We start from the raw sequence: 52,636 nt of genomic DNA on the forward strand, positions 1-52,636 counted from the left end.
GATAAGCTTTTATTTCTTATATTAAGGAGCTTTCGCAAAATATATTACTAATTTTATATAAAATATTGAGGATGCGCTTTAATAATATAAGTACTCCTCCAGTATTTATTTCGATTGGTTTATCTTACTAAAGACTCTGTTAATTAATAAGTTTTTTCTAGAATCAAAATATTCTAGAAAGTTTTTCAAAAACTTTTCTAGGATACTTTGTAAGAATATGATAGATTTAGAATAGGTTTATCCTAAATGAATGAAAGAGGTGTTTACTTATGATAGATATTTTAATTGTTGAGGATGAGATGCATATTTCGAAGATGATAGAAGCAACCCTTTCCATAGGCGGTTATAGAGGACATATATGTGGCAATGGAAAAGAGGCTGTTCAGAGGGTTTTAGAAGAAAAATTTGATTTAATACTACTAGATGTAATGCTTCCAGATATGGATGGATTTCAGGTTATAGAAGAAATTAGATGTAGAGAAGTTCCAGTAATTTTTCTAACTGCAATGCAAGAGGTGTCAGATAAAGTAAAAGGGCTAAAGCTAGGCGCTGAAGATTATATTGTTAAACCATTTGAAGCAGTAGAACTTTTAGCAAGGATAGAAGTTGTATTACGAAGAACGCATAGGAATAATAATATATTAAATTATAAATATATTACGATAGATATTGATAAACATATAGTTAAAAAGAGTGGGGAAATTATAAATTTAACTCCAAAGGAATTTGAAATTTTAGTTTTTTTTATACAGCATGTAGATATTGCTATAACAAGGGAGCGATTACTTGCTGCGGTGTGGGGATATGAATTTATCGGAGAATCTAGAACTATAGATATACATGTACAACATGTCAGAAAAAAAATGGATTTAAATGATAAATTAATTACTATACCAAAGCTTGGATATAGATTGGAGAGCTGATATGAGATTATGGCAAAAGATTTTCTTGTATACTCTTGCTCTTGTAATTTTGGCAATAAGTATTACCTCATCTTTATTGCTATCAAATAACCACAAACTTATCATTGAAAGAGAAGAAAAAAGCGCTTTATCAGAACATGAGTACTTAATATCCGATATTAAAGGAAATGTGATTTATAATCGCCTTAAAAAATCCATAGCTTTTTTAGGGGAAGAAGATGTACTAAAAATAATTAGCAATATATTTAATAATACAGATACTAAGAGTAGTGCTATGCTATCCATATACAAGGATGAAGTTAGAATATTTGAAAACAATTCACTACCCATCGAAATTGAAGAAGATGTTTTTGAAGCTATGAATAAATCAAAAAATCATTATTTAGAGATTGTAGATTACAAGGAAGCTTCTTATATGCTCATTGCCTCACAGGATAACATAGAAGGAAAAGTATATGAAATTATAACAACATATGACGTTACGCCTGTATATGCTCTTTATGAAGAACAAATAAACTTTATAAAATTAGTTAGTAATCTATGTGGAGTAATTATAGCGGGAGTATTAATTATAATTGTAAGGTTCTTACTTTCACCTTTAGAAAAGGTCAATGAGGGAACTAGGTTCATAGCAGAAGGTAATTACAATAAAAGGATAGAAATCAAAGGAAATGATGAAATTACAGAGCTTTCAAGGAATATGAATATAATGGCAGAGGCTATTGAAAAAAATGTAGAGGAGTTAGAACAAGTAGCTGAAGATAGAAGAATATTTATTGCAAATTTAGCTCATGAAATGAAAACTCCGTTAACTTCAATTTTAGGCTTTGCAGATATACTTAGGATTAAACGTGTTGTCAATGATGAAGAGAGGCAAGAATACACTGGAATAATTGTAGAGGAAGCTAAACGTTTGAAAGTTTTGTCGGGAAAGCTCATGGAGTTGATTACTGTAGGTAATACCAATTTAGATATGGAAGAAGTAAATATAAAGAGTTTATCGAATGATATAGAGTTATCCTTAACGCCTATTCTAGAAAATAGAGGGTTGAATCTTAAGTTAGAAATAGAAGATATATGGCTAACTATAGATAAAGAGCTTTTTAAATCTTTAGTATATAATCTAATAGATAATGCTATTAAGGCATCAACAATGGGACAAACCATAGCATTAATAGCTAAAAGCAAAGAAGGTCATGTATTAATTAAAGTGGTAGATGAAGGCATTGGCATACCTGAAGATGAAATAGACCATATCATAAAGCCTTTTTATATGGTAGATAAAATACGAACTAGAAAAAATGGAGGTGCTGGACTAGGGTTAGCTCTTTGTGTTGAAATAGCAAGGCTGCATAATGGGACTATTAATATTGAAAGTGAAGTTGGAAAGGGTACTTGTGTATGCATTGATATAAAGGGAGGTAGAATAGATGAGGAGTAGATTATCAAAGGGCGTAGGTAAGACTATAATCTTATTAATGATTATAGTTGTATTAGGGTATTTTGTTACACTTAAAATAAGTAGTTTTTTACCCTCTTATAAATATCAAGTCAAAGAAGTTGAAAATGTAAACTCTGTAAAACGTCTATTCTATCTTGAAGAAGAGCCAATTATATACCCTTGGAGTTATTTAGATAAAGGAGATATTTCTATAATTCCAGATGAAGACAAAGCTATGTTTTATAATAATATTTATACCCAAGACTTTCAAGGTAAAAATATAGTTGATTTTATTGACCAGATGATGAATTTATCTGCAATATTTGTAACTGAGGATGAGATTATAAACTCATTTCAATATCTAAAAAATATAGAAGGGAATAAAGATGGATATAGTAATATACTTATATTAAATAATAACTTTAGAAATTTAAATAGAACAACATATAATGTCAAATTTTCTTTTGGGAAAAATGGACAAGTTTCCTATAGGTGTAAGAGGGTAGATGATTCAAAAGATGTTGATAATAAAACCATAGAGAAATCTTATAAACTTTTAGAAGAATATGCTCGAAATGAAGATAGTAAGTTGCTTAATTACTTAAAAAACATTTATAAGACTTCACAGCAAAACTATGCCTACGAAATAATAGATGTATTAAATAATATAATGGTTATTAGATATGCGGAAGATGGATATGTGAAAGTAAGAAACTATTTACAAGGTATAAATTATGAAATATTTTCTACTGAGTCAGAATTAATGCTTATGTATACATTAGAGGATGGTACTATGCTGATTTTATATTTTGATCCAGTTAATCAAGAATTTTGTGGATTTAATATACAAAAGAACTAAGTTGAAGATATAAAAGTATTTACATATAATTTACATATTTTTGAATATTTTCTTTTGATCTATATATAATAATAGACATATGAGGAATTATCTAGAAAAGGGTGAATTATATTGAGAATTAAAGAATATCAGAATAAAGCTCATGTATTAAAAGGTATATCTATAGTTATAGGAATAATGATACTATTTACTTTATGTCTGTCAACTGCTTACGCATCGGCTGTTTTAAAATCATACGAGGCTAGAAATATTTCATTAGTTAGTAATATTGAATACAATAATAGTGAATATAGTAATGATGAATTGAAAAATGAGAAAATTGCAGAGATGACTAGTAGCAATGGAGTAGAATTAAATGATGAAAACTATAGTGAACGGTATAAGTTTATTTCTGTGCCATATATAAGTCAATCTGGAGGATATCCAACAGGGTGCGAGATTGTAAGTGCATCTATGTTACTTCAATATTATGAATATAATGTATCTGTTGATGAATTTATAGATAATTATTTAGAAAGTTCACTTTTAGAAGAAGTTAACGGCGATTTATATGGTTCTAATCCTAACGAAGTTTTTGTTGGAGATCCAAGGAGTATTTATAGTTATGGATGTTATGCTCCTGTAATTGTTAATTCTTTAAATAAAATTTTAGATAGAAAACATTTAGCAAAAAACACTACGGGAAGTGAGTTTAACGAGCTTATAGAGAATTATATAGATAGGGAAATACCTGTGTTAGTTTGGACGAGTATTAATTTACTTCCTACAAGTGATGGAACTCAGTGGTATATAAGAGAATCAGGAGATAAGTTTCAGTGGATAAATAATGAACATTGTATGGTATTAGTGGGTTATGATGAGGACAAATATTATTTTAATGATCCTTATGAAGATAATGGTGTAGTGAGTTATGATAAGGAATTAGTAGAAGAAAGATTTAAAGAGCTAGGAAAGCAATCAGTAGCTATTATAAACAATAAATTTACGAACGAATTATATAAAATAGATCTTAAATGAATTTTGAGGGGCTTTCGCAATATATTTTGCGAAAGCCTCTTAAAGGTTTATAAAGGTTAGGCGTGGCTAGAATTTCAAAGACATGCTCCCTTTCTTGTACAAGTTTAGCATTTTATAAAGTTTAGTGAATTACATTGGAACAGGTAACTTTTATTATGTGAACATATTGTAAGAATTTCTTAAGATTTATATAAACAATTGCTTAATATTTCATGGGTAATATAGAAATATAGGGTGAGAGAAGTCATGGTATAATGAATATGAGATGGAGGGGATTAAATTGAATTACAACATATTAGTAGTTGATGATGATAAGGAAATAGTAGATGCCATTGAAATATATCTCTCAAACGAAGGATTAAAAATATATAGGGCTTCTGATGGAATTGAAGCATTAGAAACTTTAGTTGATAAGGAAATACATCTTATTTTGATGGATATTATGATGCCAAGGATGGATGGGATTAGAGCAACTCTTAAGATTAGAGAAGAAGAAAATATACCTATAATACTGATCTCTGCAAAGTCGGAGGATACAGATAAAATCTTAGGCCTAAATATGGGAGCTGATGATTATATTACAAAACCTTTTAATCCTCTAGAATTAATAGCTAGGGTAAAATCACAGCTAAGAAGATATGTTACACTAGGTAATTTTAATAAAGAAGAGGAAAAGGAAGTTTTAAAAAGTGGAGGGCTAGAACTTAATCTTAGAAGTAAGGAGGCCTTTGTGGATGGTGAGAGTGTAAAGCTAACACCTATAGAATTTAAAATTCTAGAGTTATTACTCAAGAATAAAGGTAGAGTATTTTCTATGGAGGAAATATACGAAAGAGTTTGGAATGAACCTAGCTACAATGTGGATAATACTGTAGCTGTGCATATAAGAAGGATTAGAGAAAAAATTGAAATTAATCCTAAGGAGCCCAAATATTTAAAGGTGGTGTGGGGTATTGGATACAAAATCGACAAGTGCTGATGAAAAGGATAGAGCTTATGAGGAAATGGTAAAAGACTTTAAAAGAATAAAAGTTGCAAGGACTATAGCAGTTATAATAACCATAATAATGATTTCCATATCCATTATCTCTTTTAATGATATTAGAGTTAATAAGAGTGTTTTTGATAGAAAAAGTCTATATGGAGGTAGATTTCTAGGAAGTGAAATCAACACTTTTACAGAAAAAGTTCTTGAAGTAGCTGAGCTTTACAAGACTGAAGACTACATTAAAGAGGTAAATAATTTATCTCAAGAAGAAATTCAGTGGAAAAAAGAAAATATAAGCAGACAAATAACAGAAGAGTATGATACAGAAAAAAATAAGCTACGTGAGAAGTACAATGATGACTTGGATGAAGAGAAATTTAAGCAGGAACAAGAAGTTGCCTATAAAAAAATAGAAGAGAAATTTACTTACAGTGATGAGGAATTAAAAAAATTAATAGTGGAAGAAAAGTTAGTAAATTTTAATATGTATACTAAGCTTTTGAATAGTTATGATAATCTAAAGTATATTGCCTATGATAAAGCAAACAACATATGGCTTACTAACTACGAAACAGGTAAAGATGCAATTACAGAACTAAAGAAAAATAGTGGGTATTTTTCAGAGCACCACATTTCTAATGGTGTAGAAAGTAAAAATATACTTATTAATGGTGAGCAGATTAAAGATAAAGAATTAATAGGTGATTATGAATACTATAACAAAGGGAATGGAGCTCCTACCATAGAGCTAACTAAGGAGCATAAGGGTAATAGAAATAGTTATACTTATGAAAATAGATATAAAGTAAAGGGGGATTTGGATATATATATATCAGTTCCAAGCAAACTTGTAGCTGGAGATAGTGTATATAATATTTATGAAAAATTTTTAAAAGCTAACTCTATTTTAGATACGGAGATATGTATATTAATAGGTTCTTTAGTGGGAATAATAGTTATGTTATTTATACTTAAAAAGTTTAAATATAAATCACGTTATTCTAAAAAAGTAGAAGAAAAGTTAAAGGATATACCTTTAGAATTTAAGCTATTAGGATTATTTATGGGATATATAACCTATAAGGTATCTTTTGTATATAGCTGGAACAATGAGTATAGATATACAATCAATATTCATAATATGGTTCTGGTAACACTAGTTTTAGTAGCCTACTATGTGATTATTAGATCACTACTACAAAGTTATAAGGAAGGTACACTTCTAAAAGATAGTTATGGAATAAAGTTATATAGACATTTATGTATTGCAATGGAAAAAGGAACTTTAGGAAGAAAGCTAATATTAGTTATTGGATTATATGTAACTACCTGTATCATTGTATCTTTAATGTTAATGCTTGGTTTACAAGGACTGGGAATAATTATAGCTCTTGGCTTTGACATAGTTGCTACTGCAATTATTATATATAAGCTGGTAAAAGAATTTTCTTATCTTAATAGGATAATTAACGGGGCAAAACTTATATCAGAAGGAAAGATGAATGATGACATACCGGAAGAAGGTAATGGTGCTTTAAGAAACCTTGCTTATAGTATAAATAATATGAAGCAAGGTCTTATAAAATCTATAGAAAATGAGAATAAAAGTGAAAGAATGAAAACAGAGCTTATTTCTAATGTGTCTCATGATTTAAAAACACCTCTAACATCAATTATAAATTATGTAGATCTGCTTAAGAGAATGAGTATTGAACCAGAAGAAGCAATGGTCTATGTAGAAGTTTTAGATAAAAAATCTCAAAGATTAAAGATACTAATAGAAGATTTATTTGAAGCTTCAAAGGCTGCCAGTGGAGCTATGCAGTTAAACTTTGAGAAAATAGAACTGAATGCTTTAATAAGGCAGACACTAGGAGAAGCAGAAAGTAGAATTCAAGCCGCAAATTTAGATTTTAAGACTAATATACCTACAGAAAAAATATATATTAATGCTGATGGTAGGAAGATTTGGAGAGTGTTTGAAAACTTAATTTCTAATGCTATAAAATATTCACTTAAGGGCACTAGAGTTTATATAGATGTAAAGCCTGAACGTGATAAGGTATATATAACTATGAAGAATATATCAGCATATGAATTAAATTTTGATGCTCGTGAAATTGCAGAGAGATTTAAACGTGGAGAGGAATCAAGACATACAGATGGTTCAGGATTAGGTTTAGCTATTGCAAAGAGCATAGTAGAACTTCATGGTGGAGTTTTAGAAGTAGGTATAGATGGAGATTTATTTAAGGTCACTGTTGAATTAAATATATTTGAACCAGTGGAACAAATTTATGAATAGATTAGAAGAAAAAGAGAAAGATAGAATGATATGATTAGGAAAATTATGCTATAATTTAGATATATTGATAGTTTAAGGGGGAGTAAGTATGTATTTTGAAAGACCAGGAAAGCAAAATACTAAGGATACATTAGAAAGTGCTATAAATGTAGCTCGTGATAGGGGAATTAATACTATTATAGTACCTACAAGTGCAGGAAATACCATAGATGAATTACTTAGGCTAGATATAAATAATTTGAATATAGTATGTGTTACCCATGTTAATGGTTTTAGAGAATCTGGAGTTCAAGAAATTTCAGAAGAAAAACTGGAGTTATTTAAAAATAAAGGAGTTCAAGTTGTAACTACAACTCATGTTCTTAGTGGAGCAGAGCGCGGCCTTTCACGTAAGTTTGGAGGTATAAGTCCTGTAGAAATAATTGCACATTCTTTACGTATGTTAGGTCAAGGTACCAAGGTTGCAGTTGAGATTGCAGTAATGGCTTTAGATGGTGGAGCTATAGAATATATGAAACCAATCATAGCTTTAGGGGGAACTGGTGTGGGAGTAGATACTGCTCTTATTATGCGTACTGCTCATGCTTCTAATATTTTAGATTGTAAGATAGATGAATTTATTTGTAAACCAATTTTATAGAGTTATTATGATGAATTTATTTTAAACCAAATATTACATTGATTTTAAAGAGATTGTCTCAAAATAGTTTACTAATTTAAAGTTTACTTTGTTCTGAGAAGATCTCTTTTTACTAGGTATAAATTTTGTAACCTGCTTATATTTAAAGAATAATTTATTTTTATGCTTAAAATTAGCTTAAAGTGTAAAAGCTAAGGTAAAAGAAATTATGTCTTATAGTAAGGAGGATATTATGAAATTTAAAAGGATAGTTTCTATATTATTAATAGCGATAAGTGTGATAAGTTTTACTGCCTGTAATTCTAAATCTCCTAAAAATGATGAAGGACAAATATCTACTACTGTGGGAGGAAATATAGTTGTTCCAATAACTAAGGAACCAGAGATAATAAACCCTGCATTCACAAACATAGGAGAGGTGCAACTGGTATCTAATATAATTTATTCTCCTCTTTTTTCCTATGGAGGTGGAGATGTCAAAACATATTTAGCAGAGTCTGTTGATTTTAAAGATAATAAGGAAATAACTATTAAATTAAAGGATAATCTAAAATGGCATGATGGAAAATCTGTAACTGCTGATGATTTGGAATATACGATAAATCTTATCTTAGATGAGAAACAGGAATCTCCTTTAAGAGAGTTTTTAATGGTAAATGAAAAACCTATAAATGTAGAAAAAGTTGATGAGTTAACAATCAAAGTAACACTTCCTGCTGAGAGGAGAGTATTTTTATATAACTTTTCTAAGATTATTCCAATTCCAAAGCATATATATGAAGGTGAAGATATAGTTGCTAAATCAGAAAAAAACAAAGCACCTATAGGTTCTGGTCCATTTAAGTTCAAAGAATGGACTAAGGGAGATAGCATAGTTTTAGAAAAATATAATGACTATTACTCAGGAACGCCTAAGGCTGACATGATAACAATAAAGGTCTTTCCATCAGAAGAAGCTGCAGAAGAAGCTTTCAATAAGGGAGAATTAACTTTAGTTAAGGCAAGTCCAGAGTTATATGACAAAGCCTATAAAGGAGAGGAACTACAATCCTATACTTTTAGTGAAGGAAGAGTAAATTATATAGTTTTCAATCAAAGTGTAAATTACATGCAGAATACAGTTTTTAGAAAGGCATTATCCTATGCCTTAGATAGAAAAGAAATGATAGTTGCAGCATATGGTGAATCAGGAGCAAAGAAGGTAGAAGAAGCAAATTCTATCTTAATTAAAGAAGCAGAGCAATATATAGAAGAAAATGTAGAAGTGTATGAACATGATATAGAAAAAGCCAAGGCTTTAATAAAAGAGAGTGGAGTTACTGATGTAAGTAAGCTCAAGCTAGGATATAATATGGAAGCTTTTGAGCATAAATACTATGCAGAAGTTGCACAGAAACAGTTAAAAGATATAGGTATAGAGGTTGAAATAATACCTTATGAAAATAAGGAATTTTTTAATAAGGTATTTAGTAAAGGTAAAGAATGTGATTTATATATTAATGGATATTCTTTAGGATTAAATCCAGAAGAGTATAGAAAGATGTTTGAAACAGGCTCCTATTATAATCAAACAGGATATACTAACTTTAGAGTAGATGATCTTTGGAAACTAGGAGAAGAAGAGCTAGATGCAGATAAGCGAAAAGCAATTTATAGAGATATACAACTACAGGTTGCATCAGATGCACCTATCTATGTTATAGACTATCAACAAAATCTTATGGTAGCAAAAAAGAGCTTAGATGGTGTACCAGAAGCAAGACCTATAGCAAATATACTTTTTGAAGATTGGTCAAAGCTACACTTAAATGAATAATGGGGTGTTTTAAAATTACATGTTGAAATTGATTTAATATAATTACGACATTGATTAATGTAAAGAATACAAGTCAATTTCAACATGAACTTATTTATTTTTATATGGAATTTAAGAAATTTTAAGTTTATGGATAGTACTATATTGGAGTATAGTTCTATTAACGCACATAAGACCTATAACTGGTTCCTTACAATCTAATTTAGTGTAGTTAAGTAGAGCTTCTCCATAATTAATATCTCCTGAAAATTTATAGTCTGAAACTTCTACTGCATGGGCATCCACAAGATTTTGACTAAGTTTACCACAGATGTGGATTGTTACTTTAGGGCAATTGTGGATAATTCCTTTAATAATTCTTCTAAAGCTATTAATATATATATGATTAAATAACTTAGGGCCAAGTATATCTTTTGTACCTAGAGGATCTCCGAAGGATAATATATTAGCACCAGAATTATAAATTAAGGTTCCATAACTAATTATAAATTCTTCAATAGAATTAAGAGCATAAAAGAAGTCTTCTTTTTGCCAATTTATAGCTTTAAAAATAGCAGTAGTATCTAATAAATAATTTAAAATAGTAAAAGGACCTTCTAAATTATAAATAATATTTTCGCTATTTAGAGAATATAAGGCTTCAAGAATTATGTTTAAACGTTCATTATTTATATTAATGTCATTGGGCACTTGGTTTATATTATTAAAACAAGGCTCTTTTATTTTAGCTCCATTCATAGTTAATGAAACTTTAGCACCTAAAAGTTCTCCTTCTATAGTATTACAGAATGGAAGCTTTATCCAAGAATCTCTTAAAAATTCCTTAGTATTAATAGCTACTTTTATTATATTATCTTTATTGTAGTGTAGCTCTTTCTCATTATTTATATTTAATTTTTCAAGGATAGAAGGAATTAAAGTAGTATGATTATAGTTGTTACAAACAAAGGACATATTATCACCTCATACATAAAAAGTATAACTTATTCAAAGAAAAGAGCCTTAGTAAAGGTTTGATAGTATTTTTCTATATTAGAAAGCTCCACATAATCTACATTTCTTGAAATAGATTCTGCAGTTTTTCTTTCATCGATAGAAAGTAAACATATAAAAGCACCAACTCTAGAAGAATTACCAATATATTTTATCCTATCCTTTAAGTTCACAGGAATTATGCCTACTCCAGTAAGACTTTCTGGAGATAGATGCTTTCCAAATTGGCCTGCTATAATAACTTTATCTAAGTTGTCTATTGTTATATTTTTATAGTTCAAAAGAGTGAGAAACCCAGATAATATTGCCCCTTTAGCTAATTGAACTTGTCTTATATCATTTTGAGTAACATAAATTTTATTTTTATTTTCGTATAGAAAAACTTCCCGCTTTCCATCAGTTTCATAGACTAGAGGAGAATTAGTTTTTAGTCTACCATTTATTCCTAAAATATCATTTTTTAAAAGTTCGCTAATAGATTCTAAAATACCGCTACCACAAAGGCCTATAGGCTCAGTATTGCCAATAGTATTAATATATACGTTGTTATCTACAATTTTAAGAGATTCTATGGCACCAGTATCAGCTCTCATACCACAACTAATATTCATTCCTTCAAGGGCTGGGCCAGCAGCGCAAGAACAAGAAACAAGGTTTCCTTTACTACTTAAAACTATTTCTCCATTAGTACCAATATCAATGAATAAAGTATTCTCTGACTCAAGGTATAATCTGCTTGCCAATATACCAGCAACTATATCGCCTCCAATATAGGTTGAAACTGCAGGAATACAATAGATTTTACCCTTAGGATTAATTTTAATTCCAATATCACTAGCATATATGGATATATTCTCTGTTAATACGCTTATATAAGGAGACTTACCTAGGTTGTCTATAGGAATATCAAGCAAACAATGCACCATAGTAGAATTAGCAGCAACTACAATTTCATATATAGAAGATATATTTAGATTATTTTTATTACATAAAGCCTCTATATTATGATTTAATTCTTTAACAATACATAGTTGCAGATTGGATATACCATCCTTATTATCACTAGCATAATGAATTCTAGATAACACATCTAACCCAAATTCCTTTTGAGGATTTATAAAAGAACTACTATCAATTTCTTCAAAGGTTAGTAGATTTACCAGAGAGCATGCTACCGTAGTAGTTCCAATATCTATTGCCATACCATAAACGTTAGATATACTAATATCTATATCTAAAATTTCATCATTATATATAACCGCTTCCCCATGTCCAACATTTAAAATTGAAGGCAGCTTTTTTAATGTATCTAATGATACAGTTGAGGCTATACCTATAGAATGTTGAAAATAGCTATTAATACTATTAAACTTACATAGAGCTTCTTTAGTTAAATCAAAGCTTATTTTTTTTATAGCAGGATTTATATTAGAGTTAGGTATAACGCCCTCAGTAAGAATTTTAATATCACTACCAGCTTGAAAAAGTATGTCAATTTTAGTATTATCAATAATTTTACATTGGCATGCAAGTCTAACACCATCGCTTAATTCAGTACTACTTAAAAGCTTTTTCTCTTCATAAGTAATAGGTGTAACTGCACCATCTATTATTTTTATTTTACACTTTCCACATGTGCCAAGACCTCTACAGGGGCATTCAACTATTATTTCGCCATCCTTCAATAACTCTAGTACTGTTTTATTAGATTTTTTAAGTTCTATCATTAGATTTCTCCTTTGAAACTTCCATAAGAGCTTTTATATTATTAATTTTACTCTTTGTTCCTAAGCCACAGGCTGGAGCTAAAATATTTATTCCGTTATCGATACAAAAACTGCAAGCTGATTTTATACTTTCCTTTGTACCTTTATCTAAGGCTAAAGTACTAACATTGCCCATGAAAATTTTATTGTTTATACTTTCTTTAACTTCTTTTATGCTAACAATAGAATCGAAGCTTAATATATTACTTCTCAGATTATTTAATTCTTTATATATAGGCTTTAATCTGCCACATATATGAACTATGACTCCATCATTACATAGAGGATTTAATTCATCTACAATTCTATTTATATAAGGTAATGCAAACTCATTAAATAGCTTAGGACCTAGAATTTCTCCAGTACCACTTGGATCAGAAATGGCAATTATATCTGCACCAGATTTTATTTGCTCCTTACCAAAACATATAAGATTCTCTGTAATAAAATTCATAAGTTCATGAGCTTCCTTAGGATTTCTTCTTAAATCCTTATAGTAGTTAGAGGTATTTACTAAAGAAGAAGCAAGACTTACTGGACCTGTCAAATTACCTATAATTACAGTATCCATATCTATGTTTTTTAATAGATTAAGAGCATTTAGAGTGACATTTACACGTCCCCTTGAAAAATTAATTTTATTTAGTTTTTGCCAATCTACCACTGATTTTAAAGGATACTCTACTACTCTAGGTTCTGTAATTTTATTGCCTAAATGAACCTTAGCACCCATAGCTTCTGCTTCTACTGTCATGCAAAATGGAACACCTACATTATCTAAAATATTGTTTTTAGCCACTCCAGCAGCTAAGCTAGCCATGAGCTTTGCATTTTCATGAGCTTCAGGCCAATAGACATTCTCCATGTCCATAAGTTCTGTTACAATCATATTCATCATTCCACCAGGACACATACAAGGAATGCGGTCTACTTCATTTTTATTAATTATATTAAAGAATCTTTTCTTCGCAGTTATCATTTTTATATACCACCATATTTTTTAATAAGAAAATCTATTTTTTCAGGATCTATAGGCCATCCAAGTTCTCTAGTAATATCCAGCATAGCATCTATATTTTCCATAGGAGTTTCAACAGGAAGTCCGCATCCAGACATTACTGAATATCCTTTAGGACTATCATAACCATCCGTTATACATCTTAAGGTTGCAACCTTAACTTCATTAGGAGTACCACTATACATTACAGTAGAAGGGTCCACATTTCCCATGATTTTTATTTGGCTTCCTATAGTTTCTTTACACTTTGATAAACTTGCTACATTATCTATACTAAAAGCACTAAAACCAAGGTCTACTATATCTTGCCAAATAGGATCTGTTTTTCCACATATATGAATAGACGGTGTTACACCTTTGCTTTTCATAAAATTTACTAGTTCTTTCATATAAGGCTTACAATATCTTCTAAAGTGAATAGGACTAATAACTGTAGAAGATGCCATAGGTTCGGAAATACTAATTCCAACTCCTTGTTTTAAAGATTCTTTAACAAAGGAGACACAGCTTTCAAGAGAAATTTTACATAGTTTGTGAACAGCCTCGGGATTTCTTATCATAAGCTTAGTCATTTCTTGAACACCTATTAAGAAACAGGCATTAGTAAAAGGGCCAACTATGGCAGCACTACAAGGAACTTCAGTGCCTATAGTATCTTTTACAATCTTCATAGCTTCTATATGAATAGGAAGTCTTCCATCTTTTAATGGATTTACAGGAGTAAGAGAGTTTATCTCATCTACAGAATTAATTGCAGGTTCAAGTAAGTCTACAGTATTATCTTCTGGATACTTCATTTTTGCACCCATAGCTTCTGAAATAATAAATAAATCTGTAAATATTTTAGCTCCATCTCCACCAAATCGTTTATGAGTTGCTATAACTGCATCTGATAAGGCTTTACTACTGTGATTAAATTCGGAAATTTTTAATCTAGCTACCCTGGCAATGCCATTAGAAATGTTAGGGTTACATTGTATTCTATCAACATCATTTCCTTTAGAAATGGCTATTGCCCTTTCCATAGGAGTCATTTTATCTTCAAACATTAGCCACACCTCTTTGAAACAAGCTCTTTAGCTAAACGAGCGGCTTTTGAAGCTTCAACTTCATAACCATCTGCGCCTATCTTATCTGCGAAACTTTGAGATATTGGGCCGCCGCCTATCATCACAACTACATCGTCTCTAAGTCCAGACTCATTTAGCATATCTATAACTACTTTCATATTGTCCATAGTTGTAGTCATTAGAGTTGACATTCCAACTAAAGTAGCTTTCGTTTCCCTTATTTTATTTATAAATTCTGTAGGAGATACATCACGGCCTAGGTCATAAACCTCAAAACCACAGGTTTCAAGCATTATTTTAAATAGATTCTTGCCTATGTCATGGGTATCGCCCTCCACTACACCCACAACAGCTTTATGTTTTTTTTCGTTAGAAGAAAATTTAAGATGAGGTTTAAGTTTATCCATACCTGCATACATAGCATCAGAACACATAAGAAGTTCTGGAATATAGTATTCTTCCTCCTCATATAATACACCAGCTTTATCCATTCCAATAGCTAAGCCAGAAGCTATGGCATCATAGGCATTATAGCCTGAATCTAGATATTCGTCAGCCTTACTCTTTACTAAATTTTCATCCATGTCAAGAACACCATTAGCCAGAGCATCTAAAAGTAAATTTTTCTTCTCGTCCATTCTTTCACACACACCTTTTTATTTTATTATACTTGTATGTAAATCCATTAAATAAATTTATATACAAGTATATGATAGTATTATTTTATAGGATAATTTAGTATTATTTGAAATAACTATTAAAATAGTTTATTTATTGGATATCATAATTTAAAATAAACTTTAGGAATGTGGATCATAAAGTTATCAAAATAAATTATCAAAAAACATTGACAATAATTCTAAAATGGAATAATATATAGAAAATATATATTTATAATTCTTTGAAGGGAAGAGTAAGTATTACTAAGTATGTAAAGCGAGTAGAGGGCGGTGGAAGCTCTATGAGAACAGTAATATTGAAAGACATCCTGGAGATATTTATCTGAAATATTAAGTAGGATAAATCGGATTCCTCCGTTAAAGGGATTAGAGATGATAAAGTAATTAATACTTAATCAAATTAGGATGGTACCGTGAATACAGCTTTCGCTCCTATAGGAGTGAAAGCTTTTTTTATTTAATGAAATAGGAGCTCATTTCATTAAGGTAAATTTTCTTATAGAACCGGTATAATAAGAAAATTAATCTATTCTAATTATGTAGTACATTCTATATAAGAAAATTTTTATAGGAATATATTTAGGTATTTAATTATTATATCAACAAGGGTGGCACCGCATATTTTGCCCCTTGAGCCTTTGGCTTAAGGGCTTTTTTTATTGAAATTTAGGAGGCATAAAAATGAAAAGAGTATTAATAAATAAATTAGTTAATCATATGAATGAAAAAGTAAAAATATCAGGATGGATATATAGAGTAAGAAAGCTAAAATCTATTACATTCATTGTACTAAGGGATAGAACTGGTTTTGTACAATGTGTTGCTGATAACTCTATTATTGAAGAAACAAGTTTAAAGATAGAATCTGTAGTTTCTATTAAAGGTACTGTTAAAGAAGGAAAAAACACATTGAATAATTTTGAGATACAAATTGAAAGTATAGAGGTGATTAATTCCACAATAGGAGAGCTACCTATAGAGGTAAATAATAAAGAACTAAATGCTAACTTAGATACCATGCTAAATAATAGAGTATTAAGCTTACGTCATGAAAAAATAAATGCGATTTTTAAGATTCAAAATATATTAGTCCAAGGATTTAGAGAGTTTTTGACTGAAGAAGAATTTACAGAAATTTTTACACCTAAACTTGTATCAGAAGGAGCAGAAGGAGGAACAGAGTTATTTAAAGTGAAATATTTTGAAAGAGAAGCTTATCTAGCTCAAAGTCCTCAATTTTATAAACAAATGATGGTAGGTGCAGGATTTGAAAGAGTTTTTGAAGTAGCCCATGTATATAGAGCAGAAGAGCATAATACCAATAGGCACTTAAATGAATATATAAGTATGGACTTAGAGATGGGATTTATTGAAGACGAAACAGAAGTCATGGAAATTGAAGAAAGATTATTAAAGTTTATCTTGGATAAAGTTAAAGTAGAAGGAGCTAAGTATTTGGATATTCTAGAGGCTAAAATGCCAGAAATTCAAAGTGAAATACCTAGAATGAAACTTAAGGATGCCTTAGATATATTAGAAAAGGAGTATAATAAGAAGAATTTAGATGGAGACCTTGACCCTGAAGGAGAAAAACTCATTTGTAAATATGCTAAGGAAAAATTAAACTCAGATTTTATATTCTTAACTAATTACCCGAGAAGAAAAAGACCTATGTATACCATGCCTTGTGGAGAACTAGAAACTCATAGCTTTGACTTATTGTTTAGAGGTGTAGAAATAACTACTGGAGGGCAAAGAATTCATAACTATGATGAGTTAATAAAGAATATGGAGTATAAAGGATTGAATCCAGAGAATTATAGTAGCTACACCTGTATATTTAAACAAGGTATGCCAAAACACGGAGGTCTTGCCATAGGACTAGAAAGACTAACAGCTCAGCTCTTAGGACTAGAAAACGTAAGAGAAGCTTCACTTATTCCAAGAGACAGAACACGTCTAACACCATAAGTGAGACCCCAAATCTATGATTTGGCTGGTCAAACTTACTCCTTGGAGCGTATGTGACAAGGAGTTTCCTTCCGAGCAAAGCGAGAAAAAATCTATGATTTGGTTAGTGGAACTTACTCATTCGAACGCATGTGAGAAGGAGTGTCCTTCCGAGCAAAGCGAGAAAAAAATCTACGATTTAGTCATGGGAACTTACTCATTTAAACGAAGTGAAGGAGAGTTTCATTTAAACGAAAGTATGTGACAAGGAGTGTCCTTCCGAGCAAGGTGAGAAATGAAAACTTTATATTTTAGGTAAATACAAAGAGTATGAAGGATAATGTACAGAAAATTAATAGATAAGCTTCTACTATTTTAATTTTCGATAGAAGAAGTTTATCTATTATTAAATCAAATTTAAAAAAACTAAGAAGTTATTTACATGATATATAAAAGGTGTTAAGCTACAGATGGAAAAATGTAAAATTATTAATGTTAAGGAGGGAAAAATATGAAAAAGTCTATAAAAGTAATGTTAACAGCAGTAGCCTTAACACTATCAATGGCAGCATTAACAGCTTGTGGGACTAAAGACGAAGCTAAGAATAATGAAGGATCAAGTACAGAAGTTAAATCTATAACTACTGAAGAGTTAACAAAAAGTATTAAAGATGATAAGTGGATAGTTGTTGATACAAGAGCAAATGATGCATATAATGGTTGGAAATTAGAAGGTGTTGAAAGAGGCGGTCATATTGAGGGGGCTGTAGATTTTTCAGCAGATTGGCTAAATGCGGATACAGAAAAGAAAGAAGAAAGTTTAGCTAAAGATTTAGAAGCAAGAGGAATATCAGCTGATAAAAATGTTATTCTTTATGATGCAAATGGAGAAGATGCAAAAGAAGTAGCTGATTATTTATCAAAAAAGGGATTTAAAAATTTATATACATATGATGTTAAGGAATGGGCTAAGGATGAAAATAATGCTATGGTAGCTTATCCTAATTATGAAATGTTAGTTCCAGCATCATGGGTTAAAGATTTAGTAGATGGAAAAAAACCAGAAACTTATGAAGGAAAAGAATTTAAAGTATTTGAAGTTTCATGGGGAGAAGAAAAAGATTCTCCAGATTATTTAAAAGGGCATATTCAAGGAGCTATACATATTAATACAGATGAATTAGAAGAAGGACCGCTATGGAATCGTCTTTCAGATGATAAACTTATAGAATTTGCTAAAGTAAATGGTGTAACTACAGATACAACTGTTGTACTATATGGTGGAGACACTTGTGCAGCTTCAAGAGTAGCAGTTATATTTAAGTATTTAGGAGTAAAAGATGTTAGATTATTAAATGGTGGAACTAGCAAATGGGTAGATGCTGGCTACGAAGTAGAAGCTAAATCTAATCCTAAAGTTGCTGTAGAATCCTTTGGTGCAGATGCTCCATTAAATAGGGATTATATTGTTGATTACGATAAAGCACTTACAGCAGTAGATAAGCCAGAAGAAAATACATTAGTAGATATTAGAAGCTGGGAAGAGTATATAGGAAAAACTTCAGGATATAGCTATATTAAAGCAACAGGACGTCCAGTATGTTCTCTATGGGGACATGGTGGTAGTGATAGCACTAGCATGGAAGACTTCAGAAATGAAGATAATACCATGGTTAGTGGGGATCAAATTCTTAAGATGTGGAAAGAATATGGTATAACACCAGATAAAAACTTAATGTTCTTCTGCGGAACAGGTTGGAGAGCTGCCGAAGTTCTATGGTATGCTGATGTAATGGGACTTGAAAATATATCTCTTTATGATGGCGGATGGAATGAATGGAGTGGAAACACTGGAAATGAAGCTGGTCCAGTAACAACTGGAGAACCACAAAAATAGATAAAAAGTTAGGTAATTGATATGATTATAAAAAATGTTTTAAAGTGGCTAGGTACTATTGTTCAAATTTTATTAGTTATATTTACTGTAGTAATATATAACTTGTCTGATAAGAAAATGGGATTAGTTAGACACTTTACTTATCAAAATTATAAATGGGATAATATTAATTTAAGATTTTATACAATTTGCATATTAGGCTTACTAGTAATTGCATTTATAATCTCAGCCTATATTAAGTATAAAAAGTTGGCTTATTTTAGAGAAACTGTTTCTTTTAAAATAAATATAATATTTATAGTATTAAGTCTTATAGCCACAGTTTTTACTATAAGCCTCAATACAGATAAATTACTAACATATTATGTTTTCGTGCTAGCATTTATATTTATTTTAATAATAGAATTTTTAAAGATTAACTTTCTTCAAATGAAGAAGTAGATAAATATATTTAACATATGAAAAACTCCTTCTTGTAATAATTTGTTATCTTAATTATTACAAGAAGGAGTATGTTTTATTTAGCTTACAAAGATTTTTTTATAAAAGCTTTAATCAAAATGATGTTGTTATTGACTAATGGCTAATACTAGCGGATGGATATAATGTAGTTCCGCCAATTGAAACGTTTATTTCATTTGTTAATGGAACATTATATTCGTCAATAATTGTTCTCCACCATTCCCATGCAAGACCTGTACACTCTCTTGCATAAATTCTTATATTTTTTGAATTAGCTGGAAGTGAAATTACTGTAGAGTAATGAGCTGTTTTGTCCTCCCAACTTCCATCCCATGTTTTATGGGTTAGTACTTCATTTCCATTCTCATCATAGGAAAATTCATCCCATGATATATCAAACTGGGCAACATACGCACCATAGTGATCAAGATTTATTTTAGCTTTAGAATATTCTGTTGATGTAGTCTCAATATAATCAGTTCTGTTATTAACAGAAGCAATTGAATTATCTTTTAAGAAAACACTTGTATATGAAATTGGATATCCTGGATTTTTAAGACTAAATTCCGCATTATCTTTGATTACATTTCGTATTTCATCAAAATCCTTTGTGACAACCTTGTTATGCTCTTTTGCATCTCCGCCTAATACTACAGCAGTAAATGAACTTTCTTCAAAAATATCTTTGTATTGTCCACTAGCTTGTACACTATTATCCTTAAGTAACGCTTTAAAAGCAGATTGTACATCTTTACTCTTAGAGGTTGTTTCTAATTTTACATAAATTGTTCTACCATAGGCTACATTTGATACCATAACAGGTGGTGCTGCATCACTTACTCCTTTACGAGTTAGCTCTTTAAAAGTAACGCTATCATCAAAAATATCTGATGGATTGTTAGGTAGTTCTGCATTTACAGTATAAAATATTTGTTTGTATGCAGCAACCATAACTTTTTTCTCTCCGTTTGATATAGCATTAAAGTCAATTCCAAGTGAATTATCTATAACTTTAGCGCTAACATTAAGAGAACTTGCTAGTTGAGATTTACTATAAACCATAGATTCTGCATACTGTGTTCTTGCAGGTAAAGTATGTGTTGTTGAATACTTTTCACTCCAAGTAGATACTAACTCATCTACTGCTCCTGACACATTACCATATGTTGGATTTTCAACAGTTTTTGTATTTTCTTTTTTCATACCTGGTAAATCTATACTAATATTTAAAGGTTTTCTTTTGCACATTAATATATTAGGTTGATTTTCCACAAAAGCATCGTTTGCAAGTTGTAATGCTCCTGGATATGTGCGATCGCTCATGGAATCAATAATTGAAATATCAACTGGTGAAGTTGTAAGTGATTTTTTATTACGCTCAACAACTATAAATTTTCCATTTGAATTTAAACCTTCTCTTGGAACGAAACTTTCTACGCTATCACCATTTACTGCTAAGACTTGATTTCTATCATAGTTTAAATTTGCTATGCCATTATCAATATCAATACTGTTGCTTTTTTCACTAGCTGGACTAGTTTTAGGTGTTTCGGCAAAGCCAATAAGTGGATATTGGATAACAAATAAGCTAACCAATAAACATGCTATGAATTTTGTTGCTTTGAGATGTTTTTTAATCTTCAAAGTAATCCCCCCTTTTGTTGTATGTAAATTATACCATAATCCTTATATAGAAATCAAATACATTGAATGAATATTTACCCAAATAAAAATTTATATCTATGTAATTTATATCCGTGTTTTAATTTTAATGTAAATAATAGTGAATTTAGTTTAAATATTTAAATATTTAGCAAAGAAAGAAGGAGAAATATATAGGGAATAATAAATTCTTAAAAGTATAAACTAAAAAGAGTTTAGTTATTATAGAAGTTTATATTTGAAAAGTAATAGGAGCTATGATTTTTATCTCATGTAAAAAAGATATATAAAAAATAAAAGAAGAAAAGGAGATATAATGAAAGAAAGAGAAGCAATAATAGAAACAGGCTTGAATTTGGAAAATAGTTATGCTGATCTTCCAAAAATATTTTTTAATACACAAAGTCCAAGTCATGTACCTTCACCTAAATTGGTTGTGCTGAATTATCCGTTAATAACATCTTTAGGATTAAATGCCCAGGCACTACAAAGTACTGATGGAGTAGATATACTTGCAGGAAACAAGATTCCAGAAGGTGCTGTACCTATTGCTCAAGCATACGCAGGACATCAATTTGGTCATTTTACAGTGTTAGGTGATGGGAGAGCTGTACTTATAGGTGAACACATTACTCCACTAGGTGAGAGATTCGATATCCAGCTTAAGGGTTCAGGTAGAACTCCATATTCACGAGGAGGCGATGGAAAAGCAGCACTAGGTCCAATGCTAAGAGAATACATTATAAGTGAAGCAATGAACGCACTTGGCATTGCTACCACACGTAGTCTGGCTGTGGTTACAACAGGTGAGTCAATAATAAGGGAAACAGAGCTGCCTGGTGCAATACTGACTCGTATAGCTGCTAGCCATATACGTGTTGGTACATTTCAATACGTTTCAAAGTGGGGTACAGTTGAAGAACTTAGGGCTTTAGCTGATTATACTTTGCAAAGACATTTTCAAGAAACAGATAATAAAGAAAATGGCTATCTTTTTTTGCTTCGGGAAGTGATCAAGAAGCAGGCTGAACTTATTGCAAAATGGCAACTGGTTGGTTTTATTCATGGGGTAATGAATACTGATAATATGGCAATTAGTGGAGAAACAATTGATTATGGTCCTTGCGCTTTCATGGATGCCTATGACCCTTCCACTGTATTTAGTTCCATTGATATTCATGGTAGATATGCTTATGGTAATCAACCTAATATTGCTGCATGGAATCTTGCAAGATTTGCTGAGACTCTGTTACCATTGCTGCATATTAATCAGAATGAGGCTCTCAAGCTGGCACAGAATGAGATTTCAAACTTTTCTAATTTGTATAAGTACAATTGGCTTTCTGGAATGAGGACAAAACTTGGTATATTTAATGAAGAGTTAGAGGATGAATATCTAATTGAAGATCTTCTAAATATGATGCAGAAGTATGGTGCAGATTATACAAACACTTTCCGTGCATTAACTAGTGACAAGATAGAGGACATTGTACTATTTGGTAAAGAGGAATTTGATAAGTGGTATAAATTATGGCAGGAGAGACTAACAAGACAAGAGGAATCAGAAGTTTCATCAAAGCAGCTTATGCAAAGGAGTAATCCAGCAGTAATTCCACGTAACCATAGAGTAGAAGAAGCACTAGAAGCTGCAGTAAAGCAAGGAGATTATAATGTAATGGAGCGACTTTTAGATGCTCTTTCAAGACCATATGATTACTCTAAAGAACAGGATTATTATTCTACATTGCCTGAACCATCAGCTTGTCCGTACCGAACTTATTGCGGAACCTAATGCAAAAGGGCCTTCGTAAAATAAACTAATCTAAATAAATTTATCTAATATTGTTTTAAGTTATTTACAATTTATTATAAGAATGCTAATATAAGTTTTAAATATAACTAAGTACACAAGGTACTTTTAAATTAAATATAAAGTAAGCTAAGAAAGGGAAGAGTATTATAGAATACAGTTTTCAGAGAGGGAATGTCATCGGCTGTGAGCATTCCTAAATATGGCTATAAGAAAACTACCCTAGAGCTATGGTTTATTAGCTATAAATTAGTGAAATGCCATCGGTGAATGTCGTTAAAGTTTTAAAGAAGAATTGAATTAATTTAATTCAATTTGGGTGGAATCACGGATATTATACATTCGTCCCAAGCTTGGGATGGGTGTTTTTTTATATCAAAAAATAAAGAAATCTTTAAAGAAGGAGGTAATAATTTATGAAAACAGTAAAGCTTAATGATGGGTCAATAAGAGAAATTCAAGACAATTTTAGTGTTCAGGACCTAGCAAAATCCATTAGTAAAAACTTGGCTAAATCAGTGATAGTGGGGGAAATAAATGGAACCTTAGTTGATTTAAGTTATAAGCTAAAGGATCATGATGAGGTAAATATTTTAACCTATGATGATGAAAGAGCAGCTGAAGTTATTAGACATTCTACTTCACATATTATGGCTCAAGCAGTTAAAAGAATCTATAAAGATACTAAGCTTGCCATAGGACCATCTATAGAAAATGGATTTTATTATGATTTTGATATGGAAAATTCATTGAGTGATGAAGATTTAGAAAACATATCAGTAGAAATGAACAAAATAATAAGTGAAGATTTAAAGTTTGAAAGAATTGATGTCTCAAGAGAAGAAGCAATAAAGCTTATGGAGGAAATAGAAGAGACCTACAAAGTGGAACTAATAAATAATTTACCTGAAGGAGAAAAGATTTCTTTATATAAACAAGGTAATCATATTGATCTTTGTAGGGGACCTCATGTACCTTCTACAAAATATATAAAAGCATTTAAGTTAATAAGGGTAGCTGGAGCATACTGGAGAGGTAATGAGAAAAACAAGATGCTACAAAGAGTATATGGTGTAGCCTTTGCTAATAAAAGCTTATTAGAAGCTTATTTGCATAATTTAGAGGAAGCTAAAAAGAGAGATCATAGAAAGCTAGGTAAGGAATTGAAATTATTTACTTTTGCTGAAGAGGGACCAGGATTTCCATTTTTCTTACCTAAAGGAGTTATTCTTAAAAATATTTTAATTGATTTTTGGAGAGAACTACATCTAGCAGCAGGATATTCTGAAATTGAAACTCCAATAATGCTTAATAAAAGATTATGGGAAACTTCAGGTCACTGGTATCATTACAGAGAAAATATGTACATTTCTAATATTGATGAAGAGGAATTTGCATTGAAGCCAATGAATTGTCCAGGAGGAATGTTAGTATATAAATCAGAAGCTCATTCATATAGAGATTTTCCAATGAGAGTAGGTGAACTTGGAAGAGTGCATAGACATGAACTTTCAGGAGTGCTACATGGGTTGATGAGAGTTAGGGCATTTACTCAGGATGATGCCCATATATTTATGTTGCCAAGTCAAATTAAATCAGAAATAAAGGGAGTAATAGAACTTATAGATAAGGTTTATTCAAGATTTGGATTTAAATATAATCTTGAACTTTCTACAAGGCCAGATGATTCTATGGGAAGTGATGAGGAATGGGCTGTTGCAGAAAACTCCTTAAAGGGTGCATTAGATGAGTTAAATTTAGATTATAAAATAAATGAAGGTAACGGGGCCTTTTATGGGCCTAAAATAGACTTTCACCTTGAAGACAGCATAGGTAGAAGTTGGCAATGTGGAACAATTCAATTAGACCTTCAATTGCCTCAAAGATTTGAATTAGACTATATTGGAAATGATGGGGAGAAACATAGACCAATAGTTATTCATAGAGTAATATTTGGAAGCATAGAAAGATTCATTGGAATACTAATTGAGCATTTCGCTGGTAAATTTCCAACATGGCTTTCTCCAGTACAAGTAAAAATATTGCCTATATCTAATAAGTTTAAGGATTATTCTGAGAAAGTTAAAAGGCGATTAAGTACAAATGGAATAAGAGTTGAACTTGATTATAGAGATGAAAAGATAGGATATAAAATTAGAGAGGCTAGAAATGAAAGAGTTCCATATATTATTGTTATTGGAGAAAAAGAAGAGAAGGATAATAAAATTTCATTGCGTAGTCGAAGAAGCGGAGATGAAGGAATATTAGATTTAGATAGCCTTATAGAGAGAATTAGCGTAGAGGTTAAAAACAAAGAATTATAGAAGTATACATTAATATTTGATGAGTTAATTCTTATATGGATGTTTTAGAGGATAAGTTATTAATTATGTAGAAAAGAATAGTTCATGAAGTGAAAATAAGGTCTTAAGTGTAAAACTTAAGACCTTATTTTTATATATTTAATATCTATTTACATTTGGTTCTAGCAGTTATATAAAGACATTGCTATTTTGAGTCATTTTGGAATATTAAATATTTCTATAGGCAAAGCTTATCTTAGATATAAGTAAAAATTGTATAATAATATTATTATAATTATAATGCAGTAAGAATAAATTATTATGAAGGGGTGGAATGAATGAAAGAGTTATCAGAGCTATTTAAACCCATAACTAATAATGTATTAAATAAATCAGATACCTATAGAGAAATTGAACCCTGTGATGTTTTAAAGCCATATATAAGATGTTTTTGGGGGAGTCCTGTGCCTTATAGAAATAAGGAACTAACTACAGGGGGTGATAGAAGTAATATTGTGATTCCAGACTGTTGTATGGATATAATTTTTGATATAGATTATAGCAGTAATAAAGTAAATAACCTATTTTGTAATTTAAATGATTCTCCTTTTTATACAGAAGAGGCTAAAACCTCAGCATTGACTTCTACTTTTGGTATCCGCTTTAATTTTTGGACTGCACATTTGTTTACAGATAACCAGTTACCTAAAAGGTGTAATGAGTTTGCAAGTGTAGACCAATATTTTATAAGTTTAAGAAAAGACATTGAAGATATAATTATACATTATCCCAAAATTGAGAAAAGAATATATTACATAGAAAAATTATTGATTAGAAAATTATTCAGTAAGAACTTTAACAATAATAATTTATTAAATGGGATATATTATATCCTAAAATCTAAAGGGGTAACTACTATATCTGAGATTAGTGATTATACTTCTATTAGCTCCAGACAATTGGAGCGTATCTTTAGAGAATACATTGGAATAACTCCTAAAAAGTGCTGTAGTTTAGTTAGGTATCAAAATATATGGAAAGACTTAGCTCTTAACAGAAATTTTAACCTTAATAATATTACTTATAGTTATGGTTATTGTGACCAAGCTCATATGATAAATGACTTTAAAAAATATCATGAGAACACTCCTATGAAAGCTATAAAAGATTTAAATAAATAGAATGTCGCATTTTTACAATACTAAAGGTACTTAATGTATTAACATTAAGTTATGAAATAAAATTTGTGAGGTGTACTATGGAAAAGTTAAAGGTAAGTCAATTAAAGAATATAGAGAATCATATATTTAACAATGCTAGAGATATTGAAAAAGTAAAATGGAATTATCTTTTTAATAATGGAAGCAAAGAGTCTATAGTATCGGAGCTAATTAAATATCAAAACGAAGATGGTGGCTTTGGAAAGGGATTAGAGGCGGATATGTTATTACCATCATCAACAAGTATAGCATCTACTGAGGCTATTTTTATTGCATATGATTATGAGCTTAATTGTGAAGAGTCATGGTTTAAAAATTTATTAAATTATTTTGAGAAAACCATTGAAGATACACCATCATTTTGGGAGAAGGTTCCAAAGGCAGTAGAAAATTTTTCGCATGCACCATGGTGGATATATGCTCCAGATACAAAATTTACGCCTAATCCTTGTGCTGTGGTTGCTTCAGCTTTTATTAAGTATGGAAATGATAAACAAAGGGAGTTAGGAAATAAAATTGCAGCTAGATGTATAGAGTTTTTAAATAGTAATGAAGAATGTTCTGACCATGATTGTTATTGTCTACAAAGATTATTCATAGTTTTAAAGGAACTAAATTCAAATTTAATTAATGATGTAACTATTAGGTCCATGGAAAGAAGAATAGTAGAGTGCCTTTGTACCGATGAAAATAAGTGGACAGAGTATGTACCACAACCTTTAGATTTAGCAACTTCACCATATTCACAGTGGTATAAGCTAGTTGAACCTTTTGTAGAAAAAAACTTTTCATTTTGGCTTAATACCTTGAAGGAAGAAGGATATTGGCAACCTAATTTTTCATGGGGAGTGGATAGTGAAGTAGCTAGAAGGGTTACAGAAATTTGGAGCTGCTACATATCTGTGAAAAGAGTAAGAATTTTTAAAGCTTTTGGGCTAATAAATCTATATTAGATTTTAAATTAATAGGTAAATAAATCGCGATTTTAATTGTGGTGTCTCGTCTCCACAATTGAAATCCACGAGAACCATATTGATGAAATAGTCAATGTGGTTTTTGTTTTATAATAAAATGTGTAATAAAGGAGTGTTATGTTATGCGTAATAAATCAAAAATTGTTATAGTATTAGGCTCCAAGCAAAAACTGTAAGACATTACAAATAAATTTTTGTTTGGAGCCGTAATCAAAGCTTATATAAGGCTTAAATGTTCTGATATTATCATCTATGATAGAGAAAAAATATATTACTGGGAAAGAAAAATCATTAAGACTACAACAAGCTGAGTCAATATATGATAATTTACAAGAAGAAGATAAGGATAATGCGATGAATTTTCATAAGATGTTTGAGCTAGTAGAAAATGTTGAAGTGGATATGCTATTAAAACATGAAGATGTATTTGATTGGTGCGGAGGGATAGAGATAAATGTAACCTTTGGCTATGAAGACAAGGATAGGAAAGTATTAACTAATATTAAATTAACTATTAATGCTGGGCAAACTGTTGCATTAGTTGGATCATCAGGAACAGGAAAATCTACATTATGCAGTCTTTTACCAAGATTTTATGATGTGGAAAAAGGAGATATAAAAATAGATAAGTTGAGTTTATTATTTTTTAAAATTTGAGAATGGCATTATTGTTCAATTTACTCAATTACTAGAGTAATAATTAAAGTGAAAATGAAACCTTAATTGAAATTAGCATATAATATTTTAATATTATTATAAAAAATAATTCAAACTATTTGACAAAATATATAAATATATGTATTATATAGATGTAAAATTACATATTGTGTTTTATGGTTGCATATGCAATAAAAGGGAATGAGGTTAGAATCCTCAACAGCCCCCGCTACTGTAATAGCTACGAAACTCTTTAAAAGTCACTATGAAAATAATTCATGGGAAGGCAAGGAGAATTAGGTTTGAAGCTATAAGTCAGGAGACCTACCATAAAATAAAGTTTGCAATTTCGGTGGGAAATTAAAGCGGCAAAGATTATTAATAGATATCAAATGTATATTTTAGTATACGTTTTTTATTCTGTGTGTATGTGTGCTTAAAGTCCTAGAAATAGGACTTTTTTTTATTTTCACTATTTATATATTATTTATACATTTTTACCAATTCTGCATTGATAATGAATTTCAAGTGTGATACTATGTTTTGCATGATTGATATTCATTATCATTGGCAGGATAATAAATTAAAATAGAAGTAAAGAAGGAGGTGACTAAATATTCTTGTATGAAAATCAAATTATATTATTGAAAATAAGAGGAGTGATTTTTTATGAAGAAACTAGTTAGTATAATATTATCTTTGTTAATGATAATAGGGTTAACAGGATGCTCACAGGAAAAGGAAAAAAACTCAGAAGAAAGTACTCTTATAGAGGTGGAAGACATAAATGGTGATAAAGTTACTTTAAATAAGCCAGCAGAAAAAATATTTTTAGGATTTTATATAGAAAATTATCTTGCTGTGTCTGGGGATTTCAAATTAGATAGAATTGTTGCTATGTCAAAAGGAGAAACAAAGGATTTAATGAATGCAATGTGGACTAAGTATGCAGAAATAATTCCTAATTTAGAAGGTTGTATTGATACAGGATCTATTTACCTAGATAGTTTCAGTATGGAAAAATTAATTGAGACAAAACCAGATTTAGTAATTCTTGCACCTTATCAGGCTAAAAAGCTAGGGGATGGGATTAATACCATAAAAAACCTTGGAATTCCTGTGGCAGTAGTTGACTACAATTCTTTTACTCTAGATAAGCATGCAAAAAGTACAGAGATACTTGGCAAATTATTGGGAAAAGAAGAAAGAGCAAAGGAACTTGTTGAAAATTATAAAAGTCATGTAAAAGATGTTGAAGATAGAGTAAAAGATATATCAGAAGATGAGCTTAAATCTGTTTATTTTGAACTTGCAAGTCAAGGTCCAGATACCTATGGAAATTCTTATGGAAACTCTTTATGGGGAAATATACTTAAAACTGCAAGATGTAAAAATATTGCTGAAGGAAAAGTTGAAGAATATGGTCCACTTAACCCTGAATACGTTATATCTAGTAATCCTGATATTATAATGTTTTCAGGACAAACTAATTCTCAAGATAAGGGAAAACAAAGATTTGAGATGGGATTCAATGTTAATGAGGATAGAGCTGTAGAAACAATGAATATGTATTTAAAAAGACCAGGTTGGAATAATCTAAATGCGGTAAAAAATAAAGAAGTATATGGTTTCGATCATAGTGGACTTAGAACTCTTTATGATTATGTATATCTCCAATATGCTGCAAAGTCTATACATCCAGAAAAGTTTAAAGATGTAGATCCAATGAAAAATCTAAATGAATTTTATGAAAAATATTTACCAGTAAAACTAGCAGGTACTTTTATGATAAAGGGGGAATAGTCAATGACCAATAAAATAAAAGTATTAGAGGGTTTTAACCACGGAGAAGATATATATAAGAATATAAATAAAAAAAGATTTATTTTATTTGCTACTACATTTATAGCATTACTTGGATTTTCTATTTTAGATTTAATTGTTGGACCATCTGGTATGTCTTTATCAGAAGTAATATGGACTTTACTACAAGGATCTAACAATGAAAATATAAATTCAGCTGTTATGTGGTCTATAAGACTTCCAATGACATTAACATGTATATTTGTGGGAGCTTCATTGGGATTAGCAGGATCCCATATGCAAACCATACTTAATAATCCATTAGCTAGTCCATATACTTTAGGTATTTCATCAGCAGCTGGCTTTGGAGCTTCTCTTGCTATTGTCACAGGAATTACTATTGGAAACATAGGATGGATTTCTATACCTTTAATGGCATTTGCTTTTTCATTTGTATCTAGTTTATGTATCTATTTTATAGGTAAAAGTAAGGGTATGAAGTCTATAACAATGGTGTTAACAGGTATTGTTATTCACTTTCTATTTCAGGCACTACAATCTTTAGTTCAGTATATGGCTGCACCAGAAGTATCACAGCAAATTGTATTTTGGATGTTTGGAAGTTTATTAAAATCTACCTGGGTTGGTGTATTTATTACTGCAAGTATTTTTCTTTTATGTTTATTACTAACTTCAACTATAGTATGGAAAATAACAGCCCTATCTGCTGGAGAAGAAAGAGCAAGAAGTCTTGGAATAAATGTAGACAAGTTAAAGTTAAGTGTGTTTTTAATATCAACCTTGTTGACTACAGGTGCAGTTTCCTTTATAGGTCCTATTGGATTTATAGGATTAATTTCTCCACATTTTGCAAGGTTATCTGTTGGAGAAGATCAAAGATATTTATCTCCTGTTTCAGCTATATTTGGAGCATTAATCATGATTGTAGCTTCTATAATATCTAAAGTAATAAAACCAGGTGCATTGATACCTATAGGCATTGTTACATCTATTGTTGGAGTACCTTTTTTACTGTTTTTATTACTATCTAAGGGGGCAGAGTAATGAATTTTATTACAGCAGAGAAAGTTTCGGTTAAGTATAAAAATAAAGAGGTATTAAGAGATATTACTTCTACTTTTAACCAAGGTGAAATAACTTCAATTATTGGTCCTAATGGCACAGGAAAGACAACCTTTATAAAAGCCATATCTAATATGGTTAGTTATGGAGGTCACATATATATGAATGGAAATAATAAGGATAAAATATCCATGGAAAAAGTGGGCTATGTACCGCAGATGAGTAATAGTAGTTCCAGTTTAACTGTATTTGAAATGGTATTGCTTGGACACATGAAGGATTTAAGGTGGAAAATTTCTAAGGATAAACTAGAAGAAACAAATAAAATATTGAAAAAAATAAATTTAAGTCATCTAAGTTATAATAAATTTTCTAGTTTAAGTGGAGGAGAAAAACAATTAGTGATTATGGCTCAAACTTTAGTTTCAAAGCCAAATATACTACTATTAGATGAACCAACTAGCGCATTAGATATAAGACATCAGCTACAAGTTTTAGATTTAGCAAGAGAGTATACTACAGAAAATAATGCTATTACTATAGTTGTAATTCATGATTTAGCTTTGTCAACTAGATACAGTGACAAAATAGTATTATTTAACAAAGGATATGTGATGAAGGAAGGAAAACCAGAGGAAGTATTACAACCATCATTGTTAAAAGAGGTTTATAAGGTAGATGTAGAAGTTTGCTGCACGAAGAAAGGTTATTTTACAGTTACCCCTATTACCTGTAGTTAGATAATAGTAAAAATAAAATTTTGAGGTGAGAGAGCATGAATAAACATAAATTCTTATTAAATTTAAAGTTGTTAAACATAGATATCAAAGAAATTATGAGCTTATGCAAAGAGCATAATGAATGTTTTTCAGTCTTGAAAGATAAACTTGATTACGTATGTGATTTTATACTAGATAGTTCAAACAATTTGAAATGGAAGAAATATTTATTAGAAGAAACTTATGATTCTCTAGTTAGAGAACTTAGAAACTCTACTTCAAATGCCCTAGGGTGGGTTGAAAAATTTCAAGCTCATAGTATATTAAACGATAGTGTGGATTCATTCAAGTATTCTGATGAATTAAATCTTGCTGTGCAAAATGAAATACTGGAGTTTGAAATAGATAACAAATCAAGGATTTTATTTATAGGCTCTGGAGCTATGCCTATAACAGCGTTTACTATAAAAAATGAAGTTGATTGTGAAGTAACTTGTTTAGATATTGATGAAGAAGCCCTTGATTTGTCTCAAAAATTATCAAATAAGTATGGAATCAAAAATATATTCTTTTCATCACAAGATGTAAGTAAATTTGATTTAAATAGCTTTACTCATATTATTATAGCTTCTTTAGTAGAAGAAAAATTAGATATTGCAAAATTTTTATTAGAAAATATTAATGGAGATACAAAGGTTATTTTAAGGTATGGAAATGAGTTAAAAAGTATATTTAATTATCCTTTAGATACAAAGATATTGAAACATTGTCAAAAAACAATAATAAAAGACAATAAATATATTTATGACAGTATAGTTTTGGAGAAATCTATATGATGATTAAAGATATATATAGTAATTTGGGAAACATATTAATAGTAGGTTCAGGGCCTGTAGCAATAAATATAGCAATAAATTTATCTAAAGGATTTTTAGGTGAAATAGGTATGGTTGCTATAGAAAGTGATAAAACTATATCTTTTTTACAACAATTAAAAAATAATGATTTCACAATAATGGGAAATGCATCTAAAAGAGAATTATTTAAAGTAGAAGGAAGCCATAAATTAGAAAAATTATATATAGGACATACTAATATAGATGATATTTGGGAGACTATGGTATTATGTGTTCCATGTGATTGCTATGTGGACATACTAAAAAAAATAGATTTACTAAGACTTACTAGAGTAAAAACGATTATTTTAGTATCTCCAGAGTTTGGATCCAGTATAGTAGTTTCTGATTACTTAAATAGAGAGATAAGGAAATTAGAGATAATTTCTTTGTCTAATTATTTCGGTGCAACTAAGTATTCATCATCAAAATCATTAATAGAAGTAACAACAAAAGCTTTGAAAAAAAAGATATATATAGGTTCATCATTAGAATATAGCTATAAAGTGCAAATTCTAAGAAGTTTTCTAAAAGGTATTGGAGTTATTTCAGAAATATTAAATGATCCATTAGAAGTTGAAAGCAGAAACATAACTATCTTTGTACATCCAGCTTTTTTAATTAATGATGTTAGCTTAAATCAAGTATTTGATTATGATAAAACAAATAAATATGTATACAAGCTATATCCAGAAGGGCCTATAACAATGAATACTATATCTATTATGCGTTCTTTATGGAAAGAAATATGCGAAGTGTACATTAAACTTAGGATTAAACCTATAAATCTACTTAAGTTTTTAAATGATGATAATTATCCAGTTTTAGAAGAATCTATATCAAGAGAAAATATAGATAAATATATGGAGTATGATAGCATAAAACAAGAATATTTACTTTATGTTAGATATTCATCAATATTAATTGATCCATTTTCCATACCAGATAAAAATGGAAGATATTTTGAGTTTTCAAGAATTCCTTATCCTAAAATTTATAAGGATAATAGGGGAAAATGGAATATACCAAGAATGCCTTTCGAAGATTATAAAAAGATCAAACTTTTACATGCTATAGGAAAAAAATTAAATATAAACATGGAAAATGCAGAATATTTAATAGACTTATTTAATACTTACTTAAATAAATTTATTGAAGATAAGGGTGAGAATAATATAAATAGTAGTATATTTGAAGATCATAGCATAAACAATGCAAAAATTATAATTAAGGAGCGATTAAATGAGAGTAGATAAAGGTGTAATGTTGGCAATACTATCTTCTTTTACGTTTAGTATAATGAATGTTTTAGTAAAGTCAGTTAGTAATAGAATACCCTCTAATGAAATAGCTTTTTTTAGAGGAATAATTGGTGTGATTTTAATATTGATATTGATGAAGGGAGCTAATGTAAAGTTTTCTAAAGAAGGAAAGCCACTTTTATTAATGAGAGGGGTTTTAGGAGGACTTTATATGGTAACATACTTCTTTGCAATTTCTACAATGAAGTTAGGAGATGCTTCTATATTAGCACATTTATCAGGTGTTTTTGTAATGATATTTTCCGCAATGTTTCTGAAGGAAAGACTACCAAAGAATGCTTGGATATTTATTATAATTATTTTATTTGGGGCAAGCCTTATAATAAATCCATTTAGATATTCTACTTATTCTTTTTATGCGATATTTGGATTGTTAAGTGCAATCCTATCAGCAAGTGCTTCTATAACTATTAGAAAATTAGCAAAATCTAAAAAACATCATTCCTATGAAATTGTATTTTATTTTTTAGCCGCATCTACAATAGTAGCTGCTATATTAATGAGAAATAATTTTGTAGTACCAACAGTTAGAGAATTTGTTTTATTGTTTATTTTAGGAGTTGTTTCCTTATTAGCACAAATATTTTTAACAGGTGCATTTGGAAATACTAATGCTGTAATTGTAGAGGTAGTAAGGTATATTGGAATATTATTTAATGCAACTTGGGGATTGATATTATTTGGAGAATCTTTGTCCGTATATTCTATATTAGGAGGAATTCTTATAATTGGAGCATCTATTGCTTTATCTAGAAAAAAATCTTTAGATTAGGAAAAATTAAATGTAATAAAAATACTTTTAATAACTTTAAGTGGGATTTAAATACTAAAGATGTAAAATATAAACTTTATAATAAAATTGTAGAAAATAAAGGAAAGTACAATAAAGTAGAGTTAAATTTGAGTAATCAAAGATTAAGATTTTTACTTATATGGAGATTGATAGTATTATAAATCATGGTTACTGGTAAAATTAATATATGTTTGCAAGCATTAAACAGGTTTAAGGAGTTGTACTTTGTGGAAATAAACAGTGTTATCCTAAGTCCAGAAGTATATATATCTGATGCAGAAAAGATAGCTGATTGGCTTAGTGATGAAGAAATTGTAAGTTATTTAAATGAAGATAATAACGCTAGAGAGAACTTAATTAATGTTATAAATAGAGTGAATATGCCAATTTTAACTCACTTATTTAATAACAACTGTAGATTCTTTACTATAAAAAATTTGTATGGAACCATAGGATTCTTAAGATTAGTTCCTAAAGGCGAAACAGTTGAAATTGTTCTTGCAGTGGGTGAAAAAGATTTGTGGGGAATAGGAATAGGACATAATGCAGTTATAGAAGCATTAAAAACTGCATTTTTTGAAATGAGAACAGAAAAAGTAGTGGCAAAGATTAAACAGAATAATGAAAGGTCTCAAAATCTCTTTAAGGGAATAGGGTTTAAAGAAGTTAAAAAACTTGAAAGAGAAATAGAATATCATATTACAAAGGAAGTATTCTGGAAAAGAGCAGCATAGGGTTATTGTTACTTTATAAGTGCTATAGATTTTTAGAGGTTATATTTTCATTACACTATATATTTAAAGAAGGAGTATTATTGTGGAAGCATGATAATACTCTTTTAGCATATTAATAAAACTTTCTATATAATTATTATTTTTGATAAGTAATTTTCTTTACTTCTAGATGTTAGTTCGATAGCTACTATAGTATGTGCTTTCTATCTCTTAACTACAATATTAAATTCGAAACGGAAATTGACAAATATTTCAGATTATTATAAAATATTATTAGTTCGAGTTGCGAATTAATCTTAAAATGATAAGAATAAAAGATTCATTATAGGAAGTTTTAAAAGTGAAGAAGAAATTATAAAGGAATTAAGTTTAGAGCTAATCATTTATGATTAGCTCTAAATTAAGGAGAGAAGAGATTTATATTATTAAATTGATTTAGGAGGTAGATAAATGACGAAATTTTCGCAACTTTTTGCTCCCAGAGACATGACTGAGGGTACCCCTTGGAAACGAATTATTGAATTTTCATTACCGATGCTTATTGGTAATATTGCTCAGCAGTTTTATAACACCGCGGATTCTATTATTGTAGGTAAATATGTAGGGGATAATGCACTAGCTGCTGTTGGTAGCGCATCACCAATATTAAATCTTCTGCTTGTACTTTTTGTTGGAATATCAACAGGAGCAGGTATCATGGTTGCTCAATATTTTGGAGCTAAGGACAGAGAAAAGCTTTCACGTACTATTGGAGTGTGCATAACTCTTACTGCTATATCATCAGTGATAATTATGATTATAGGTCCTCTAGTTACTCGTCCATTGCTATCTTTTCTTAATACACCAGAATCTATAATAGATTGGTGTGCAGATTATCTTGTTATTTATTATATAGGTATTTCAGGTTTTGCGTACTATAATATCTTAGCAGGAGTACTTCGTGGCCTTGGTGACTCTATATCTTCACTTGTATTTTTACTTATTGCTACAATTTTAAATGTAATACTTGATCTTTGGTTTGTTGCAGGTCTTGGTATGGGTGTTCCAGGTGTTGCTCTAGCAACTATCATCGCACAAGGAATATCAGCGGTGCTTTGTATTATTAAATTAGCAAAAATGAAGAATACATTTGATTTTAACCTTAAAATGCTTAAGCCAGAAAAAGTATATTCTATGAAGCTTATAAAGCTTGGATTACCATCTGGATTTACCCAGGCGATATTTTCCCTTGCAATGATAGTTGTACAATCTTTAACTAATAGCTTTGGAGAGATGGTTATTGCATGTAATGTAATTGTTATGCGTGTAGATGGATTTGCAATGATGCCTAATTTTACCTTTGGAAATGCCATGACAACTTATTCAGGTCAAAATATAGGAGCTAAAAAAATGGACAGAGTTGATAAGGGGACTAGGGATGGTGTTAAGATTGCTGTTGGAGTTTCTACTGTTATAACAATTTTAATTTTAGTTTTTGGTAGATACCTTATGGGAATTTTCACTGATACAGCTGAACTAGTTGATTTAAGTATGCATATGATGCGTATTCTTGCAGTAGGCTATATTGCCATGGCGGTAACACAAAGTTTATCAGGAGTAATGAGAGGTGCTGGAGATACTATGACACCAATGTGGATTTCTCTAATTACTACAGTAGTTCTACGTGTTCCAGTTGCTTATGGTATTGCTTATTTAACACGTAGTGCAGCTTATCCTACAGGTAGGCCAGAATCTACTTTTATATCATTACTTGTTTCTTGGACTCTTGGAGCAATTATAACTACAATTTTCTTTAAGAGAGGTAAGTGGAGAAATAAGGGATTTGCAGGTAATGATTAGTATTCTACAGGAATAAAAATCAAGATTAATTTGAAAAGTTAACAAAAATGAAACCCATAANNTTATGGGTTTCATTTTTGTTAAAGATGGAGTCCGAAGAAGAAATATCAGAATCCATTAATAGATTAAAATTATTCAAACTTGGTATAGCCATTATGCCAATTAAGGCTAGTATATGCAATGTGCATTATATAGGCTACATTATATAATGAAGCAAACTTTCAGTTATTCTTCTCTTTCAGTTACTAATTTATTATCAAAATCGCTATTCATTTTTTCAGAAATAAAGGTATCATTAAAAAAGTTACTTTTTTGTCCTAATTGATCTTCTAATTTGTCTAGTCCATCTCTTTCAATCAATGTTTGTTCATCTGAAAATAAATTTGTTCCTAGCCCTAATTTATCTCCTTCAATCTCTATACCCATACTTGATAAAATTGTTGGATACATATCAAAAGGTGCAAATTGTCTATTATTTACTTTTTTCGGTGTAACAGCTGAGTTAAGTATTAAATTAAACACTGTTCTATGATATTCTTTATCAAAATCTTTGAAGAAATTTTTGTCCATACTTAGATGATCTCCAGTAACTACAATAGTGGTATTATCATAGAATGGCTGTTGTTGAATCCATCTAATAAATTCAACTGCTTGTTTAGTTGAGTAAGCAATAACATTTGCATATTGTGAATCATATTTTACACTTGCATTTGGGGATAGGTATCCATCCGGGAAATGAGTATCTGCTGTTTCCATAGTAAAGTTAAATGGTTTTCCTGTCTCAGATAAGCGTGTTATTTCTGTTTTAGCAAATTCATATAATTTATCATCCTCAAATCCCCACCATACATTATAATCCTCTGGAATTATTTTTTTCTCTTTGGCTGCTTTGTGATCAAAAATATTGAAATTGCCATGTGTAGTGAAATAAGTAGTTAATCCACCAAAGTCAGCATCTGCACCAAACATTATTGTTTGCTCATAACCTTGTGCTTCTAAAATATCTCCTATCGCAATAGCTCCTGGTAAGAAACTACCAGATTTTCCATAAGAGTTACCTTCTATAGGTATTTTAAGTGGTATTCCCATACCCATATTGATCATAGATGCTACAGACCAACTAGATCCATAAGTTTGGTATGGACCTCCAAATTTATCTGAGTCTGAGAAATGAACACCTTCTTTACTTAACTCAGTTAATTCTGGCATCAAATTCTCATTCATATAACCACCTAAATCTTTAGAGAGAAATGAATTTTCTACAGATTCTAAGTATATATGAATTAAGTTTCTCTTTTTATGTGGGAAAGACATGCTTACTGAACGTGGATCTGCATAATTATCTTGAATATAGCTTGAATCAGAAACATATGCTTTATATACTTCTTTTAAATGTAACTTTTCAATACCATGAGCTGATCCTCCAACAAGAGAAACACAAGAAATAATAAAAGCTGCTATTGTTAGATATTTCTTACTTAATATTTTTTTATTAGTATTCTTTATTTTTATGAATATATCATAATTGAAACTTACAAATATAAAGAATATAACTATACATACTAAGCTGGAGAATATTGGTGTCTTAATGATTTCTTTGACCATATCAGAACTTGTCCCTTTAAGCGGTGATTTCAGATTAAATAGGAACTGCTCTGGTGTGATTTCACCATAGAAACTAATAAACCAATCTGAAAAGAATTTAATAAAAACTCCTATTGTAAAAAATAGCATTATTAGGATTGTACTTAATGCACTTTTCCAATCAGTTTTACGGTCTAATTTTACAAAACTAATTTTCGAATTCAAAACACCCTTTACAAATAAATATATTGCTCCAAATAATAGTGTAAACACTAAGTATTTGATAGAAAATATGGTTGTATATGTAGAAGAGCTAAATACATATGGTTTTTTCATTATAAATTTTAGTATACTTAATGATATTATATTAAATACTATCACAGATTTTGTTACTTTCTTTATTAAAGATAAAACTCCATTATTTTTTTCAAAATAAAAATAGTCTACAAAACCTATTAAACTTCCTGCAATTAAATAAATTAATATTTGCATAATTCCTCCTAAAAAATAAATTAATATTGTAGATTAATTCCACATATATTTATATATTATCATATTTTACATTTTAGGGGTACATTTTTGTTATATATACAGAAATTGGTATATAAACAAGCTCTTACAGTAATCTGGCCTGACTAGGGTAAGTTGTACTACCCTAAAAGTATTATTAATAACTAAAAAAATACCTATTTAATCTCTCTCCTAAGTTTAGTAAACTAAAGAATCTAGTAATATTTAAAACTATGGCATCTATAGCAACATTGGAGATGATTAGTGAAAGAGGCGGATTTAAGGTTGAAGAGCTTATAAGTAAAATTACATAAGAAATTAATAGTAGAAATTAAAAAATAAGAATATCAAAGGAGTTCCAGTATAATAGAATTCATATTATGCTGAAACTTCTTTTAAATATAAATAATAAAAACTGAAGCTCTTAGAACTTCAGTTTTTATTAAGAAACTAATTAAAATCAAATCCTAGTCTTTTAAATAAAATGTTGTTTTCAAGGTGTATGTGTTGGAATAAATCACTTTCTAACTCTTCCAATAGTTTGAAAGTTAAAAGGTAAGTGTTGCAACCATCCTCAGGAACTTCAAAATTGTCAGTAATTTTTCTAAGTTCTTTTAGAACATCTCCGGCAGAATCATGTTCATCTTCAGTTTCCTTAATTACTTCATCAATTTTTTTCAGTAGTTCCTTACTCGGATTTTTATCATATTTCTTAATTAATGGGAAAAGCATTTCCTCTTCCTTTAAAAGATGTTGTTCTAAATCAGCTTTTAAAGATGAAAAAAGTTTATGAACTTTAAAAAGCACTTCATGATTCATACCGTGAACTCTCAATATTTTAGTTGTTAATTCTCCTAACTCAGGTAGAACTTTTTTAGTGTAAGCGTGATGAGTATTTTCAATATGGTCAATTAACTCACTAGAAGTAAGTTTTCTAAAGTCTATGAATACTTCTTTTTCACTTGAAATTTCATTTAGCTTAACATGTATTTCCTTTAATAATTCATCTTCATTTAGATTCAATTCAGAGAGCACCTCTGAAAGTGGTCTATTACCACCACAGCAAAAGTCAATTTTATATTTTTTGAATATTTCGCTAGCCTGAGGCATTGCTGAAACTATTTCTCCTACAGGCTGAGAACTATTAAATCTATTCATATAAACTCCTCCAATACATTATTATTTATAAGTTTCTTACTTTTAACTTTATAATATATTAGATGTTTAAAATATTCTGTGACTGGAATCATAATTTAAAAATATAAGTATAGATATTTAAGTTGTTAGTGTTTTAAAGCATTAATATCTAGTATTAATATTTGTTTATTTCCTATCATATCGATAATACCTTTATCTTGTAGTAGACTCAGTTTTCTACTGACAGTTTCTCTTGCAGTACCTATGTAATTAGCTATTCCCTCACGACTTAAAGGTAATTCTACCATTATACCCTTAGAGTGATTTCTTCCATATCTTTCTGCAAACTCAATAAGTAAAGAATTTATACGCCATTCAATATTCTTAGTACTCATGTTTTGTACTGCATTTTCTATTTTATCCATTCGATTGCATAACTCTTCTATAATTTTGATTCCAATAGTAGGGTAAGTAATTAAGAGTTTTTGAAAGTCATTTTTATTTATCATGCAAATATGGGTTGTTTCTAATGCTTCTACATTATAAGTAGAACTTTGCTTATTTAGAAGATTTTTTTCTCCGAAGAAATCACCTTGATCTAATATATATAGAATTTGTTCTTTGCCTTCAATAGTATAGCAAAATACCTTTACTTTACCCTTATCTATAATAATTAAGTTTTCAAGATGGCTTTCTTCTATTACAATTAGCTCACCTTTTTCATATTTCTTTTTCATTATTAGGCTAGCTAATTTATTTAGTTCTTCAGAGGTAAGTCCAGAAAATATAGGAACTTTTTCAACGCATAGGTTATGATGACATTTTTCACAATTATGATTATCATATTTATTCAAATAAATCACATCCTTATTTGTATTGATATAAAATAAAATTGTATTTTATGTAGTAAATTTTTATTATCATAATGAAAATAAATTTATGTATAATTAATTTTAAATATATTATATATCATGTAAGTCGATTTACATAGCATTAAGATTTATATTAAATGATTAGATGATAGGAGTATTTCCCATTAAATATATTAAACAATATAATGTATAATGAATTTATGGGAATTATGTTCTATATATTAATTAATATAATCAAAGGAGGGGACCTATGAAAATATCGATAAATAAGTCATACATAAATATAATTAATCTATTGTTTACTGGTATAGGACTAATTATTTTAGGAGTAGTTATTTTATATGGTAAAACTAATTTTCTAAGTATAGTTGTTTGGGCAATTTCATTAATATTTATTCTTAATGGTATATTTCAATTTATAAGTTTAATGATTAACAAAAATAAAGATATGGCTAAGAAAATTACTTTGGGAAGTTCAATTTTTAATGTGGCTTTAGGTATTGGAGTGATTTACTTTAAAAATATATCTTTTTCCATAGTAGTAATTTTGTTTTCTATATATACTATTTTAAATAGTATAATTAAAGGAATCATCTATTATACATATTTGAAAAATAAGGTTAAAGGTAGAATAACTATTTTGCTAGAATGCATAATTTATTTTGTATTTGGTGTAACTACTTTATTCTCACCCTTAATGCACTTAAATGCTATTCTTACAATTATAGGTGTATATTGCTTTCTTTTTGGATTAAGTTTTATAAAGGATTTTACTAGTGAAGTTGTACCTGAAGACACTAAAAATAAATTAAAGCGTAAAGTAAGAATAACCTTGCCAGTATTTTTATTAGCATTAATACCACATAAAGTTTTAACCAAGATAAATGAGTATTTACAAGGTGAGGATAAAGTAGAATATGATATTGTTATAGATGAAAAAAATAGTAGTAGTGAGGAGGTTGGCATAGAGGTATTTATACATGTCACATTAGATGGGATAGGAGCTGTTGGTCATGTTGATTTATGTTATGAAGGACAAGTTATATCCTATGGGAATTATGATAATGAATCTTTCAAGTTATTTGGTATAGCAGGTAAAGGCATATTATTTATAGCAGATAGAGAAAAGTATCTTAATTTTTGTACAAGCTATAGTAAAAAAACTATATTTGGCTATGGATTAAAATTAAATGAATATCAAAAGCAAAATATAAAAGAAAAGTTAAATGAAATAAAAGATACTTTAATAAAATGGGAACCACCTATAGTTAAAGAAATGAAGAAAGATAACTTAAAGTGTGAGTATAAAGATTATGCCAGTATTTTATATAAGGCTACAGAAGCAGAGTTTTTTACTTTTAAATCAGGAAAGTTTAAGACCTATTTTGGTCTTAATACTAATTGTGTACTACTTGCAGATAGTGTTATAGGACGTTTGGGTACTGATATTTTGGGGATTAGTGGGATAATTACTCCAGGAACTTATTACAACTATTTACAAAAAGAATTCACAAAAAGAAATAGTATAGTAGTTAGCAGAAATATATACTTGTTGCCAAAAGAAGAAATGGCATAAATATTTATTATTTTAGGAGGAATAGTATGTTAAAGGAATTTAAGAAATTTGCAATTAAAGGAAATATGATTGATTTAGCAATTGGTATAATTATAGGTACAGCTTTTACTAAGCTTGTTACATCTTTGGTTGAGACAGTAATAATGCCTATTGTTAGCATTTTTATAGGAAAAATTGATTTTTCTAATTTATTCATTGCTTTGGATGGTAAAGAATATGCAACTCTTGCTGCTGCAAGAGAAGCTGGAGCTTCAGTAGTTGCTTATGGTGCTTTTTTAACTGGACTTATAGATTTTTTAATCATGACATTTGTAGTATTTATTGTAGTTAAGCAGCTTGATAGGTTTAAGAGTAAAGAAGAACAGGCACCAGTAACAACTAAAAAGTGTCCTTACTGTATTTCAGAAATCTCAATTGAGGCGTCCAAGTGTCCTCATTGTACATCAGATTTACCAACTGGCTTATAACATAATAAAGAGTAATTTAATATAGTTTGATATTTTCTTTGTATGATCAGATTTTCAAGCGGGAAGATATGGAGTTGCATGTGGTGAAATTTGCAAAAATTTCATTTACAGGTATGGTAAGAAGTGTTAGAATAAATTTATAGAAAATATTGTAAGGAGGTCGATTATAAATGAAAAGCTTAAATAATATAAATAAAGTTAAATTTTATAATACTTATAATGACCTTAACAATAGATTTTAAAATATTTATTTTAATAATTTAAGCCATGGGGTTGTTTAAACTCTATGGCTTTTTATTTTAATAATTGTGGGGGGATTTATATGCAATTTAAAATTAATGAAATCTATTATGGATTTAAATTATTAGAAGAGGAGAGGGTAGACGAAGCACAATCCATAGCTAGAATATTTGAACATGTTAAAAGTGGGGCAAGACTTTTACATTTAGAAAATACTGATGATAATAAATTATTTTCTATAAGTTTTAGGACAACTCCTACAGATAGTACTGGAGTTGCTCATATATTAGAGCATTCTGTACTTTGTGGATCAAGGAAATTTAAGACTAAGGATCCTTTTGGAGATATGGCAAAAAGCTCATTACACACATTTTTAAACGCTATGACCTTTACAGATAAAACAATGTATCCTGTAGGTAGTAGAAATAATAAGGATTTTATGAATCTAATGGATCTATATTTAGATGCAGTTTTGCATCCTAGAATATATGAAAATCATGAAATATTACGCCAAGAGGGATGGAGATACGAGTTAGATGAAAATACTAATAAATTATCATATAAAGGCGTAGTTTATAGTGAAATGCAGGGAGCAATGTCATCGCCAGAGGAAGTTATTTGTAGTGATATATATAGATCATTATTCCCAAATACTACTTATACTTTTGTTTCTGGTGGAGACCCGGAGGCTATACCTAATCTAACTCAAGAGGATTTTGAAGAATTTCATAGAAAGTTCTATCACCCATCTAATAGTTATATCTTCTTATATGGAGATCAAGATCTAGAAGCGTGTCTTAAGTTTATAAATGATGAATATCTTGATGAATTTGATAGAATAGAAATACCTTCTCATATAGATGATGTGAAGAATTTTGAAGGTATGGTAGAAAGAGAGGCTAATTATTCTATTAGTGAGGATGAAGATGAAGAGAATAAGACATTTTTAGCATTAAATTTTGCCTTTGAAGAAACATGTAATGGAGAGGCTTATTTAGCTACACAAATACTTTATAATATGCTAATAGAATCTTCAGCATCTCCAATTAAAGCAGCACTACTTAAGGCTGGTATTGGTGAGTGCATTATTACGATAGATGATATGAATATGGATCCAAGTAAGGAAATATTATTCCCGATAGTAGCGAAAAATGCAGATTATGCGAAGAAGAATGAATTTAAAAATATTATTATGAATACATTTAAAGAAATTGTGGACAAAGGCTTAGATAAGGACAAATTGAAAGCAGCTATAAATACCGTTGAATTTAATTTGCGTGAGGCTGATCCATGGAGAAGTGCTAATAAGGGAATTGAATATAATCAATGGATTTTGAATAGTTGGATATATGACGGAAATCCTCTTGTTCACTTAAAGTATGAAGATACCCTTAATAGAATAAAATCTGCTATAAATAATGGATATTTTGAAAGCTTCATTGAAAAGAATATGATTAATAATCCCCATTGTTCATTAGTAGTTTTGACTCCTAAAAAGGGGTTAGAAGATGAGAGAAATAAGGCGTTAGAAGAAAAGCTAGAAAGTTATAGAAAATCTCTATCAGAAAAAGAATTAAAAGATCTTATAGAAAGAAATGAAAGATTAAAAGCTGCTCAAGTTAGAGTAGACACGCAAGAAGAAAAGGATACACTTCCAAAGCTTCCTATAGAAGAGGTAGATAAAAAAGTAGAAAAAATACCTCAAGAGGTTGTAAAAGAACAAGGAATAACTATCTTAAAACATCATATTCCTACAAATCAAATAGCATATATTAATCTTCTATTTGATGCAAGGGTAATTAAAGAAGAGTATATTCCTTATTTAGGACTTTTAAAGGATGTTCTAGGAGAGCTTAATACTAAAAAAAGAAGCTATTCTGAGTTAATCACAGAAATCTATAAAACTACAGGGGGAATAACCTTTGAAAATCAAGTATATACTGAGAGAAATAATAGTCAGGTATATCATCCTAAATTTATAGTTAAATCAAAGGTGATTTCAGATAACATTGCCATTTTGTTAGAGTTAATAAATGAGATAATTACTACTACTAAGTTTGATGATTTAAATAGATTTAAACAAATTATTCAAGAAATAAAATCAAAGCTTCAAATGAGAGTTATAAATGGAGGACATGAGATTGCAATGAATAGAGTATTTGCACAGACCTCTTGTGGTAGAGAATATTGGGAGAGAATTAGTGGTGCAACCTATTATGAATTCATATGCAATTTAGAAAAGAGTTTTGAGAAGTGTGGTGAAGAAATTAAAAATAACCTTATTAAGGTTTATGAAACTATATTTAATAAAAACAATTTGATAATTTCAGTGGTTGGAGAAGAAGGAGAAATTGAAGCATTAGTATCTAATATTAGTAAGGTTATTTGTAATGTTAAATCTGAATCTACTAAGCTATATAGCCTTGAACATAAGAGTAAAAAGGAGATCGAAGCTATAATAACTGCTAGTAATGTGCAATATGTAGTTAAAGGATTTAATTTTGCAGATCTTGGTTACAAGTATTCAGGAAAAATGAGAGTACTTTTAAATATATTAGATAATGAATATTTATATCCAAAAGTTCGTCTTCAAGGTGGAGCTTATGGATGTTATAGTGATATAAATCAGGATGGTAATTTAGCAATTTTCTCCTATCGTGATCCGAATCTTACAAGAACTATAGATGTGTATAATGAAGCATATAAATTCTTAGAAAAAATGGACTTTACTAAGGAAGATATTGAGAAATTTATAATAGGCTCAGTTGGACAGCTATATAGGCCACTAACTCCTGATAAAAAAGGCGAAAAAGCAGTTGCAGACTATATTTGCAATGTAACCCAAGAAGATATTCAAAGAGAGAAGGATGAACTTTTGAGTACTACTAACCAGGATATAAGAAATTATGCTGAAATAATTAAGGCTGGAATTCATGAAAATTATTGCTGTGTAGTAGGAAATGAAGGAAAAATCAAGGAAAATCAAACTATTTTTAATAAAACAAGTAAATTATTATAGAAATAACTTGCTTTATATAACAAACTGTAGTATGCTTAATAATACTTGAATTAATAGTAAATAATGCAAAGCCAATATATTTCAATTAATACTTAATAAATATAGTATGTTAATATCGAAATTTTGTTAGTGAATTATTACAATGAATTTAAGAAAAATAAAATTTCGGAGGTATACATTTATGAATGGTACAGTAAAATGGTTTAATGGAGAAAAAGGTTTTGGATTTATTACAGGAGAAGATGGAACAGATGTTTTCGCACACTTTTCTCAAATAAATTCTGATGGTTACAAATCACTTGAAGAAGGTCAAAAAGTTTCATTTGATGTAGCTAAAGGACCAAAAGGACCTCAAGCAGAAAATATTACTATTATCTAGTTTTTAATTAGTAAATATTTACCCCTTAAATAGTTATGCTATTTAAGGGGTTTTTTAGACTTTAAAATTGTTAATTAGTTAGAAGTGTGCTTACACAATAATATTTGAATTTTAAATTTAGTTATTGCCTTTGGAATCTTCATTATATATTTATTTTAGTAACACTTTCTCTTTCAACTAAAGTGTTATCAAGGATTATTTTTACACCATATTCATTATTAACAGCTATCTTATCTAACACTAAGGCAGCTGCTTTACTACCTAAAAGCTGCATATGTTGATCTATAGTTGTTAGTTTAGGTTCCACTAAACTACTTAATTGAATATTGTCATAACCTATAATAGATAAATCCTTAGGAATATTTATATTTAACTTTTTACAGCTATTCATCACTCCAACGGCCATAAGGTCATTGCAGGCAAATACTGAAGTTATCTTAAGTTTTGGGAGTAACTTCATCATTAAAGCGGTAGTATTATCTACAGTTTCTATACTATTTCCTTCTCCTACATCTATTATATAGTCAGGATTAAAGTTACCTATTTCCATCATCATATTTTTGTAAACTTCCTCTTTAATATCATAGGAATAGCTCTCTTTGCCCCTAAGAAACAATATGTCTTTGTGATTATTATCTATAAGGTGGCTTAAAGCAAGCTCACATCCTGTAGCTTCATCATTAGATACTGAGGAGATATTAGGTACTGAGGTATAACCGTTAATGAAGACTAACGGAAGCTTTTTAGCTATATCATGAAAAAACTTACTCTTTATGTTAGAGGTACTTGGATCTATAACTATAATCCCTGAAACATTTCTGGAAAGCAAATCATTTATACATTTTTTCTCTTCATTTTTATCATTAGATGTAGTCATGAGTATAATGGATAGGGAGTGTTTCTTTAGCTCTGTTTCTATACCATATACAACGTTAGGAAAAAACATATTAGTCAAGCTAGGTACTACAACTCCAATAATCGTTGACTTCTTTTGAGTTAACTCCCTTGCTTGCATATTTGGGACAAAGCTAAGGTCATCGATAACCTTAAGCACTCTTTCTTTAGTTTCTTTTTTTACTGGATAATTTCCATTTATAACCCTTGAAACAGTAGCTACAGATACATCAGCTCTTTCAGCTACTTCTTTAATAGTTATACTCATAACTTATTCCACCTTATAACATATTTAAAAATTTATCAAAGGCCTCTAGACCTGCTTTATTTCTTTTAAATACCCCTGAATGACAAAGAACTTCTTGAAACTTTAATCCGACTTCTTTTCTTAAAATTTCGTCTACGTCTTTCTCTTCAATAGATGGGTATTTATGAACTATATAATTATACCATTGACTATGTTTCAGTACAATTCGATCTGTAGAAATGTCCTCTACACCTTGAAGTAAATAATTTTTAATTATCTGAAGCTCCATTTTTAATCTTCCAGGCAGGATAGCAAGACCCATTACTTCTATAAGACCTATATTTTCTTTCTTTATATGATGAACATCTTCATGGGGATGAAATATCCCAAGAGAGTAAGCTCTAGTTGTTCTATTATTTCTTAAAACTAAATCTAGCTCATATTTTTCATTTCTAAGCCTAGCTATAGGTGTAATGGTATTATGCACTTCACCATTACTACTATTTAATATGTGAACAGCTTCATCAGAGTAGTCTCTCCAAGACTCTAGAATATAATTAGCAAGATTTAAAATTTCATCTTTATTAGAACTGGAAAGTCTAATGGTTGCCATAGGCCAGTTTAATCGTCCTACAGTTACGTTTTCATACCTTTTTATATAATAGTTTTTTTCAATAATAGCTTTTTCCATAGGAAAGGTATAACAGCCTCCTTGGTAGTGATCATGAGATAAAATAGAACCGCCTACTATTGGTAGATCTGCATTGGACCCTAAAAAGTAATGAGGAAATTTTTCTACAAACTCAAGGAGATTTTCAAAGGTAGATCTTGATATTTTCATAGGCACATGGTCACTATTTAATACAATGCAATGCTCATTATAATAAGTATAAGGAGAGTACTGTAAAAACCACTGATTATTTTTAAGCTTTATTGGAATTATTCTATGGGTATCACGGGCAGGATGATTTAAGTTTCCGGAAAAACCTTCATTCTCTTTACATAATAAGCATTTAGGATAATTAATAGAGTGTTGCTCTTTAGCTTTAGCTATATCCTTTGGATCCTTTTCTGGCTTGGATAGATTTATAGTTAAGTCTAACTTCCCATAAATAGTTGGAGTTTTCCATATAATATTTTTATCTGTACGTTCTTTTCTTATATAGTTTGAAGCTATGCTCAGGTTATAATAATAATCTGTAGCTTTCTTTGAAGAGATTTTGTATAATTCATAGAAGTTTTTTATTACTTCTGAAGGCCTAGGCATGACACAGTTCATAACCTTAGTATCAAATAAATCTCTTTCCGTAACTGTATTTTCAATGATTTTTTTATCTGTAGCATAGTCTAATATATTTTCTAAGATAGACGTAGGATTATTTAACTCTTCATTGATTTCACTTTCTTCAAAGTCTTTTAGATTTAGTAGACTAAGAAGTAGATTAGTAGAATAAATTTTATCTTCTTTAGCGAGGAGACCCTTTTGAAGGGCAAAGTTTATAAGCCTACTTATTTCATAATATATCATTAACTCTACCTCCTAAAATAATTTTCTTGCTCCACCTGAAATATCAATAGTATAGAAACTTGGACTATAGCCTATAATACTCTCATATTTATTAGAAGAGTATTCTATAAAATTAGATATACTATCTTCTCTTACTATACTAACTGTACATCCCCCAAAGCCAGCTCCAGTCATACGAGAACCAAGAACTGTTTCTGTTTGATCCCAAGCAGCTTCTACTAGAGTGTCTAGCTCTATACCTGTAACTTCATAATTATCTCTTAAGGAAATATGAGATTCATTTAGCAAATTACCAAAGATCTTAAGGTTATTTTCTTTTAATGCCTTAACTGCTTTTAAAGTTCTTACATTTTCATAAATAGCATGCTTAGCTCTTTTTCTTATAATTGGACTTTGAATTTTATTTTTAAAAGCTTCAAAGTCGTCCTCTGTAAGTTCACCAAGAGAGGCAATAGCCTTATATCCTTTAAGGATATTTAAAGCTTCTTCACATTGAGTCCTTCTTTCATTATATTTGGAATCTGCAAGGCTACGTTTTTTATTAGTGGAGCCTATTATGATTTTATAACCCTCCATGTCGACATTGCTATAGTTATACTCTAAAGTATTACAATCTAATAATAGAGCACAGTTTTCCTTTCCCATAGCTACAGCAAATTGGTCCATTATACCACAGTTAACTCCGATAAATTTATTTTCTGCTTCTTGACAAAGTTTTGCTATGGATATCATATCTATATTCAGATTAAAGGCATCTTTTAATATTATTGCCATGAGTACTTCTAAAGAAGCAGATGAGGAGAGACCTGAACCATTAGGAATATCACCATATATTAAAATGTTAAAACCATTAGAAATTTTAAAACCATGATTTTGAAAGGTTTTAATAACTCCTTTTAAGTAGTTTCCCCAATTATCTTTTAAGTCATATTTCACTTCCAATAAATCAAATTCAATAATGCCAGCTTCTTTAAAGTTTTTAGAGAAGAGTTTCATTTTAGAGTCATTTCTTCTAGAAACTATACCATAGGTTCCAAGAGAAATTGCACAGGGAAATACATTACCTCCATTATAGTCAGTATGTTCACCAATTAGGTTAACCCTACCAGGAGAAAAGTAGCCGTTACAAGGCTCTTCTTTAAATATATATTTAAAGAAGAGCCTTAATTTTTCCATAAATTCCATAGCCGTAACCTCCGAAAATTTTTTATAATTATATAGTAAGCGATTACTATATAAAAGTAAATAATTTTATTAAACAAAACATTAACTTATAAAGATAATATTTACAAAGCACTATAATTTCATTATCATAAAGATATAAGTAAAAAATAGTTGAAAAATTAATATAAAAATATGTAGAAACTGATTTCTATAGAAAGGTGAAAAATGAAAATTTTAAAGAGCGGTATATTTAAGAAGGATGAGGAGGAAGTTTTTCAATATTCTCTTAAAAATTATAATAATATAGAGGTTAAAATATTAAACTTGGGAGGAATTATTACTGACATTCTCATACCTGATAAACATGGAGCCGTAGAAAATATAGTAGTTAAATGGAAAAATCTAAAGGATTATATTAATGATAATAGCTATAGTGGAGCTATTATTGGGAGAACTGCAGGAAGAATTGCGGGTGGCTATATTGATATTTATGAAAAGAGATATGAGCTTACTAAAAACCAAGGAATAAATACTTTACATGGTGGTATTCATGGATTTAACAGTAAGATTTGGAAAGGTATTATTTTTGAAAATGAAAAAGAAGTTGGAGTAATTCTAGAAGCTAAAAGTAAAGATGGTGAAGATGGCTTTCCAGGAAATATAGATATTAAGGTAAAATACACATTAAATGATAAAGATGAATTCTCAATTGAATACTATGGAAAGAGTGATAAAGATACATTGCTAAATATGACTAATCATAATTACTTTAATTTATCAGGCAACTTAAAAAGAAATATATTAGATGAAGTTTTGACAATAAAAAGTAAAAGTATGGCAACTATAAGAGAAGACTCTGCACCAAGTGGAGAAATAATAAATATTTTAGGAACAGCCTTTGATTTTAGCAGACCTAAGAAAGTTGGTGATGATATTAATAATAATCATGAACAACTTATTCTAGGATGTGGCTATGATCACCCATGGGTTTTAAGTGATAAAGAAGGTCAGATTGCTTTAAAAGATGAAGTCAGCGGAAGAATCTTGGAGATATCTACAGATAGAGAAGCAGTAGTCGTATATTCCACTAACTTTCCTGAAAGCAGCAAGGAATTAGAGTGGGGAGGAAATCTAGAAAAACATGGAGCTATATGCTTTGAAACTCAAAACCTACCTATAGGACCTAAAGGAAGATTTATGGAGAATTCATTAATTAAAAAGGATGAAGAATATAAGGCTAAAACTATTTTTAAGTTTAGGATTCATAAGGATAATGAATTTTAATAAAAATTATAGAGTTAGGCACATGAAAATAAATAATAGACCAAAAATTCGAAGTATATTTGGCACGAGACAAGGAGTTAAAATCCTGTCATAGT

42 protein-coding genes, 1 pseudogene, 1 riboswitch and 2 other annotated features are annotated in these 52,636 nt (G+C 29.6%); of the genes and pseudogenes, 31 read left to right on the forward strand and 12 right to left on the reverse strand.

Annotated elements, in window-relative coordinates; genetic code table 11:
- Positions 1 to 269: 269 nt before the first annotated feature.
- The 8 genes from B3W71_RS18840 to B3W71_RS18875 all read left to right on the forward strand — a co-directional run bounded on the left by B3W71_RS18840 (position 270) and on the right by B3W71_RS18875 (position 9,989).
- Positions 270 to 923, forward strand: coding sequence for a response regulator transcription factor (locus B3W71_RS18840; RefSeq protein ID WP_346890477.1), 654 nt, complete (start codon positions 270 to 272; stop codon positions 921 to 923).
- Position 924: 1 nt separating this feature from the next.
- Positions 925 to 2,364, forward strand: a complete 1,440-nt coding sequence (locus B3W71_RS18845) for a HAMP domain-containing sensor histidine kinase (RefSeq protein WP_346890478.1) — start codon at positions 925 to 927, stop codon at positions 2,362 to 2,364.
- Positions 2,354 to 3,223 (forward strand): hypothetical protein, encoded by an 870-nt coding sequence (locus tag B3W71_RS18850; protein WP_346890479.1) that lies wholly within the window; start codon positions 2,354 to 2,356, stop codon positions 3,221 to 3,223. Before B3W71_RS18845 ends, B3W71_RS18850 begins: the two co-directional genes overlap by 11 nt.
- 111 nt (positions 3,224 to 3,334) lie before the next feature.
- Positions 3,335 to 4,240 carry a C39 family peptidase gene (locus B3W71_RS18855; RefSeq protein ID WP_346890480.1) on the forward strand — a complete coding sequence of 302 codons (906 nt, stop codon included), beginning with the start codon at positions 3,335 to 3,337 and terminating at the stop codon, positions 4,238 to 4,240.
- Between the two features lie 280 nt (positions 4,241 to 4,520).
- Positions 4,521 to 5,219, forward strand: a complete 699-nt coding sequence (locus B3W71_RS18860; RefSeq protein WP_346890481.1) for a response regulator transcription factor — start codon at positions 4,521 to 4,523, stop codon at positions 5,217 to 5,219.
- Positions 5,194 to 7,533: a HAMP domain-containing sensor histidine kinase gene (locus B3W71_RS18865; RefSeq protein WP_346890482.1), complete on the forward strand. Its 2,340-nt coding sequence runs from the start codon at positions 5,194 to 5,196 to the stop codon at positions 7,531 to 7,533. Before B3W71_RS18860 ends, B3W71_RS18865 begins: the two co-directional genes overlap by 26 nt.
- 88 nt (positions 7,534 to 7,621) lie before the next feature.
- Positions 7,622 to 8,173: a pyruvate kinase alpha/beta domain-containing protein gene (locus B3W71_RS18870; RefSeq protein ID WP_346890483.1), complete on the forward strand. Its 552-nt coding sequence runs from the start codon at positions 7,622 to 7,624 to the stop codon at positions 8,171 to 8,173.
- Between the two features lie 232 nt (positions 8,174 to 8,405).
- Positions 8,406 to 9,989 carry an ABC transporter substrate-binding protein gene (locus tag B3W71_RS18875; RefSeq protein WP_346890484.1) on the forward strand — a complete coding sequence of 528 codons (1,584 nt, stop codon included), beginning with the start codon at positions 8,406 to 8,408 and terminating at the stop codon, positions 9,987 to 9,989.
- A gap of 111 nt (positions 9,990 to 10,100) precedes the next feature.
- On the opposite strand, the gene B3W71_RS18880 is transcribed toward B3W71_RS18875, so the two are convergent.
- Genes B3W71_RS18880 through B3W71_RS18900 form a run of 5 tightly spaced genes read right to left on the reverse strand, consistent with a single transcriptional unit; the run spans position 10,101 to position 15,474 of the window.
- Positions 10,101 to 10,943: a uroporphyrinogen decarboxylase family protein gene (locus tag B3W71_RS18880; RefSeq protein ID WP_346890485.1), complete on the reverse strand. Its 843-nt coding sequence runs from the start codon at positions 10,941 to 10,943 to the stop codon at positions 10,101 to 10,103.
- A gap of 29 nt (positions 10,944 to 10,972) precedes the next feature.
- The gene (locus B3W71_RS18885) at positions 10,973 to 12,709 is read right to left on the reverse strand and encodes an ASKHA domain-containing protein (RefSeq protein ID WP_346890486.1); all 1,737 of its coding nucleotides are present in this window, start codon (positions 12,707 to 12,709) and stop codon (positions 10,973 to 10,975) included.
- Entirely contained in the window at positions 12,696 to 13,727 is a 1,032-nt protein-coding gene (locus tag B3W71_RS18890) for a uroporphyrinogen decarboxylase family protein (protein ID WP_346890487.1), read from the reverse strand. Before B3W71_RS18890 ends, B3W71_RS18885 begins: the two co-directional genes overlap by 14 nt.
- Positions 13,728 to 13,729: 2 nt before the next feature.
- Complete coding sequence (locus B3W71_RS18895; protein WP_346890488.1) at positions 13,730 to 14,815, reverse strand: uroporphyrinogen decarboxylase family protein; 1,086 nt, start codon at positions 14,813 to 14,815, stop codon at positions 13,730 to 13,732.
- Positions 14,815 to 15,474 carry a corrinoid protein gene (locus B3W71_RS18900; protein WP_346890489.1) on the reverse strand — a complete coding sequence of 220 codons (660 nt, stop codon included), beginning with the start codon at positions 15,472 to 15,474 and terminating at the stop codon, positions 14,815 to 14,817. Before B3W71_RS18900 ends, B3W71_RS18895 begins: the two co-directional genes overlap by 1 nt.
- Positions 15,475 to 15,728: 254 nt before the next feature.
- Positions 15,729 to 15,953, forward strand: a binding site (T-box leader).
- Between the two features lie 244 nt (positions 15,954 to 16,197).
- On the opposite strand from B3W71_RS18900, the gene aspS reads away from it, so the two are divergent.
- The 4 genes from aspS to B3W71_RS18920 all read left to right on the forward strand — a co-directional run bounded on the left by aspS (position 16,198) and on the right by B3W71_RS18920 (position 19,804).
- Positions 16,198 to 17,487 (forward strand): aspartate--tRNA(Asn) ligase, encoded by a 1,290-nt coding sequence (aspS, locus tag B3W71_RS18905; RefSeq protein ID WP_346890490.1) that lies wholly within the window; start codon positions 16,198 to 16,200, stop codon positions 17,485 to 17,487.
- A gap of 16 nt (positions 17,488 to 17,503) precedes the next feature.
- A complete protein-coding gene (locus B3W71_RS18910; protein WP_346890491.1) occupies positions 17,504 to 17,731 on the forward strand; it encodes a hypothetical protein in 228 nt (75 codons plus the stop codon).
- Positions 17,732 to 17,977: 246 nt separating this feature from the next.
- Complete coding sequence (locus B3W71_RS18915) at positions 17,978 to 19,363, forward strand: rhodanese-like domain-containing protein (protein WP_346890492.1); 1,386 nt, start codon at positions 17,978 to 17,980, stop codon at positions 19,361 to 19,363.
- 21 nt (positions 19,364 to 19,384) lie between these two features.
- The gene (locus tag B3W71_RS18920) at positions 19,385 to 19,804 is read left to right on the forward strand and encodes a hypothetical protein (RefSeq protein WP_346890493.1); all 420 of its coding nucleotides are present in this window, start codon (positions 19,385 to 19,387) and stop codon (positions 19,802 to 19,804) included.
- Between the two features lie 135 nt (positions 19,805 to 19,939).
- Here B3W71_RS18920 and B3W71_RS18925 read toward each other — a convergent pair whose 3' ends face one another.
- Complete coding sequence (locus B3W71_RS18925; RefSeq protein WP_414632050.1) at positions 19,940 to 21,388, reverse strand: thiol-activated cytolysin family protein; 1,449 nt, start codon at positions 21,386 to 21,388, stop codon at positions 19,940 to 19,942.
- A 415-nt stretch (positions 21,389 to 21,803) separates the two neighbouring features.
- Here B3W71_RS18925 and B3W71_RS18930 point away from each other — a divergent pair, with 415 nt between their 5' ends.
- The 13 genes from B3W71_RS18930 (at position 21,804) to B3W71_RS18990 (ending at position 37,640) form a co-directional block, all read left to right on the forward strand.
- Positions 21,804 to 23,279, forward strand: coding sequence for a protein adenylyltransferase SelO (locus B3W71_RS18930; protein ID WP_346890495.1), 1,476 nt, complete (start codon positions 21,804 to 21,806; stop codon positions 23,277 to 23,279).
- A 140-nt stretch (positions 23,280 to 23,419) separates the two neighbouring features.
- Positions 23,420 to 23,650: a binding site (T-box leader), on the forward strand.
- 63 nt (positions 23,651 to 23,713) lie between these two features.
- Complete coding sequence (gene thrS, locus B3W71_RS18935) at positions 23,714 to 25,621, forward strand: threonine--tRNA ligase (RefSeq protein WP_346890496.1); 1,908 nt, start codon at positions 23,714 to 23,716, stop codon at positions 25,619 to 25,621.
- Between the two features lie 317 nt (positions 25,622 to 25,938).
- Entirely contained in the window at positions 25,939 to 26,781 is an 843-nt protein-coding gene (locus tag B3W71_RS18940) for a helix-turn-helix domain-containing protein (RefSeq protein ID WP_346890497.1), read from the forward strand.
- A 77-nt stretch (positions 26,782 to 26,858) separates the two neighbouring features.
- Positions 26,859 to 27,773, forward strand: coding sequence for a hypothetical protein (locus tag B3W71_RS18945; RefSeq protein WP_346890498.1), 915 nt, complete (start codon positions 26,859 to 26,861; stop codon positions 27,771 to 27,773).
- 273 nt (positions 27,774 to 28,046) lie between these two features.
- On the forward strand, positions 28,047 to 28,451 hold the full coding sequence (locus tag B3W71_RS18950; protein WP_346890499.1) for an ATP-binding cassette domain-containing protein: 405 nt from the start codon (positions 28,047 to 28,049) through the stop codon (positions 28,449 to 28,451).
- 160 nt (positions 28,452 to 28,611) lie between these two features.
- Positions 28,612 to 28,797, forward strand: a riboswitch (cobalamin riboswitch).
- A 323-nt stretch (positions 28,798 to 29,120) separates the two neighbouring features.
- Positions 29,121 to 30,254: an ABC transporter substrate-binding protein gene (locus B3W71_RS18955; RefSeq protein WP_346890500.1), complete on the forward strand. Its 1,134-nt coding sequence runs from the start codon at positions 29,121 to 29,123 to the stop codon at positions 30,252 to 30,254.
- 3 nt (positions 30,255 to 30,257) lie between these two features.
- Entirely contained in the window at positions 30,258 to 31,319 is a 1,062-nt protein-coding gene (locus B3W71_RS18960) for an iron ABC transporter permease (protein WP_346890501.1), read from the forward strand.
- Entirely contained in the window at positions 31,319 to 32,077 is a 759-nt protein-coding gene (locus B3W71_RS18965) for an ABC transporter ATP-binding protein (protein ID WP_346890502.1), read from the forward strand. Before B3W71_RS18960 ends, B3W71_RS18965 begins: the two co-directional genes overlap by 1 nt.
- Positions 32,078 to 32,112: 35 nt before the next feature.
- Positions 32,113 to 32,892: a nicotianamine synthase family protein gene (locus B3W71_RS18970; protein ID WP_346890503.1), complete on the forward strand. Its 780-nt coding sequence runs from the start codon at positions 32,113 to 32,115 to the stop codon at positions 32,890 to 32,892.
- Positions 32,889 to 34,208, forward strand: coding sequence for an opine metallophore biosynthesis dehydrogenase (locus tag B3W71_RS18975; protein WP_346890504.1), 1,320 nt, complete (start codon positions 32,889 to 32,891; stop codon positions 34,206 to 34,208). The genes B3W71_RS18970 and B3W71_RS18975 overlap by 4 nt, the downstream gene beginning before the upstream one ends.
- On the forward strand, positions 34,195 to 35,046 hold the full coding sequence (locus B3W71_RS18980; protein ID WP_346890505.1) for a DMT family transporter: 852 nt from the start codon (positions 34,195 to 34,197) through the stop codon (positions 35,044 to 35,046). The genes B3W71_RS18975 and B3W71_RS18980 overlap by 14 nt, the downstream gene beginning before the upstream one ends.
- Before the next feature lie 248 nt (positions 35,047 to 35,294).
- Positions 35,295 to 35,801, forward strand: a complete 507-nt coding sequence (locus tag B3W71_RS18985) for a GNAT family N-acetyltransferase (RefSeq protein ID WP_346890506.1) — start codon at positions 35,295 to 35,297, stop codon at positions 35,799 to 35,801.
- 450 nt (positions 35,802 to 36,251) lie between these two features.
- Positions 36,252 to 37,640 carry an MATE family efflux transporter gene (locus B3W71_RS18990; RefSeq protein WP_346890507.1) on the forward strand — a complete coding sequence of 463 codons (1,389 nt, stop codon included), beginning with the start codon at positions 36,252 to 36,254 and terminating at the stop codon, positions 37,638 to 37,640.
- 225 nt (positions 37,641 to 37,865) lie between these two features.
- Here the strand turns inward: B3W71_RS18990 and B3W71_RS18995 are convergent, their stop codons facing one another.
- The 3 genes from B3W71_RS18995 to B3W71_RS19005 form a co-directional block, all read right to left on the reverse strand.
- Positions 37,866 to 39,716: a sulfatase-like hydrolase/transferase gene (locus B3W71_RS18995; RefSeq protein WP_346890508.1), complete on the reverse strand. Its 1,851-nt coding sequence runs from the start codon at positions 39,714 to 39,716 to the stop codon at positions 37,866 to 37,868.
- A 468-nt stretch (positions 39,717 to 40,184) separates the two neighbouring features.
- Complete coding sequence (ric, locus tag B3W71_RS19000; RefSeq protein ID WP_346890509.1) at positions 40,185 to 40,892, reverse strand: iron-sulfur cluster repair di-iron protein; 708 nt, start codon at positions 40,890 to 40,892, stop codon at positions 40,185 to 40,187.
- A gap of 125 nt (positions 40,893 to 41,017) precedes the next feature.
- Positions 41,018 to 41,725: a Crp/Fnr family transcriptional regulator gene (locus B3W71_RS19005; RefSeq protein ID WP_346890510.1), complete on the reverse strand. Its 708-nt coding sequence runs from the start codon at positions 41,723 to 41,725 to the stop codon at positions 41,018 to 41,020.
- Between the two features lie 268 nt (positions 41,726 to 41,993).
- Between B3W71_RS19005 and B3W71_RS19010 the strand changes: the two genes are divergently transcribed.
- From B3W71_RS19010 to B3W71_RS19025, 5 genes and pseudogenes are all read left to right on the forward strand, one after another.
- On the forward strand, positions 41,994 to 43,319 hold the full coding sequence (locus B3W71_RS19010) for an HdeD family acid-resistance protein (protein WP_346890511.1): 1,326 nt from the start codon (positions 41,994 to 41,996) through the stop codon (positions 43,317 to 43,319).
- Positions 43,320 to 43,345: 26 nt separating this feature from the next.
- Positions 43,346 to 43,786 carry a large conductance mechanosensitive channel protein MscL gene (gene mscL, locus B3W71_RS19015; RefSeq protein ID WP_346890512.1) on the forward strand — a complete coding sequence of 147 codons (441 nt, stop codon included), beginning with the start codon at positions 43,346 to 43,348 and terminating at the stop codon, positions 43,784 to 43,786.
- A 52-nt stretch (positions 43,787 to 43,838) separates the two neighbouring features.
- Positions 43,839 to 43,916, forward strand: a pseudogene (locus tag B3W71_RS19330) (glycine/sarcosine/betaine reductase selenoprotein B family protein); the annotation flags it as partial.
- A gap of 192 nt (positions 43,917 to 44,108) precedes the next feature.
- Positions 44,109 to 47,045, forward strand: a complete 2,937-nt coding sequence (locus B3W71_RS19020; protein ID WP_346890513.1) for an insulinase family protein — start codon at positions 44,109 to 44,111, stop codon at positions 47,043 to 47,045.
- Positions 47,046 to 47,226: 181 nt separating this feature from the next.
- Complete coding sequence (locus tag B3W71_RS19025; RefSeq protein ID WP_035131204.1) at positions 47,227 to 47,424, forward strand: cold-shock protein; 198 nt, start codon at positions 47,227 to 47,229, stop codon at positions 47,422 to 47,424.
- Between the two features lie 142 nt (positions 47,425 to 47,566).
- Here the strand turns inward: B3W71_RS19025 and B3W71_RS19030 are convergent, their stop codons facing one another.
- Genes B3W71_RS19030 through B3W71_RS19040 form a run of 3 tightly spaced genes read right to left on the reverse strand, consistent with a single transcriptional unit; the run spans position 47,567 to position 51,278 of the window.
- Positions 47,567 to 48,586 carry a LacI family DNA-binding transcriptional regulator gene (locus B3W71_RS19030; protein WP_346890514.1) on the reverse strand — a complete coding sequence of 340 codons (1,020 nt, stop codon included), beginning with the start codon at positions 48,584 to 48,586 and terminating at the stop codon, positions 47,567 to 47,569.
- A gap of 13 nt (positions 48,587 to 48,599) precedes the next feature.
- Positions 48,600 to 50,093 (reverse strand): UDP-glucose--hexose-1-phosphate uridylyltransferase, encoded by a 1,494-nt coding sequence (galT, locus tag B3W71_RS19035; protein WP_346890515.1) that lies wholly within the window; start codon positions 50,091 to 50,093, stop codon positions 48,600 to 48,602.
- A 12-nt stretch (positions 50,094 to 50,105) separates the two neighbouring features.
- Positions 50,106 to 51,278, reverse strand: coding sequence for a galactokinase (locus B3W71_RS19040; protein WP_414632049.1), 1,173 nt, complete (start codon positions 51,276 to 51,278; stop codon positions 50,106 to 50,108).
- 204 nt (positions 51,279 to 51,482) lie between these two features.
- Here B3W71_RS19040 and B3W71_RS19045 point away from each other — a divergent pair, with 204 nt between their 5' ends.
- Positions 51,483 to 52,541: an aldose epimerase family protein gene (locus B3W71_RS19045; protein WP_346890516.1), complete on the forward strand. Its 1,059-nt coding sequence runs from the start codon at positions 51,483 to 51,485 to the stop codon at positions 52,539 to 52,541.
- Positions 52,542 to 52,636 lie beyond the last annotated feature (95 nt).

The sequence above is a fragment of the Clostridium sp. UBA1056 genome (assembly GCA_002316385.1).
Taxonomy (GTDB): Bacteria; Bacillota; Clostridia; order Clostridiales; family Clostridiaceae; genus Clostridium_J.

What these genes read in the sequence shown, in the direction of transcription:
- B3W71_RS18840 (WP_346890477.1), top strand. Translation starts at nt 270, where the DNA reads ATGATAGATATTTTAATTGTTGAGGATGAGATGCATATTTCGAAGATG.
- B3W71_RS18845 (WP_346890478.1), top strand. Translation starts at nt 925, where the DNA reads ATGAGATTATGGCAAAAGATTTTCTTGTATACTCTTGCTCTTGTAATT.
- B3W71_RS18850 (WP_346890479.1), top strand. Translation starts at nt 2,354, where the DNA reads ATGAGGAGTAGATTATCAAAGGGCGTAGGTAAGACTATAATCTTATTA.
- B3W71_RS18870 (WP_346890483.1), top strand. Translation starts at nt 7,622, where the DNA reads ATGTATTTTGAAAGACCAGGAAAGCAAAATACTAAGGATACATTAGAA.
- B3W71_RS18875 (WP_346890484.1), top strand. Translation starts at nt 8,406, where the DNA reads ATGAAATTTAAAAGGATAGTTTCTATATTATTAATAGCGATAAGTGTG.
- B3W71_RS18880 (WP_346890485.1), bottom strand. Translation starts at nt 10,943, where the DNA reads ATGTCCTTTGTTTGTAACAACTATAATCATACTACTTTAATTCCTTCT.
- B3W71_RS18885 (WP_346890486.1), bottom strand. Translation starts at nt 12,709, where the DNA reads ATGATAGAACTTAAAAAATCTAATAAAACAGTACTAGAGTTATTGAAG.
- B3W71_RS18890 (WP_346890487.1), bottom strand. Translation starts at nt 13,727, where the DNA reads ATGATAACTGCGAAGAAAAGATTCTTTAATATAATTAATAAAAATGAA.
- B3W71_RS18895 (WP_346890488.1), bottom strand. Translation starts at nt 14,815, where the DNA reads ATGTTTGAAGATAAAATGACTCCTATGGAAAGGGCAATAGCCATTTCT.
- B3W71_RS18900 (WP_346890489.1), bottom strand. Translation starts at nt 15,474, where the DNA reads ATGGACGAGAAGAAAAATTTACTTTTAGATGCTCTGGCTAATGGTGTT.
- aspS (WP_346890490.1), top strand. Translation starts at nt 16,198, where the DNA reads ATGAAAAGAGTATTAATAAATAAATTAGTTAATCATATGAATGAAAAA.
- B3W71_RS18910 (WP_346890491.1), top strand. Translation starts at nt 17,504, where the DNA reads ATGATTTGGCTGGTCAAACTTACTCCTTGGAGCGTATGTGACAAGGAG.
- B3W71_RS18915 (WP_346890492.1), top strand. Translation starts at nt 17,978, where the DNA reads ATGAAAAAGTCTATAAAAGTAATGTTAACAGCAGTAGCCTTAACACTA.
- B3W71_RS18920 (WP_346890493.1), top strand. Translation starts at nt 19,385, where the DNA reads ATGATTATAAAAAATGTTTTAAAGTGGCTAGGTACTATTGTTCAAATT.
- B3W71_RS18930 (WP_346890495.1), top strand. Translation starts at nt 21,804, where the DNA reads ATGAAAGAAAGAGAAGCAATAATAGAAACAGGCTTGAATTTGGAAAAT.
- thrS (WP_346890496.1), top strand. Translation starts at nt 23,714, where the DNA reads ATGAAAACAGTAAAGCTTAATGATGGGTCAATAAGAGAAATTCAAGAC.
- B3W71_RS18940 (WP_346890497.1), top strand. Translation starts at nt 25,939, where the DNA reads ATGAAAGAGTTATCAGAGCTATTTAAACCCATAACTAATAATGTATTA.
- B3W71_RS18945 (WP_346890498.1), top strand. Translation starts at nt 26,859, where the DNA reads ATGGAAAAGTTAAAGGTAAGTCAATTAAAGAATATAGAGAATCATATA.
- B3W71_RS18950 (WP_346890499.1), top strand. Translation starts at nt 28,047, where the DNA reads ATGATAGAGAAAAAATATATTACTGGGAAAGAAAAATCATTAAGACTA.
- B3W71_RS18955 (WP_346890500.1), top strand. Translation starts at nt 29,121, where the DNA reads ATGAAGAAACTAGTTAGTATAATATTATCTTTGTTAATGATAATAGGG.
- B3W71_RS18960 (WP_346890501.1), top strand. Translation starts at nt 30,258, where the DNA reads ATGACCAATAAAATAAAAGTATTAGAGGGTTTTAACCACGGAGAAGAT.
- B3W71_RS18965 (WP_346890502.1), top strand. Translation starts at nt 31,319, where the DNA reads ATGAATTTTATTACAGCAGAGAAAGTTTCGGTTAAGTATAAAAATAAA.
- B3W71_RS18970 (WP_346890503.1), top strand. Translation starts at nt 32,113, where the DNA reads ATGAATAAACATAAATTCTTATTAAATTTAAAGTTGTTAAACATAGAT.
- B3W71_RS18975 (WP_346890504.1), top strand. Translation starts at nt 32,889, where the DNA reads ATGATGATTAAAGATATATATAGTAATTTGGGAAACATATTAATAGTA.
- B3W71_RS18980 (WP_346890505.1), top strand. Translation starts at nt 34,195, where the DNA reads ATGAGAGTAGATAAAGGTGTAATGTTGGCAATACTATCTTCTTTTACG.
- B3W71_RS18990 (WP_346890507.1), top strand. Translation starts at nt 36,252, where the DNA reads ATGACGAAATTTTCGCAACTTTTTGCTCCCAGAGACATGACTGAGGGT.
- B3W71_RS18995 (WP_346890508.1), bottom strand. Translation starts at nt 39,716, where the DNA reads ATGCAAATATTAATTTATTTAATTGCAGGAAGTTTAATAGGTTTTGTA.
- ric (WP_346890509.1), bottom strand. Translation starts at nt 40,892, where the DNA reads ATGAATAGATTTAATAGTTCTCAGCCTGTAGGAGAAATAGTTTCAGCA.
- B3W71_RS19010 (WP_346890511.1), top strand. Translation starts at nt 41,994, where the DNA reads ATGAAAATATCGATAAATAAGTCATACATAAATATAATTAATCTATTG.
- mscL (WP_346890512.1), top strand. Translation starts at nt 43,346, where the DNA reads ATGTTAAAGGAATTTAAGAAATTTGCAATTAAAGGAAATATGATTGAT.
- B3W71_RS19020 (WP_346890513.1), top strand. Translation starts at nt 44,109, where the DNA reads ATGCAATTTAAAATTAATGAAATCTATTATGGATTTAAATTATTAGAA.
- B3W71_RS19025 (WP_035131204.1), top strand. Translation starts at nt 47,227, where the DNA reads ATGAATGGTACAGTAAAATGGTTTAATGGAGAAAAAGGTTTTGGATTT.
- B3W71_RS19030 (WP_346890514.1), bottom strand. Translation starts at nt 48,586, where the DNA reads ATGAGTATAACTATTAAAGAAGTAGCTGAAAGAGCTGATGTATCTGTA.
- galT (WP_346890515.1), bottom strand. Translation starts at nt 50,093, where the DNA reads ATGATATATTATGAAATAAGTAGGCTTATAAACTTTGCCCTTCAAAAG.
- B3W71_RS19040 (WP_414632049.1), bottom strand. Translation starts at nt 51,278, where the DNA reads ATGGAATTTATGGAAAAATTAAGGCTCTTCTTTAAATATATATTTAAA.
- B3W71_RS19045 (WP_346890516.1), top strand. Translation starts at nt 51,483, where the DNA reads ATGAAAATTTTAAAGAGCGGTATATTTAAGAAGGATGAGGAGGAAGTT.